This is a genomic window from Halorubrum sp. FL23 (assembly GCF_052439115.2).
GTDB lineage: Archaea > Halobacteriota > Halobacteria > Halobacteriales > Haloferacaceae > Halorubrum > Halorubrum persicum.
The window spans coordinates 284,493-339,590 of sequence record NZ_JBQVRO020000003.1; the positions used below are offsets into that span (position 1 = coordinate 284,493).

Here is a 55,098-nt window from a genome sequence, read left to right on the forward strand (position 1 = left end):
CTCGCTGACGGGGGCGACGTTGTCGGGCATCGACGGCGCGGCCACGAGCGGCTCGAGATCGTTCAGGTCGACCTCGATCGTCTCCGCGTACTCCGCGTCCTCGTCGGGCTGGAGGTCGACGTACTCCTCCTCGCGGTCCTGGCGCGCGAGCCAGTCCTTGGTCTTCTCGTCGGTCGCGAAGATCGAGGAGGTGGCGCCGAGCTCGGTGCCGAGGTTCGTGATCGTGGTCCGCTCGGGGATAGTGAGGTTCTCGGCGCCGGGGCCGGTGTACTCGAAGATCTTGCCCACGCCGCCCTTGACGGTCAGCTCGCCGAGCAGGTGGAGCGCGATGTCCTTGGCGGTCGCCCACTCGGGGAGCTCGCCCTCGAGGTGAACGTTGACGACTTCCGGCATCTCGACGTAGTAGGGGCCGCCCCCCATCGCGACGGCGATGTCGAGGCCACCGGCGCCGATCGCGAGCTGGCCGAGCCCGCCGGGGGTCGGCGTGTGCGAGTCGGAGCCGAGCAGCGTCTTGCCGGGCGCCGCGAAGTTCTCCTTGTGGACCTGGTGACAGATCCCGTTGCCGGGGCGCGAGAAGTACGCGCCGTACGTGCCGGCCGCGGAGCGGAGGAAGCGGTGGTCGTCGGTGTTCTTGAAGTCGAACTGGTACGTCTGGTGGTCACAGTACTGCGCGGCGAGCTCCGTCTGGACCTCGTCCAGATCGAGCGCCTCGAACTGGAGCCACACCATCGTCCCCGTGGTGTCCTGCGTCAGCACCTGGTCGATCTCGATGCCGATCTCCTCGCCGGGCGTCAGCTCGCCCTCGACGAGATGGTCATCGAGGATCTTCTCCGTAATTGTCTTTCCCATATCATCCGAAGTTGGCTCTCCCGTGGATATAAAACCCGCGAGTTTTTTGCAAGATCGACCGTGTTAGATCGGCAGATCGAGCAATTATTGCGAGATTGTGTGAGTGATATCATTCCCCACGACAAGAATAGCCGTAACGAGTGTATAAGGCCCATAAAGGCCTATATCCGCCGAAATCGGCCGTATTGAGCGATCCTGCGCTTGGCCCGATCGGCGGCCTGATCGCGGACGACACCGTTTAGTCTCGCCCGCGGATCCGATGGGACATGTTTGACTCGGGAGCGACGGTCGCGGCGGCCCTCGAAGCGGGCGGCGCCGACCTCGACGACGGGCAGCGACAGCCGAACGGGGTCGACCTGACGGTCGGCGCCGTCTTCGAGCAGACGGAGCCGGGCGCGATCCGCCGCGACGGGAAGCGCGTCGGCGAGCGCGAAGCGCTCGAACCGGAAGACGGCGCGTACCGGCTGGAGGCTGGGACGTACGTGGTCCGGTACGGCGAGCCGGTGCGGATCCCCGACGAGCGGATCGGGTTCGTGCTCCCGCGGTCGACGCTGCTGCGCAACTCCTGTACCCTCGATACGGCGGTCTGGGACGCGGGCTACGAGGGCGTCGGCGAGGGGCGCCTCGACGTGGGACACGCGATCGCGATCGAGCCGGGCGCGCGGATCGCCCAGCTGGTGCTTGCAGCCGCCGACCACGAGGGGAGTTACGACGGGGCGTATCAGGGCGAAGGACTCTAACGGGGACAGAGAGCGCGGCGGGCGCCGCCGGGGTCACGGTCTCGGGAGAGTCACTCGCCCGCCCAGTCGCCGCCCACCCGGTCGACCCCCATCATGTCTTCCCCCGCGTGCTCGGTGAACACGACCTTCGCGTTCGGCTCCGGCACGCCGAGCTCGGCGACCGCGCGTTCCATGACCGCGAGCGCGAACGCGCGCTTGTACTCGAACGGGCGGCCCGCTCGGATCTCGGCGTCGAGGAACAACAGTGGCCCGTCGACGGCGCGACCCAGCGCCATCGCCGAAGGGTCCAGTTCATCGATCGTCACCGCGACGTGTCCGGCGGTCGTCTCCATCTCCTCGACGTACCGGTCGGTGACGAACGCGGCGAACGACTCGCGCTCGGCCGGCGAGAGCGACAGAGTCGTCGAGAACTGTAAGAGCGGCATACCCGGCGGTCGACGCCGAGCCGCTTGGGTGTGTCGGCGGTGGGTACGAATCGACCGAAACCGCGGTACTCGAGGCGCACGATCGGGAGAGAGCGGCCGCTCTCGGGTGATCAAAGGAACGAACGGCACGCCCGTGCCGGGAAAAGGTGGCACAGGCGTGCCGTTCAGTAGGTCCCCGCTGACGCTTCGGCCCTCCAAGCGAAGCGTCACCAGAGAGAAGCGGGGGAATCCACTTAAGCGTGCCGGGGGCGGCAGAGTTGTCGTCTCCGGCGCCGACGGGAGAGCCGCGACGCCGCACGGACGCCGCTCCCGGTCACTGCTTCGCCGGGTGGTCGTCTCGGAGCCGCGACTGTCCCGTCCCGAGGAGCCGCTCGCGGAGGGTGCCGTCGCCGCGCGGCGCGTCTCCCGCGTCGTCCGGATCGGGGACGAGCCCGCGCTCCCGCAGTTCGGGCACGACCAGGTCGACGAAGTCGGTCAACGAGTCGGGGCGAACGACCTCCTTCACGTTGAAGCCGTGGACGCCGACCTCCTCGTGCCAGTGCTCCAACTCGTCGGCGATCTGTTCCGGGGTGCCGACGATCGTCGGCGAGGTGGTTCCGAGCCCGCAGAACTCGGCGATCTCGCGGACGGTCCACTCGCGGTCCGGCTGGGCCTTCGTGAACGCGTTCATCGTCCCCTGGATCGCGTCGGTCTCGATGTGTTCCACCTTCTGGTCGGGATCGAGCGCCGACAGGTCCATGTCGAGGAAGCCGGAGAGGAGCGCGAGCGTCGCCTCGACGTCGACGTGACGCGTGTACGCCTCGTACTTCGCCTCGGCGGCCGCCTCCGTCTCGCCGACGACCGGGACGACGCCGATGAAGAAGCGGAGGCTCTCGGGGTCCCGCCCGCGGTCCGCCGCGCGCGACTTCACGTCGGCCATGTACTCGCGGATCCCCTCCTCGGTGGGCTGGCTGGCGAAGACGCCCTCCGCGTTCGCGGCCGCGAACGCCCGCCCGCGGTCCGACGACCCCGCCTGATAGATCACGGGCGTGCGCTGCGGCGACGGCTCGGAGCCGTGCGGACCGGGCACGGAGAAGTGCTCGCCCTCGTGGTCGATCGCCGAGACCTTCTCGGGGTCGGTGTACCGTCCGGAGTCGCGGTCGATCTCGACGGCGTCGTCGTCCCACGACTCCTCCCAGAGCTTGTAACAGACGTCGAGGAACTCGTCGGCGCGGTCGTAGCGGGTCTCCTTGTCCATCCGCTCCGAGAGCCCGAGGTTCTCGGCGGCCGACTGGAGGTACGAGGTGACGACGTTGAGCGCGACGCGTCCGTCGGTGAGGTGGTCGAGCGTGGAGAACTCCCGCGCGAGCTGGTAGGGGTGTGTGTACGTCGTCGAGCGCGTCACGGCGAAGCCGAGGTCGTCGGTGACCTCCGCCATCGCGGGGACGATGAGCTGCGGGTCGCTCGCGGGCGTCTGGACCGCCTTCTCGACGGCCGTCTCGCGGTCGCCGCCGTACACGTCGTAGATCCCGCGCACGTCGGCGAAGAACACCGCGTCGAAGCCGCCGCGCTCGGCGGTGCGCGCCACCTCGGTCCAATACTCCCGGTCGGTGTACTCCGGCGACCGGTCGCCGGGATAGGTCCACGACCCGGGCGAGACGTGCTCGACCGAAGCCATGGTAAAGAGGTTGAGATGCAGGTGATCGGGCATGGATCGCGGTACGCGATCCGCGCGTATGACCCCCCAGAAAGGGGCGGCACTTGTCGGGGGTTGCGAGCGCGGTGCGACGACGGCGGCCCCTTACGGCGACGGCGCCTCCGGCGAGGAGACGTACGCGGCGAAGTCGGAGGTGGTGATGATCCCGATCGGTTCGTCGCCCTCGACGACCGGCACGTGGTGGATCCCGTGTTCGACCATCGTCGCGGCCACCGCCGAGACGGAGTCCTGGGCGCTCGCCGTGATCGGCTCTCGGGTCATGTACCGCTCGACCGTCGTCTCGGCCTTCGGCTGGCTCTTCGCCACGATGTCGACGAAGTCGGTCGTGGTGAGGATGCCGACGAGGGCGCCCGCCTCGTCGACGACCAGCGCCGAACTGATGTCGTTGTCGAGCAGCACGGCCGCGGCGTCCTCGACCAGCGTGTCCGGCGTCACCGTGTGGAGTTCGCTCGTCATCAATCGCGCGACGAACACGTCTTCGATGTCGTCCATGTGCACACGTTCCGTCGTCGGCGTATAAAGCGTTGCCACGCAGACCGGCGACGGCGCTCACAGGAACCGCGAGAGCCCGGACTGGCGGCGGGGACCGTCGCCCGCGGGGTCGGCCACCCACGCGGTCCGCTCGTCGCGGAGACGGTCCTCGTCTGTGCGCGGCGGATCCGCGGGCTCGCGGACGTCGCAGGCCGCGCCGCAGTCGCGTCCCGGATCGACGACGCGGTCGAACCGCTCGCAGCGCGGTCGCCCGTCGGCGGTCATCGTCGCGTGCGCGCAAGCCGGGGGCTCCGGACGCCACCCCTTCCCGTACGCGCGCTCGGCGAGACGGCGGCGCTTCCGCGCCTTCGCGGCGGGGTCGACGAGCGTCACGTCGGTCCGGAGCGCGCGCTCCTCCCGGATCTCGACGCCGGACGCGTCGGGGTCGAGCGGGGTCGGCTCTCGGACGACCTCGCGCTCGCCGGTGTCCGGGTCGAACCGCCAGACGCCGACCGACTCCGGGATCCGGTTGAGGTGCGCGCGCGTGACGTAGGAGGCGGTCGCGAGCACGACCTCGTCGAACAGTCCGAGCGCGGCGTCGTACCGCAGCTGGGCCGTCAGATCGCCGGGGGAACCGAGGTCCGGCTTGTTCTCGATCGCGGTCAGCGAGCCGACCCAGTCGTCGGGGTACCGAGCGGTGGCGCGCACGACGGGTCGCCCGTCGCGGCGCTCGCGTTCGAGGTAGCCGACCGCGGCCGCGCGCTCGGCGACCGCCTCGGCGCGGTCGGGCGGGAGATCGAACGCCCGCTGGATGGGAACCGCCTCACCGGGACCGACCGGCGCCTCGATCGCGGGCTCCGGGATCCGGTCGGGCGTGATCGCCGCGCGCCGGTCGAACCCCGGTCCGGGCGTCAGCACGCAGACGTCGACGATCCGGCCGCCGGGGTTCTCGATCCCGGCCCCGAACTGGCGGGCGACGACGCGGTCCGGTGATTCGAGCGCGGCACACAGCGCCAGCTCGAACCGGAACTCCATGGGGGAGACAGGGGCGCGGGCGAGTAAAGCGCGTCGGCGCCGAGGGGGCGAGTGCCGGGGCGAGGGCGCCGCGGGCGAAACCGGTATTCCCCGCCGGCGCCAACGGCGACCATGCGCCGGGTCACCCGGAACCTCCTCATCGCCATCGCCGTAATCGCCGTCGCCCTGCTCGCGTTGGGGGCGCTCCCGAGCTACCTCGGGAGCGGCGACCCCTACTACCTCACCGCCGAGCCGATCGAGACGAACGAGACCGCGGCCGACGTGAACAACGTCTCGGACCGGCGATATCCGTATCTCACGAGCGCGATCGCGAGCGCGGACGGGCGCTCCGAGGGGTACCAGACCGGCCCGTACGGAGTGAAAGAGTGGTTCACCCACACCCCGTTCGACGAGGTGGACGCGCTTACCCAACAGGTGCCCGAGGCGGCGGTCGACGACGGGGTCCGCGTCCGACGCGACGGGCAGGCCTACTACGTGGAGGTGGGACAGCCGTGAGCGACGATCTCAGCGGTCTCTCGGCCTTCGACGACGGTCGGCGTCACTCGCTGCCCGGCGAGCCGGAGTGGCCGGTCCGGGAGGTCGTCGTCGAGTACGACGAGGGGTGGTTCGTCGGCGGATACGACCGCGTCGAGCAGCCGGACGGGACGGAGAAGAAGTACTACTGGGCCGAGCTGTCGCCCGCGACGGTCGTGATCGCCGTCGCCGACGACCGCGTGCTGTTCGTCGAGCAGTACCGGCCGACCGTGCGGAACACCCAGCTGGAGCTGCCCGCGGGCATCGTCGAGGCCGGCGAGTCGTACACCGCCGCCGCCGCGCGCGAGCTCGCCGAGGAGACCGGCTTCGCGCCGTCGTCGACCTCCCTGCTCCAAGAGGTGTGGTGTTCGACGGGCGTGTTGCGTCACACGCGCGGCTACGTGTTCGCGGAGGGGTTGGAGCCGGTCGACGTCGACCACGACAGCAACGAGTTCCTCGTTCCGCGGACGGTCCCGATCGACGAGGCGCTGGCGGTCGCGCGGGAGCCGCCGACGAACGACGCGACGCTCGAGGGGTTGCTGTTGGCCGAGCAGGAAGGACTCCTGTAGTTCACCGCCGAAGAACGCGCCGATCGGAGGGTTACGATCCGTGGAACCCGACGCGCGTCCAGTTCCCCGCGCCGACGGGGAGGTATTAGTCGCCTCGGCACCAGACGTAACCCATGAGCCGGACCTCGGACCAGTCGGTGTTGCTGTCGGACGACCCTCCGCTCGACCTCCGCCTCTCCGACGCAGAGTTGGAGAACGCCCGCGAGCGCATCGTCGCCTTCATCGTCGATCTCGTCGACGATGCGGGCGCAGAAGGCGCCGTGCTGGGGCTCTCCGGCGGGATCGACTCGACGCTGGTCGCCTACCTCGCCGTCGAGGCGCTCGGCGAGGACGGGTTACACGGGATCACGATGCCCGCCGAAGTGAACGACCCCGACGTGATGAGCGACGCCGAGCGCGTCGCCCACGAGCTCGGGGTCGAGTACGACATTGTCGAGATCCAGCCGATCGCGGAGTCCGTCTTCAACGCGTTCCCCGAGGCCGCCGACGACCGCATGGCGGCGGGGAACGTCTACGTCCGGACTCGGGCGGTGTTGAACTACTTCGTCGCCAACGCCGAGAACAGGGTGGTGTTGGGAACGGGGAACCGCGCGGAGGCGATGACGGGCTACTTCACGAAGTACGGCGACCAGGCGGTCGACTGTAACCCCATCGGGAACCTCTACAAACAGCAGGTGCGCCAGCTGGCCGCGCACGTCGGCGTCCCCCGCGATCTGGTGATGCAGGAGCCGACCGCGGGGATGTGGGAGGGCCAGACCGACGCCGAGGAGATGGGGCTCGACTACGACACCGTCGACGCGATTCTGGCGGTCCACGTCGACGGCGGGCTCTCGCGCGCGGCGACGGTCCGCGAACTCGACGTGCCGGAGGAGGCGGTCGACCGCGTGGTCGAGCTCTACGAGCGCAGCGCCCACAAGCGCGCGATGCCGCCCGCGCCCGAGCGCTAGGCGTCGTCCGAGCGGGGACCCCGGAAAGCCGAAGCAGCGGAGAGACGGGGCGGGCCGAAAAGGGACGGTCAGCGGGACTCAGACGTTTTGCGCACGTTCTTTCGCGACCTCCGCGATTCCGGCGTTCGCCGAGCAGTTCGGACACGCGTGTATCCGGCCGCGAGCGTCCGAGAACACCCGGGCGAATCGTTCGGAGACGTGCGCGTCACAGTGCTCACACGTCGGCATGGTGGGATGCGGTATCGTGGGTCATGTTCGGTACACACTCACTTGGTGCTCCGCCCTCAAGACGGCTTTCCGAATTCTCTCCCAAATTCGACCCAGATCCGCCGATCCGGGGCGTGAAAAGGTTAAGAGGCAGCGAAAGCGACCGCCCAGCGAACGAACGCCGACGGGGCCGGGCGTCGGCCGCGGTCAGAAGTCGCGGAGCGCTTCGAGCACGTCGTGCGCGGAGCCGTCGTCGATGACCGCGCGGGCGGCGTCGAGGCCCTCCTCGATCGAGTCGGCGTCCTCGCGGGCGTAGATCCGGAGCGCGGCGTTGACCGCGACCGCGTCGGCGAAGGCGCCGTCGCGCTCGCCGGTGAGCACCGCCTCGGTGATCGCGGCGGATTCGGCCGCGACGTCGTCGACCGCGAGGTCCTCCTCTTCGAGGTCCATCCCGTACTCCGCGGTCTCGATCTCGAAGTCGTCGAAGGACGCGCCGTCGCTGCCGGCCTCGTCGGCGTCGGAGCCGCCCGCGTCCCACTCGGCGACCTTGGTGTAGCCGGGGCGCACGTCGTCGTACCCCTCCATCCCTTGGAACATCAGGACGCGGTCGAGGTCGTGGAACTCGCTTTCCACGAACGTGTCGACGACCTTCTTCGCGAACGCGAGGTGGTAGAAGGAGCCGAGGTGGACCGACGCCCCGGCCGGGTTCGCCAGCGTCTCGATCGTGTTGACGAACGTCCGGACGCCCATCTGGTCGCGCCGGTCGAACAGGTCGTCGATGGCGGGGTTGAACGCCGGCTGGTAGTAGAAGCCGAAGCCCGTCTCGTCGACCATGTCGGCCGAGTCGGAGGGCGTCAGCTCGGTGTGGACGCCGAGCTCGTCGAGGACGTGCTTGTACGCGTCCTGTTTCTGCGTGGGGACTCGGTCGCCGGAGTGGACGACGACCGGGGTGCCCGCGGCGGCCGCGACGACGCCCGCCGCGACGCCGAGGATCGCCGAGCGCCCCTTCCCGTCGTAGTTCGCTCCGCAGTCGACGGGGTCGGCGTCGGGTTCGGCGTACTCGACGCGATCGCACATCACGTCGACGTACGCGCCCAGCTCCTCGGGCGTGTTCCGCTTCCAGCGGTTCGCGAGCCAGAACGCCCCGAGCGTCGTCGGGTCGGGCTCGTCCGCGAGGATGCGCTCGAACGCCTCGGTCGCCTGCGCGCGCGTGAGGTCGTCGGCCGACTTGTGGCCGGAGCCGCAGACCTCGGTCATCAGCCGTTTGAGGGGCCAGTCGCCGAACTCCTGGGTCGCCTGAGCCATACGCGTCGTTGGGGACCTCGAACGAAAAGTCCCCCGCTCCCCTCCCGAACGCTGGGAAGGGGAAGGATCGACGCGTCAGCCGGGGCGGAGAGTGAACCGCCCGAGGACCGAGCCCCCGCCCCGCTTCCGGTGCGCGCGAGCGGCGAGGTGCGGTGAGTCGGCCGGCTCGCACCGAGTCCGTGGTACACCACCACACACAATAAGGAGACGATCGTTGGGTTTCTAAGCAGAGAAGGGTAGATAAGAACAGTTTTGTCAGCAAAAGGTTCCAGTATAACCTCTGAAAGGCGTTAGAGTTATATGTACGTCCATCTAGTGAACAGTTGTTCCCGATGACGTCCAAATCCGTGGCCACCGCACTCACACTGTATCGCTCCCGCACACTGACTCTCGAACAGGCCGCGACCGTCGGCGGCTGCTCGACGGAACAGCTCGAGGAGAGCGCCCGGGCGTTCGCACCGACGCCTGGTGCGGCCGCCGCTGACGACTGACACCCCTGCCGGCGACCGGCCCCCGGTCCCCGCTGACGACCGATCGGCTCCGACGGTTCGGCTCGGCCGAGTCGGCTCGGACCATCCCGCCACACCGAGCCCGCGGACCGCCCCACCACACCGAACCGCCTCCGAAACCCGTACGTAGGCGCGACCCCAACTCGACGTAATGAGTCTGGACGCCGACTGGCGGGCCGACATCGACGCGGTCGACGCGGCCCTCATCGACGAGTACCAGAGCGGCTTCCCCGTCGAGCCGCGCCCCTTCGAGCGAGTTGCCAGCGAGATCGCGGCCGAGACGGGCGTCGCCCTCGACGCCGACGAGGTCCTCGATCGCGTCCGCGGTCTCCGGGAGCGCGGCGTGTTCCGACGGTTCGGCGCCGTGCTCAACCCCCCGGTCATCGGCTCCTCGACGCTCGCCGCGGTGCGCGCGCCGGAGGACCGCTTCGACGAGGTCGCCGAGGTGATCAACGGGTATCGACAGGTGAACCACAACTACCGCCGCGACCACGAGTGGAACCAGTGGTTCGTCGTCACCGCGGGCTCGCGGGAGACCCGGGACGCGATCCTCGCCGAGATCGAGGAGCGAACCGGCTGCGAGGTGCTGAACCTGCCGATGCTCACGGACTACTACATCGACCTGGAGTTCCCAGTGGTGAACGGCGATCGATTTGCACGAGAATCGCTCGAAGAAACCGCGGTCTCCGCCACGCGCATCTCCGAGAACGCCCGCGGCGACCTCGCCCCGCTCGACGCCGACCTCCTCCTGGCGATCCAAGACGGGTTCCCGCTGTCGGCGACCCCGTACGCCGACGTGGCGGCCGAGATCGACGCCCCGATCGACGACGTGCTCGCGGCGGTCGATCGCCTGCTCGCGGACGGCTGTATCAAGCGGATCGGCTGTATCGTCAACCACGTCGTCACCGGGTTCACGAACAACTGCATGGTCGTCTGGGACGTGCCGGACGACGAGCTCGATGATCGCGGGGAAGCGGTCGGGAGCCTCCCGTACGTCACGCTGTGTTACCACCGGCCGCGCCGGACCGAGCAGGGCTGGGAGTACAACCTGTTCACCATGATACACGGCCGCGAGGCCGAGGCGGTCGACGCGAAGATCGACGAACTGGCGGCCGACCACCTCCCGTTTTCGCACGAGCGGCTCTACTCGACGGAGACGCTGAAACAGACCGGGGCGCGGTACGAGGACCTGGTCGCGGACGAGGAGTAGCGGAAAAGCGGAGCGGCAAAAACCGGAGCGGCAAAAACCGGAGCGGCGAAAAGCGGAGAGAGAAGAAAGCCGGCTCAGTCGTCGCCGAGCACGGTCGTGCGTTCGTCATCGGTGCCGGCGTCGACGTGGACGCTGTCGGAGCCGACGCCGAGCCCGCGGTCGGCGGTGATCCGGTCGAGCGCGTCGGCGCCCGCGACCGCGACGACGACGAAGCCGACCTTCGAGACGATGTCGAGATACACGAACACGAGCATCTCCGTCGCCGGCGTCATCAGGCCCAGCCCGGTGGGGGCGAGCAGCCACACGACCGGGTACAGCGTCCACAGCACCACCGTGATGTTCCGGAGCGTGCCGAAGACGGCGCGCACGCGGTCACCCTCGGCCGAGGCCGACCGCGGGAGCGAGACGAGCAGTCCGTAGACGAGCCCGAGATACGCGACACCGGCGACGCCGAAGGCGGCCCACGAGAGCGTGCCGGTGGTGGCGCTGGCGACGATACCGCCGGCGATGATCACCACGTCGACCCCGATCAGCCCGGCGAGCACGGTGCGCGACGGGCGAGCGAGCAGCCCGAGGTAGAGGAGGAGGAGCGGCGTCGTCAGCAGCCAGTCGACGTACCGGACGAGGTCGATCTCCCCGGCAGCCGTCGACAGCGTGCCGAGATCGAGCGCCATCAGGAGGTACGCGAGCGCCGCGATGCCGGTGACCCCGGCGAGGGTGGCGTAGTAGACGGCGTGCGACTCGTCGCTCTCCGAGGACCGCGAGAACCACGCCCACAGCGGGGGAATCGTGCCGGCCCCCATCGCGAGCACGCCGATCCACGCCCAGACGGCGGTGTCGACGAGCATCTCAGTTCACCCCCTCACCGTTCGCTCCTCCATCGGGACGGTCGTCAGACCCGTCCTCGTGCGGGAAGTCGAAGGAGCCGTCCGCGGCCCCGCCGTCGGTCCCCCCGTCGGAGACCGCGGTGGTGGCGGTGCCGGCGTCACCGTCGACGCCCGCGGCGGCATCGAGGCCGGCGCCCGCCGCGAACTCGAAGTCGTCGACCGCGTCGCGCAGCGCGATCGCGCGGTCCGAAAGCGACCCCGCCGCGTTTTCGACCGCGCCGAGGGTCCGTTCCTGTTCGTCGACCGCGCCGGTCACGTCGCCGGCCGCGCTCGCGGTCTGTGCGCTGATCGCGGAGACGTCCTCGACGTGGCCGACCACCGCGTCGACGGATTCGGCCTGCGTCTCGGTCGCTCGGGTGATCTCGGTCATGCTCGTGTCGGTCCGCTCGGAGGCCTCCGCGAGGCGCTCGAGCGCGTCGATAGTCGTCTCGACGGTGTCGACGCCGGCGGAGATCCGCTGTTCGGTCCGCGCCATCGCGTCGGCGCCCGTCTCCGCGCGCTCCTGGACGGAGTGGATCCGGGCTTCGATCTCGCTCGCGGACTCCTGCGTCTCCTCCGCCAGCGCCTTCACTTCCTCGGCGACGACCGCGAAGCCGGCGCCGTCGGCGCCGGAGCGGGCCGCCTCGATGGAGGCGTTCAGCGCGAGGAGGTTCGTCTGCTCGGCGATCTCCGAGATGGTGTCGACCACCTCGCCGATCTCCTCGACCTCCGCGGCGAGCGCCTCGACCTCCGCGGTCGTCTCGGCGGTCGTCTCCTCGACCGCGTCCATCTCCGCGAGCGCCTCCTCGGCGGCCTCGCGACCCTCCTCGCCGACCGCCGCGGCGTGTTCGGCCGACTCCGCCACGTCGGTGACGGTGGACGCGACCTCCTCGGCCGACGACGCGAGGTTCTCGGCCTCGTCGGTCGCCGCCTGCAGGTCGTCGCGCTGGGTGCGCGCGCCCTCGGCGATCTCCTCGACCGCCTCGCTCACGGTCCCGGTCGTCGTCCGCAGGTTCTCCGTGCGGTCGTCGACGGTGCCGGCCACGTCGGCGGTGTCCTCGGCGACGGTCGCGACGGACGCGACCGTCCCCTCCAGCTCGTCGGCCATCTCGTTGAACGCGGCGCCGACCCGAGCCATCGCCTCGTTGTCGCTGTCGGGGTCGACGCGCTGGGTCAGGTCGCCGTCGGCGAGCGAGCGCATCGCCGACTCGTACTCGGTCGCCTTGCGCTCGACCGTCTCGGCGCGTTCGGTCGCTTCGCGCCGGGCCCGTTCGGCCTCCTCACGGGCCTCCTCGGCGTCGTCGATCTCGGACCGAAGCGACGTTCGCATGGCGTCGAACGCCCGGAACAGCCGCCCGATCTCGTCGGTTCGCCCCGTCTCCAGCCGCACGTCGAGGTCCCCCTCGGCCATCCGCTCGGCCTTGGCCGTGAGCTGCCGCAGGGAGATGACCGTGTTCGATCCGACGGTGACGCCGATGAGCGCGAGCCCGATCACCGTCAACAGCGTCATTCCGATGAGCCCGGAGCGTACCTCTGTGCCCGCGGCCCCGGCCTCCTCCGCACGGAGGTACACGATGACGCCGTATGAAACTGAGACCCCCATGACCCCGATCAGCGACAGCGCGAGCTTCGCGCCGTAACTCGACCGGATGCCGGAGGACGATCCCTCTTGCATAGTGTACTGGATTGCAGGGATCGTATCGGCATAATAACTGCTACCCGAATATTATGCATGATAACGAAGGGCGTGGGTGAGTCCGTCGTTCGCGAGGGATCGGAGGGCGCGGCACCGAGGGGTCGGACGGGCCCTCACCCGAGGAGGTATCGGGTCCACGGATACCGCTCGACGAGGGGCTGACCGCCGACCTCGTACCCCTCGACGTAGGCGTCGAGCCCGAGGATCCGACCGGCCCCGAAGGCGGCGACCGAGAGGAACACGAGCATGTACGCGAAGTCCCCGTTGATGTAGCCGTGCGCGATGTCCCAGTTGCCGAGGTAGAACAGGACCATCATGAGCGCGCCCCAGAACGCGGCGAGCCGGGTGAGGAGTCCGACGATCACGCCGAGCCCGATGAGGACCTCACCCCACGGCACCGCGACGTTCACGAACTCCACGAACCACGTGGTCTCGCCCATCGCGGCGAACAGGCCGGCGGCCGGACTGCCGTTCGCGGCGGGCGCGTTCTGGAGGTACCCCGCGGCGCTGAACTCGCCGCTGAGAACCTTGTCGAGACCGCTCTGGAAGAATGCGAGCCCGATCATCAGCCGCAGCGCGAGGATGAACCAGACGCTGAGCGTGTGGAGCTTCCCCTCCACCGAAACGCCGCCGATCGTGCTTCGCAGTGAGACTTCTTTCGTTGACATACGTCACTTAACTCTCAGAGAAGATATAAATATGAACCAGGATTCTCAGGTGATGCGACACCCTCGCGACCGCGGAGAGCGGAGTCGTCGACTTTGAGGGGGCGTCGTGAAATTAGGATAAACCGTCGCGAAACCGCGCGTGAGTGATACGAGTCTGCAGAACTATATAGCCGTACGAGGGAGTATACGGGCCTCATAGTCGGTTTTACCTGGTTCGTCGACGATCGCTCAACCGTGACCGACGGCGACCCCAAAAGCGCTCCCTCCGGGGGGCCCGGGTTGCTGGCCGCGACGCCGAGGGTCGAGCGAGTGTGGCGGTGGCTCCGGACGCTGGCGCTGCTGGCCGGCGTGCTCGGCCTGCTGGTCGGGCTGTTCGCGCTGGAACTCGTCCTCCGGCTGTGATCGGGCGCGACTCCGGCCCCGACCCCGGCCCGAGTGGAACTGAACGGCCGCTCGCACCGAACCGGACCGCAGCCGCCGCCTCGGGTCGGGTTTCACTTTCGCTTTCGGGCACGTTTTTAAAGGGCGTCGGCACGACGAGTCGGGTATGAGCCAGTCCACGTTCGACGACGACGATCTGTTCGGCGAGGCCGCCGAGGAAACCCGTGCCGAGGTCCGAGAGCACCTGCAGGCCGCCCGCGCGGAGCTCCCCGGCGCCGACGCGGTGTGGGAGACGGACGCGGACAACGTGCTCGGCGTCCTCAACGGGCTGAAGTCGTCGCTTGACGTCGGCGACGCGGTCGACAGCGTTCGCTCGGCGAAGAAGGCGTACGTGCTGGGCGAGCGCGCCGACGCCTTCGAGGACGCCGAGGATCTGAAGGCGGAAATCGAGGAGCTGGAGTCGCTCGTCGGCGACATCGAGGCCGCCGCCGAGGAGGTGGGATCGCTCACCGGCACCGTCCCCGCCATCCGCGGCGCGCTGCAGGACGCGGCGACGACGGGTGAAGGCGAGGAGGACGAAGAGTAGCGACCGCGCAGTTACCGGGGCTCTCGATCGACGACGGCGGCCGCCAGCTCCCCGAGCGCGCCGCTCGCGAGGTCGAGGAGAACCTCGCCGCGCTCGGCGTCGCCCGCGGCGGGGTCGCCCACCACCCCGTTGTCGGTGAACTCGTCGGCGTCGTGCGCGAGGTTCACCCCCGAAACCCACTCGCCCCAGCGGTCGGTCGCCCCCTCGCGGGCGGCCCCGACCCGGTCCTCGCGGACGAGTTCCGGGTGCGTCGCGCGCAACAGGGCGGTCTCTAAGGGACCGGCGTGTCCCATGTCGCTCGCGTGCTCGCCGACCGCCTCGAACCAGGTGAAGGACACGGCGTATCCCGCGTGGGCGTCGTCGCGCGAGAACCGGCGGGCGACCTCCGCGAGCGCCTCCACGTTGCCGCCGTGTCCGTTGACGAACACCACCCGGTTGACGCCGTGGCCCGGGAGCGACTCGGCCGCCTCGCGGACGTAGGCTCGGAACGTGTCCGGAGAGACCCACATCGTCCCGTCGAACGCGCGGTGCTCCTCGGCGACGCCGACGGGGATCGCCGGGGTGACGACGGCGTCGCCGCGCTCTCGCTTGCCCTCGGTCGGCGATTCGGCCGCCGCCGCTCTGTCTGCTGTCGATCCGACTGCCGCCGATGCGGCTCCCGCCGACTCGTAGGCCGCCGCGCCAGCCTCCGCGACCGCGACCGCGTCGAGCGTGTCGGTGCCGAGCGGCGCGTGAGGGCCGTGCTGTTCGGTGCTGCCGACGGGGACGAACGCGACGTCGACGTCGGCGTCACGCACGTCGGTCCATGTGGCGTCCGCGAGTCGCATACCGTCCCCTCGACGGGACGCGCCGTATAGGCGACGGTCCGCGCCGTACGGGCGACGGTCCGCGTCGGGCCGTGAGGCGGGCCCAACGGCTCGATCGGCCACGGTGTGGCGCGTTCGGGCGGGAGAATTAATCCGACGGGCGATGATGGACGAACCATGGGCAACGACAACGAAGACCAAGCGCGGGCGTACGGGGTGACGTTCGGGCCGTTGAAACGAGCGCTCCGCGAACACCGGTACCCGGTGACGACCGGCGAACTGATCGAGCAGTACGGGGGGTTCGAGCTGGCGACCGCGGCGGGCGAGCGGCGGCTGGAGGCGGCGCTCCAGTCGTGCGACGCGACGACGTTCGCCGAGCCGTGGGAGGTCCGAGACGCGATCCTCAGTGGGCTCGACGACGAGGCGGTGATCGGATATCACGGCGACCCGGCGGAGCGCGACGAGCGCGACGATCCCGAGATCGACCGCGCCGGCGACTGGAGCCGGCTGTCGGAGTGAGAATCGGTGGGCGGGTGAGGAGCCGCGACCTCAGTCGTCGTCGCTCTCGGCGTCCTCGACCAGACGCGCGGTGCGCTCCTGCGCGCGGTCGATGAACTCCTGGGGGAGCTCGTCGATCTCGCCGGCCTGCACGCCCCAGAGGTGCGCGTACAGCCCGTCGTTGTCCAACAGCTCGTCGTGGCTGCCGCGCTCGACGATCTCACCGCCCTCCAACACGAGGATGGTGTCGGCGTCCTTGATCGTCGAGAGCCGGTGCGCGATGGCGAACGTGGTGCGGTCGGCCGTGAGCCGGTCGAGCGATCGCTGGATCAGCATCTCCGTCTCGGTGTCCACGTCCGAGGTCGCCTCGTCGAGGATGAGGACATCGGGGTCCTTCAGGACGGCTCGCGCGATGGTGACGCGCTGGCGCTGGCCGCCGGAGAGCTTCACGCCGCGTTCGCCGACCATCGTGTCGTAGCCGTCCGGGAGGTTCTCGATGAACTCGTGGGCCTCGGCCGCCTTCGCGGCCTCGCGGACCTCCTCGTCGCTCGCCTCGAAGGTGCCGTACGTGATGTTCTCGCGGACGGTCCCGTAGAACAGGTACGACGACTGCCCGACGTACCCGATCGACCGACGGAGCGACTTGAGCGTCACGTCGCGCACGTCCTGCCCGTCGATCCGAATGGAGCCCTCGTCGACGTCGTACATCCGGAGCAGCAGCTTGAGCACGGTGGACTTCCCGGCGCCGGTCGGCCCCACGAGCGCGAGCGTGTCGCCGCCGTCGACCGCGAAGTCGATGTCGGAGACGATGGTATCGTCGTCGTACCCGAAGCTGACGCCGTCGTAGACCACGTCGCCGTCGTCGACGGTCAGGTCCTCGGCGTCCGGGTCCTCGGCGAGCCGCGACGGCTCGTCCATCAGCCCGAAGATCCGCGCGGACGAGGCGCGGGCGCGCTGGTACATGTTGATGATCTGCCCGAACTGCGCCATCGGCCAGATGAACCGCTGGGTGTAGAGGATGAACACGACGAACATCCCGACCGAGAGGTCGCCGGTGAACGGCCCCGGCGGCGTCTCCTGAAACACCCAGAGACCGCCGATCACGAACGTGAGCACGAAGCCGATGCCGGCGAGCACGCGGAGCGCGGGGAAGAACTTGATCCGGGTCGTGATCGCGTCCCAGTTGGCGTCGAAGTAGTCCATCGACACGTCGTCGACGCGGTCGGACTCGTACGGCTCCGTGTTCGACGACTTGATCACCTGGATGCCGCCGAGGTTGTTCTCGAGCCGGGAGTTCATCGTCCCGACCGACGAGCGCACCTCGGCGTACTTCGGCTGAATGATCCTGATGAACAGGTAGGTGAACCCGCCGATGATGGGGACCGGAAGGAGCGCGACCAGCGCGAGCTGCCAGTTGATCCAGAAGAGGAGGACGCCGATGCCGACGACCATCACGGAGAGCCGGAACAGCGAGTTCATCCCGTCGTTTAAGAACCGTTCGAGGCGGTTCACGTCGTTCGAGAGGATCGACATCATCTCCCCCGTCTGCTTGTCGGAGAAGAACTCCATGTTGAGCCGCTGCATCTTGTCGTAGGTGTCGGTCCGAACGTCGTGCTGGATGTTCTGCGCGAAGGCGTTGAACCCCCAGTTACGGACCCAGTGGAACGCGGCCCCGGTCCCGAACGCGCCGCCGATGACGGCGATGGTGAACCAGAACTGCGCCTCCTGTCCGGTCGGGAGCCACACGTCCGGGAGGACGACGAGCGGGATCTGCTCGCTGAAGACGGCGTCCTCGTAGAACACGGCGTCGATGGCGATCCCGAGCATCAGCGGCGGGAGGAGGTCGAGGAGTCGCGCGAAGACGCTGGCGAAGATGCCGACGGTCACCTGCGGGAGGTAGTCGCGACCGTACGCGAGGAACAGCCGTTTCATCGGGTTCTCGATCTTGTCCCGCTGTTCCTCGAAGGGGTCGTCTTCCTCCCACTCGGCGCTACTCATTACCGTTTCCTATCGTATCGCGCCGCAAATACGTTTCCTTCGAAGCGAGATACATCGGCGGAAATCTCCGGTAATGGCCGCCGAAACGGGCGATCGGCGGATCAGCGCGGAGCGGGGAGACGGAGCGAGACGGGAGCCGAGACCGAACGCGAGATCAGATCTCGCGGCGCTCCAGATCGGGGTCGACGCCGGCGGCGTCGAGGTCCTCGCGGATGCGCCGCCGGAGGGGGTCCGGGATCTGCTCACGGGGAACGGGAGCGGCCGTGGCGGCGCTCGCGGCGGGGTCGGTCGAGTCGGCGGCGTCGGCGGCCGCGTCCGGTTCCACGGGCGGGACCGTCCAGTAGAGGACGCGCTCGGCGTCGGCGTAGAACTCCACCGCGTACCGGTTTCCCCCGCCGTCGTAGTGAACGCGGGCCGCGTCGCCCTCGGCGCGCCACCCCTCCTGTCCGACCAGCGCAGCGATCGAGTCGTGCACGGTCCCGTTCGGGACGGCGGACACATGTCGGTGTCGCCGCCAGCCGCGGCGGCGCCGTCATCGATACCGGTTTACAAATGCCGCTCCGATACCCGTGTATGTCCCTTCGCGTCACCTTCCTCGGGACGGGCGGCGCCGTCCCCACCACCGAGCGCGCGCCGAGCGCACTGTTCGTCAACCGCGAGGGCGACCGCCTGCTGTTCGACTGCGGAGAGGGCACCCAGCGCGGCATGATGCAGCACGGGACCGGGTTCGGGATCGACCACCTGTTCGTCTCGCATCTCCACGGCGATCACGTCCTCGGGATCCCGGGGTTGGTCCAGACGCTCGGCTTCAACGACCGGGCGGCCCCCCTGACGATCCACTGCCCGCCGGGAACCGCCGGCGACCTCCACGACCTCGTCCACGCGGTCGGCCACGACCCCGCGTTCCGGATCCGGATCGACGAGGTCGCACCCGGCGAGGTCGCGCTCGACGCCGACGGCTACGAGGTCCGGGCGTTCGAGACGGCCCACCGGACCAAATCACAGGGGTACGTCCTGAAGGAAGACGACCGCCCCGGCCGGTTCGATCGCCCGAGGGCCGAGGAGCTCGGGGTCCCCGTCGGCCCGAAGTTCGGGCGGCTTCACGCCGGCGAGTCGGTCGAGGCCGAGGACGGCTCGGTCGTCGAGCCCGATCAGGTGGTGGGACCGCCGCGGCCCGGTCGGAAGTTCGTCTACACCGCCGACACCCGTCCGCGGGAGGAGACCGCCGCGGTCGCGGCGGACGCCGACCTGCTCGTCCACGACGCCACCTTCTCCGACGCCATGGCGGACCGCGCCCGCGACACCGCGCACTCGACCGGTCGAGAGGCGGGGTCGATCGCGGAGCGCGCCGACGCGAAGCGGCTCGCACTGGTCCACATCTCCTCGCGGTACGCCGCGGACGCCTCGCCGATCCGCCGCGAGGCGCGGGAGGCGTTCAGCGGAGAGTGCCTCCTCCCCGACGACGGCGACCTGATCGAGGTGCCGTTCCCCGACGCGGACGAGTAGGACCGGTCGAAGCGGGACGCGGAGCGACCGCCCCCGGGAAACCTTGATGGGTCGCCGCGACGACTCCACGCGTATGTCCGCAGACTGCATCTTCTGTTCGATCGTCGACGGCGACATCCCGGCTCGAACCGTCTACGAGACCGGCGACGTGCTGGCGTTTCTCGACGCCAACCCGCTCGCTCGCGGCCACACGCTCGTGATCCCGAAGTCCCACGCGCAACACGTCGGCGACCTCGACGGCGACCTCGCGAGCGAGCTGTTCGCGGCGGTGACCGAGCTCACCCCGCGGGTGCAGGCCGCGGTCGACGCCGACGGCGCCAACGTCGGGATCAACGACGGCGAGGCGGCCGGACAGGAGGTCCCCCACGTCCACGCCCACATCATTCCCCGGTTCGAGGGGGACGGCGGCGCGCCCCTCCACGCCGTCGGCGGCGAGCGACCGGACCTCTCAGACGACGAGCTGGACGAGGTCGGCGAGACCGTGGCCGCCGCGATAGACGGCTGAACGGCCGGTCCGAGCGGTCGCTCGTGGACGGAGAGGGGTGAAGACCCGTCAGCCCTGACCGCCCGCCAGCCGGTCGGCCTCCGGGAGCGTGCGGAGCCACAGCATCGCCCCGGTGCCCACGAGCGGCCCGAGGACGAGCGGGGCGAACGCCCACTGCCAGCCGGCGGCGTCCCGCACGACGGGGACCAGTTGGATCGAGGCGATAGTGATAAGGAAGCCGACGGCGGTCTGGAGCGTCAGCGCGGAGCCGACGTAGCTCTCGTCGGCGAGTTCCGAGACGGCGGCGGAGAACTGCGCGGAGTCGGCCACGATGAAGAAGCCCCAAACGAGGACGAACGGGACGACGACGAGGGGCGACGAGCCGAAGACGACGCCCGCGACCAGACAGGCGCTCCCCGAGACGACCATCGACAGGCTGGTGACGGCGGACCGGCCCCAGCGGTCGGCCGCGGACCCCGCCAGCCACGCGCCGACGCCGCCGATCGCGATGGTCGCGAACGCAAGCAGCGCGGCGCGGCTGTCGGCCTCGGCCACGCCGCCGACCTCGAAGCTCGCGGCGAGGTAGACGGGCACCCACGTCCAGACCGCGTACAGCTCCCACATGTGGCCGAAGTAGCCGACGTTCGCGAGGACGACGCCGCGGTCGGTGACGATCCGGCGGACCGCGCCCGGATCGAACGGCGCCGTCTCCGGCTGGTGCGGGCCGTCCTCGTACGCGAGAACGAGAACGCCGCCGAGCGCCGCCAGCGCGGCCGTCCCGTACAAGACCGTGTCCGGCCGGCCGATCCCGCCGACCGCTCGAATGAGGTGCGGCGAGGCCGACCCAACCGTCAGCGCACCGACCAGGACGCCGATGGCCAGCCCTCGGCCGGCGTCGAACCACGACGCCATCATTTTCATGCCCGTCGGGTAGACGCCCGCGAGCGCGACGCCCGTGAGGAAGCGCAAGACGATCGCCGGCAGCCCGCTGGTGACGACCGCCGCGATCGCCGCCGTCCCCGCCGCGCCGAGCATCGCGGACCCGGCGAACAGGTACCGCGGCGGAACGACGTCGGCGACCGTCAGCGACGCCGACGCGAGGGCGCCCGCGACGAAGCCGAGCTGGACCGCGTTGGTCAGCCAGGCGGTCTCGGCGGCGGAGAGCCCCCACGCCGCGGCCAGCTCCGGCCCGACGGCCGTCCCGCTGAACCAGAGCGTCATCGCGAACAGCTCCGCGACGCCGACGAGCACGAGCGCGCGCCACTTCCCGTCTGCGAGGGCGACCATGCGTCGGTATCATACAGACATCCATGATATATTCGTTGCGGCGGGCGGCGCGGCGATCCGCGGCCCTTAACAACCGACCTCGGCGAGCGGAGCCATGCGCACCAAAGCGCTCGCGCTCGTCGGGGCGACCGGCGGCGCGGGGACGACGCGAACCGCCGTCGAGCTGGCCGCGCTGGGCGCGCGTGACGGCCGCGACGTTGCCGTGGTCGACGCCGCGTTCACGACGCAGGGGCTCTCGGAGTACGTGTCGGGGCGGATCGGAACGGACCTCACGACGCTCGTCACCGACGAGACTGGGGCGTCGCTGTCGGCGGCGACGTACCCGATCGTCGGGGGCGGCGGAGACGCCGAAAGAGCCGAAACCGACGCCCCGGATCTCCCGGGTCGCGCCGACGCGATCCCGGCCCGCGCGCCCTTCGAGCGCGTCGCGAGAGCGAAGACCGCGGAGGCGGCCCGAAAGCTAGAGCGGCGGATCGACGAGGCCGCGACGAGCTACGACGCCGTGATCGTCGACGTCGCCCCCGTCGGCTCCAACGAGGCGGTCGCGGGAGTGACCGCCGCGGACCGGACGGCCGCGGTGTTCCCGGCGACGACCCACGGCCGCGACGCCCTCCAGCGGCTCCGCGGTCGGGTCGCCGACGTGGGCGCCGGGGTAAACCGGTCGATCGCGGTGGTGCGGGACGGCGACGGGGAGAGCGCGGAAGGGGGAGACGAGACCGACGCGGACGTTCACCTCCCGCCGACCGCGCCCGCGGTCGCGGACGCGCCGACGGCGTCGACGGGAGACGGAGCGTACGCGCGCGCCGTCGCGGACGCGTTCGAAGCTGCCTTCGACGCAACGGTCGGGATCGAGTTCGCGGAGTCGGGACTGGTCGATCGGCTGACACCCTGATCGCGAGCGGACGCCCGTCGCTCAGCGGAGTCCGTCGGGCGACCCGAGCGCCCCGCCTAGCGCGTCGCCATCGCTTCCGCCGGAACCGGCGCCGAGCGGGGCGGAGCCGGCGATGTGGGCGTCGACCGCCTCGGCGACTGCGGACAGCGGGTCGTGCGTCTCCACGTACGTCGCCAGCGCGAAGTCCGCCTCGTCGCCGCCGGCGAGCGCGACCGCCTCGCTGCGCGCGATCCGGCCGTCGAGCCAGTCACGGACCACGTCTCGGCGAGTCGGCGCGAGCGGACAGACGCCCTCGACGCCGCAGCGGTGGAGGGCCTTCGCGCCCGTCATCGGCGACACGCCGGCCTCGCGGGCCGCGTCCCCGACGCTCCGCCCGGCGGTGAAGGCGTCGACGAGCGTCGCCGTCGCCTCCGGCGTGCACGGGAGGTCGTCCGCGTGCGCCGCGAGCCGATCGACGAGCGGGGTCTCCGTGTCGTCCGCGACGGCGACGCCCCGGTCGCGCTGGCTCGCGGTCACTTCGAGGCCGTCCGCGATCTCCGACAGCGTCATGCGAAGCCATGCCTCGCACTGGCGGTTAAAACCACCGTACTGCAGCGGGATAGGTTCGGAAAACACCGAACGGTTACCGGTCGGTTCGAGCGCTCCGTTCCGGTCGATCCGCCCCGAATTCTCCCGGGTTTAAGTAAGGCATCGGGCCCGAGTTCGATGTGTGATGAGTGAGGCACGCTCTACCCGGACCCGCTCGCCCCGCACCGAGACCGACGACACCGCGACCGCGGACCGCGCCGCGACGACGACCCGCGGCGAATCCGTCGATCGGGACGAACCCGCCGACCGCGCCGCGACGGCCCGCGACGAGACCACCGACGGCGACGAGACCGCCGCTCGCGAGATGTGTCCCGAGTGCGGCGGTCGGACGCGCGCCGACGCCGCGGAGCGGGTCTGTACCGACTGCGGGCTCGTCGTCGAGTCCGACCGGATCGACCACGGTCCCGAGTGGCGGTCGTTCGACGACGACGACACGAACCCCAAGCGAACCGGCGCTCCGCTGACGCGCTCGCGCCACGATCGCGGGCTCTCGACGGAGATCGGTCGGTCGACGAAGGTCAAGGGGCGCAAGCGGCGGCGGCTCGCCCGGATGCGGACCCAGCACAACCGGGCGCAGATCTCGACGAAGCGCGACCGCAACAAGGTGTACGCCTACACGGAGATCCGCCGGCTGACCGGCGCCCTGGAGCTGCCCGACAGCGTTCGCGACGCCGCCTGCACGCTGTTCGACTCCGCGCAGTCCGAGAGCCTGCTCCGCGGCCGGTCGCTCGAGGGGTTCGCGGCCGCCTGCCTGTACGTCGCCTGCCGCACCGCCGACGTGGCCCGCACGGTCGAAGAGATCTGCGCCGAAGCGAAGGCGACGGAGGCCGAGCACCGGGCCGCCTTCGACGCGATGAACCGCGAGCTCGGGCTCCCGATCGCGCCGACCGGTCCCGCCGAGTACCTCCCGCGGTTTGCGAGCGACCTCGACTGCGACGCCGACGTGGAGCGCCGGGCGGGCGAGCTGGCGGAGCGCGCCGTCGCGGAGGGGATCGCGAACGGGCGTAACCCGGTCGGCGTCGCCGCCGCCTGTCTGTACACCGCGGCCCGCGAGCTGGACGCGGAGTGCACCCAGCAGGAGGCCGCCGACGTGGCCGACGTGACCCCCGTGACCGTTCGCCGCACGTACGTGGATCTGACCGCGGAGTGAGCCGGGAGGCGGACGCGGTCATCCCGATCGGGCCGGAATCGCCGGCAGACGATCGGGCCGACACTGTTCTGAGGACCCGCTGAGTGCGACGAAAAGGGAACGACGGCGAGGCCGCCTCGAAGGCGACGGCGCCGCGAGGGAGTCGCGGGCGAGAACGTCGCGGGACCGAAACGGTCGGGAGTGGTCGGGATCGCTCCCGTCCCCTCGCAACCTCTCGGTACCGATCACGTGACGTGGGGACGCATAGCACGAAAACCGTTAAGCCCGGCTACCGCCTACGAACGGACATGAGCGCTGACCGGTCCGCCCTCCGGCGGGCCATCGAGCGCGGCGAACGGGACGGCGGCGAGATCGAGTTCAAGGAGCGGCTGACTCGTGAGGTCCACTTAGCCGAGGGGCGAATGGAGTCGCTCGTGGCCCAGCTCCGCCATCGCGTGCTCTCCGGCGACGGCGAGGCCACCTACGTCCTCGGCGTCACCGACGACGGCGGGTTGGCCGGGATCTCCCCCGACGCCTTCTCCGAGACGATGGACGTGCTCTCGCTGTTAGCCGACGAGGCGGACGCCCACATCGCCGACGTGGAGACGTGGAGCGCCGGATCCGACGGCAACGGGAGCGCGGAGGGGCTCGTCGGCCTCGCCACCCTCCGCGACGGGGGGATGTTCGAGATGGACGACGACCACCTCGTGATCGGCACGGCCGGCCACGTCGATCACGGGAAGTCGACGCTCGTGGGGACCCTCGTCACCGGCCACGCCGACGACGGGCAGGGCGGCACGCGCGGCTTCCTGGACGTCCAGCCGCACGAGGTCGAGCGGGGGCTCTCCGCCGACTTGTCGTACGCCGTCTACGGCTTCGACGACGGCGGCGACGAGCCGGTCCGGATGGACAACCCGCACCGCAAGTCCGACCGCGCCCGGATCGTCGAAGAGGCGGACCGGCTGGTCTCGTTCGTCGACACCGTCGGCCACGAGCCGTGGCTCCGGACGACGATCCGCGGACTCGTCGGCCAGAAGCTCGACTACGGGCTCCTCGTCGTCGCCGCCGACGACGGGCCGACGACGACGACCCGCGAGCACCTGGGGATCCTCCTGGCGACGGAGCTCCCGACGATCGTCGCGATCACGAAGGCGGACGCCGTGAGCGACGAGCGGCTCGCCGAAGTCGAGCGCGAGACCGAGTCGATGCTGCGGGACGCCGGACAGACGCCCCTCCTCGTCGACCGGCACGGGATCGACGCGGCGGTCGCAGAGGTGGGCGACGGCGTCGTTCCGCTGCTCCGGACGAGCGCCGTGACGAAGGCGGGGATCGGGACGCTCGACCGGCTGTTCGAGACGCTCCCGAAGCGGGCGACGCCGGAGCGCGAGGAGTTCCGGATGTACGTCGATCGGAGCTACAAGGTGACGGGCGTCGGCGCGGTCGCGTCCGGAACGGTCAACTCCGGCACCGTGGAGGCCGGCGACGAGCTCCTCTTGGGACCGATGGCCGACGGCTCCCTGCGCGAGGTGGAGGTGCGCTCGATCGAGATGCATTACCACCGCGTCGATAAGGCGACCGCCGGCCGGATCGTCGGGATCGCGTTGAAGGGGGTCGACGAGTCGGAGATCGAGCGGGGGATGGCCCTGGTGCCCCGCGGAAGCGACCCCGAGCCGGTCCGCGAGTTCGAGGCCGAGGTGATGGTCCTGAACCACCCGACGCGGATACAGGAGGGGTACGAGCCGGTCGTCCACGTCGAGACGGTGTCGGAGGCGGCCGTCTTCGCTCCCGAGGGCGGGCGGCTCCTCCCCGGAGACACCGGGCGGACGACGGTCCGATTCAAGTTCCGCCCGTACCTGATCGAGGAGGGTCAGCGGTTCGTCTTCCGAGAGGGGTCGAGCAAGGGCGTCGGAACCGTCCGGTCGATCGGCGAGACCGGAACTGACGACTCCGCGGAGTGAGGCTCAGGCGCCGCCGTTGCCGGTCGGCTCGTCGACGGTGGCGACGGTGGTGGCGCTGTCCTTGTCCGGGGGCGCGACGAGGGGGCGGAACTCCTCGTACCGGAATCGCCCGAGGGTCTCTCCGGAGATGGTGTTGAAGTGGCTGTACAGCGCGCCCTCGTCGACGGCGGACTGCGTCATTCCGTCCGCCGTCGTCATGTCGTACTTGCACGGCACGAAGATCGATCGTTTCGCGTCCGGATCGATGAGCTCGATGGCGACGTACATCACCCCGTCGATGGCGTCCCCGTACACGAGGTACTCGGTGTACGCCTCCTCGTCGTACGCCTCGACGAACGCGTCGGCGTAGTTGTTCGGAACGACGTGCATCAGGCCGAACCGGTCGTGGTCCTTCATGTCCCGGCTGACCGTGTCGGTATGGGGGACCATGACGACGGTCGTCTCCCACCCATCGTCCCGGCGGTCCTCGGCGAGCATATCGGTCTCCTCGAGCGTTTGCTCCCACGCGGTGATGTGCTCCTCGCCGAACCGCTGGCGCTGACGGACGAAGGCGTCCTCCTCGGGGTCCATTGCTGTGTGCGACTGGTCGGGGGAGAAAGATAACTCTTTTCGAGCCCGCTCAGGCGACGCCGAGCGCCGTCTCCATCAGCAGCGAGCCCCCGAGCGTCGCGACGCCGGCGAGGAGCACCTTTCCGGCGACGCGGACCCGCTCCGGCGGCGCCGGGAGCCGGATCCACCGGATCGGCGGGAGCGCTCGAACGAGACCCTCGAGGCGCGTGCCGCGCGCGCTCATCGACGGGCGGTCGAGGTCGTCGACCGAGGAGGGCCACAGCCGCACCGTGGCGTAGCCGACGAGAAGCCAGCCGGCCACGAACGCCAACAGCTTCCCCCGAACGAATCCCCCGCCGGTCGCGAGCCCGAGCGCGACCGAGCCGAGCAGCACGACGACGGCCACCACGAGGGCGTACGCGAACGCGTCGGCCAGGGCGCGGGCGCGCGTCCGGAACCGGCGAGGAACGCCCATGGGTTAGCTGCGGTCGTCGAGCACGGTCTCCGTCTCTCGGTGCTCGGCGTCGTGGCGGTGACAGTAGCTCAAGCGACCGCTGTCGCTCACTTCGTAGTACTCGGGCTCGACGGGGTCGGCCCCGCCCTCGGGGGCGACGCCGTCACAGACGCTTCCGAACTCGGCGTTGAGTCGGTCGAGCGCCGCCTGTTCCTCGTGGTTGCCGGCGGCCTCGGCGACGTCGGTGAGGACCCGCTCGACCTCGTCCGGCACCGCGGTGTCGCCGAACAGCTCGTCGTACGTCTCGTCGATCGTAGCGAAGCGAGTCTCCAAGCCGAAGCGCTCGCGGACTCGCTCGCGGATCGAGCGGTCGGCGCGCATGCGCTCGCGGATGATCTCGCGGAACCCGTTGATCCCCTCCCAGACCTCGTCGTCGAGGTCCTCGTGTTTGTCGGGGCGGATGCGGACCGGACACCGCGTGCTGAACGGACAGCCCGTCGGCGGGTACCGCGGGTTCGGCGGCGTCCCGTGGAGCGTGATCCGGTCGCGGCTCGCGGTGGGGTCCGGCTTCGGGATCGCCGAGAGGAGCGCGTGGGTGTACGGGTTCGCCGGGTCGGTGAACAGCTCCTCGGTCGGACCGATCTCCATGATGTTGCCGAGGTACATCACCGCGACCCGGTCGCAGATGTGCCGGACGACGGAGAGGTCGTGGGCGATGAACAGGTACGTCAGGTCGAACTCGTCTTGAAGCTCTTCGAGCAGGTTGATGATCTCGGCCTGCACCGAGACGTCGAGCGCGCTCACCGGCTCGTCGAGCACGATGAACTCGGGGTTCAACGCGAGCGTCCGCGCGATGCCGATCCGCTGGCGCTGCCCGCCCGAGAACTGGTGCGGGTACCGGTAGTAGTGCTCGGGCGAGAGGCCGACCTCGTCCAGCAGGGATTTGACGCGCTTCCGGCGGTCGGCCGGCGTCTTCCAGTCGTGAACGTCGAGCGGTTCCCGGATGATCTCGCCGATCGTCATCCGGTCGTTCAGGCTGGAGTCGGGGTCCTGAAACACCATCTGCGCGTTCTGTCGCCACTCGTAGAGCTGGTCGCCGCGCAGCGAGGTGATGTCGGTGCCGTCGAACAGGACCTCGCCGTCGGTCGCCTCTTCGAGCTGGATGAGCGTCCGACCGAGGGTGGTCTTCCCGCAGCCGGACTCGCCGACGAGCCCGAGCGTCTCCCCCCGCCGGATGTCGAAACTGACGCCGTCGACCGCCTTGACGGGACGGTCCTCCAACAGACTGCCGCTGTCGTAGTACGTCTTCAGGTCCCGTACCTTCACCATCGTGTCGGACGGGGTCTCAGCCCGGTCGTCCGGCGTCGTCGAAGCTGTGTTCTGGCTCATTGTCGGTCACCTCGGCGGTCCCGCTCCTGATGTCGCTCGACGGCCTCCTCGGTCGAAACGTCGTCCGGGTACAGCAGGCACGCGGCCGTGTGGTCGTCCGTCTCCTCGTCGACGGGCGTTGGAACCGGATGAACCGACTCGCACTCGTCGAACGCCTTCGGACACCGGGGGGCGAACCGGCAGTGCGTCGCCGGCTCGTTCGGCGTCGGGACGCTGCCATCGATCGTCGACAGCTTGTCGCCGACCTGCCCGCCCGGGATCGAGTCGAGGAGCCCGTTGGTGTACGGGTGTTTCGGGTCCGCGAACAGCGGTCCCACGTCGGCCGACTCGACGACCTCGCCGGCGTACATCACGTTGACCCGGTCGGAAACGTCGGCGATCACGCCCATGTCGTGGGTGATGAACATCACCGCCACGTCCCGCGACTCCTGGATCTCCGCGATCAGGTCCAGGATCTGCGCCTGGATCGTGACGTCGAGCGCGGTGGTCGGCTCGTCGCAGATCAGCATGTCGGGCTCGCACGCGAGCGCCATCGCGATGACGGCGCGCTGGCGCATCCCGCCGGAGAACTGGTGCGGGTACTCGTTGACCCGCCGGCGGGCGTCCGGGATCCCGACCGCCTCGAGCAGCTCCGCGGCCTCCTGCGTGGCCTCCTTCCCGGAGAGCCCCTGGTGGAGTTCCAGCGCCTCCTCGATCTGGTTCCCGACCGTGTAGACGGGGTTGAGGCTGGTCAGCGGGTCCTGAAACACCATCGCGATCCGGCCGCCGCGCATCTTGCGCTGGGCCTCGCCGGAGAGGCGGGTGATCTCGACGAACCCGTCGCGGATCGACGCGGGAGAGTCGACGTCGCCGTCGAGCACGAAGACGCACTCGTCGCCGTCCGTGATCCCGACCTCGTCGGTGTAGCCGGCCGCGGCCACGTCGACCACGGGGACATCGGCGGGGTCGTCGTGGCCGAACTCCGCCGGGGTGGCGTCGGTCGCCCCGAACACCTCCGCGGGGTCGTACCGCGCGTCCAGCTCCTCGACCGCGACCGTCCGCTTCGAGAATAGCTCGGCGAACTCGCGGACCGCGTCGAGATCGCGGTAGCGGACGCTGCTCCCGCGGAGCACGCGCCCCGGCGACTCGATCAGTCCCATCAGCGAGCGGGCCGTGACGCTTTTCCCGCTCCCGCTCTCGCCGACGATGCCGACCGTCTGGCCCGAGTCGATCTGGAAGTCGACCCCGTCGACGGCACGGATCGTCTCCTTGTCGGTGAAGAACGCGGTCTGGAGGTTCCGAACGTCGATGAGCGGGTCGTCGCTCCGGGCCTCGTCTGCCGCCGCAGCCCCGGACGCGGACTCCTCTTCGACGGCCATCACGCACCACCTCCGGCGGTGGCGGCCTCGCTCTCGTCCACGTCGGCCTCCGGATCGATCGCGTCGCGGATCGCGTCACCGAGCGCGTTGAACGCGATAACGACCAGGACGATCGCGATTCCGGGGATGGTCGCGACGTGCCAGGAGCTGGTCGAGATGTACGACTGTCCGCCGTTGATGAGCCGTCCCCACTCGGGGGTCGGCGGGTTGATCCCGAGTCCGAGGAACGTCAGCGCGGCGGTCGAGATGATCACGCCGCCGATCAGAAGCGATCCGTAGATCAGGATGTAGCCGGCGATGTAGGGTGCCATGTGTTTGCGCATCGTTTGTAGGGGGGTCTGTCCGTAGCTCTTCGCGGCGTCGACCCACTCCTGTTCGGACACCTGCAGCGAGGGGCCGCGTATCGCGCGCCACATTCCGGGCCAGTAGGCGAACGCAAAGATCAGCGCCAACAGCAGTCCGCCGTCGAGCGGTTGGGCGATCGGGTGGTTCGCCTCTTGGAAGACGACGGAGACGAGCATGATGAGCAGCAGCGCCGGGACCGCCTGAATGGTGTCGCTCGCCATCACCGTCGCGATGTCGGTGATCCCCTTGTAGTACGACGACAGGAGCGAGAGGACGACCGCGATGAGCGCCCCGAGCCCGATCGCCGTGACCCCGATGACGAGCGAGGTCCGGGCGCCGTACGAGAGGTGCGTCATCATGTCTTGGCCCCTGTTCGTCGTCCCGAGCGGTGCCCACCGCCCGTAGCCGTCGTAGCTCATCGGTCCGATCGTGTTCTGGCCGTCGGAGCGGCTCTGGAGGTTCGCGAACACGTGCGTCGTGGAGGTGACCTCGCCGTTCTCGTCGAGGTATTGGAACTCGTGAGCGTTGGGCTCGTAGATGTTGTGCTGGGCCTCGACCGGGCTCACCGCCGGCGCCCACAGGGCCAGCACGACGAACAGGAAGACGATCACGAAGCCGAACAGCCCCCAGTAGTTGTGCCGGAAGCGCCGGACCGTGTCGTCCCGGGGCGTCCAGTCGGCGAGCCGGTAGTGCGTCCGGTAGACGTTGAACCCCCGCCACAACCAGACGAGGAACGCGGTGGCGTACGCGAACACGAGCCCGGTCCGGATCGCCCACGCGGCGGCGGGCGAGAGGCCGAGGAACGTCCCTTCCCAGCCGCCGTCCGGCAGTCGGTGGCCGGTGTTCGCGATCAGGTCTCGGCTCGTGATCGACGGGAGCGCCGAGGCGAGCGCGTCGACGCCGCCGGTGATCGCACCGATCAGCGCGGAGAACGCGCCGCCGACCGGCGTGTACGCGATGAGCCCGGCGGCGGCGACGAGGACGAACGTCAGTTCGGCGCGCTTCGCCCAGCGGCGCCCCCGGCGCGAGAGGTCGAGCCCGAGAATGTCGACGGCGGCGTCGGGGACGCTCCCGGAGACGGGGACCGTGATCGCGAAGGCGATCAGCACGGCCGTGAGCGCGGTCGCGACGAACCCGGCCGCGCCGCCGAGCGTTCCGGCCACGTTGTCGCCGACCGAGGCCGGGATGCTCGCGAAGAGCTCGACCGTGAACCCGACGATCCCGAACGCCTGACCGACGCCGGCGAACACGCGACCGATTTCGAGCAGGAGCAGGAGCGCGAGTCCGGCGAGCCAGACCGTCGCCGGTCGGGGATTCTCCCGGACGCGGTCGCGGAACAGCTTGTCGTCGTCCGGTTCCTCGAATCCGTCCGTGGAATCGCTCTGTCTCGTGCTCATTGGTCGTACCCCACGCGGGGATCGATAACGGTGTACAGGAAGTCTTGGAGGATGTTGAGCCCCAAGATGATCAGCGTGAAGAGGAACAGCAGGGCCCCGGCCATCGGCAGGTCACCCTGCGTCAGCGACTGGAAGAAGATCCGCCCGAGCCCGTTGATGTTGAAGATCTGTTCGACGATCACGGAGCCGCCGATGAGCAGGAACGCTTCGCTCGTGATCACCGGCAGCAGCGGGATCATGGCGTTCCGGAAGATGTGCTTCCAGACGATCACGCGGCTGGGGAGCCCCTTCGCCTTCGCGGTCTCGACGAACTTCGAGTTGACCGTCTCCAGCATCGCGGTCCGACCGATGCGCAGCTCGGCCGCCATCGACGCCGACCCGAGGATGAGCGCCGGCGGCAGGATGAGCTTGATGTCGATCGCCAGCGCCGTCCAGTCGCTCACGTACGGCATCGGGAGCATCAGCACGTCGGTCGTCGAGAACCACTCGAGTGTCGGGGTCCCGGTGATGCTGATGTCGCGGGCCGCGAAGTCCGGGCCGAGGGTGTACCAGTTGATGCCGAGCAGCTCGCCGCCCTCGCGGGTGCGCCGAAGCACCGCCAGCGCGATCACGCACAGCCAGAAGTTCGGCAGCGCCTGCCAGATGATGCCGCCGAGGGAGGCCGCGTAGTCGCCGAACGTGTTAGGGTTGAGTCCGGCGTAGAAGCCGAGAGGGATCCCGATGAACAGCGGCAGCAGGATCGCCCAAAACCCCAGCCAGAGCGTCGCCGGTGCGGCGCCGACGGCGATGTCGAGGATGTCCCGCTCGGCCTGCACAACCCACGACTGGCCGAAGTTGAACGTGATGAAGTCCGTGATGAAGTCGACGTACTGCTCCCACAGCGGGTCGTTGAGGCCCAGCCGCTCCCGGAGCTGCTGTCTGTCCGCCGCGCCCGCTTGGGGGCCGAGGCGTGCGGCGACCGGATCGATCGGTCCCGTCCGGAGCATGATGAACAGGAAGGTCAACACGGAGAACAACACCGGGACGGTGAGCAGTAGCCGCTTAATGAAGTATTCCCAGCGGCTCATGGCGTCTTACGGTCTCTTGGGGTCGTGGTGGGCATGGATCGACTCAATATTGGAGGGTAGCTCGTGCGATAGCTAAATGCTTCGATAATCGGAGGGCGAGAGCCTCTACTCGGCCTCTTCCTCGAGCCGGGTCTGCCAGTCGAGGTAGAATCCGTTGGTCTCGCCGGGCATCGACGAGGTGTCGGTGTTGAGCGGTTCGAGCTGGAACATGCCGTACGGAACCGCCGGCCAGCTCCAGATCCACCCGAGACTGTACATCTCGAGGTCACCGTCCTCACCGCGGCTCTGCAGGGTCGAGAACTGCGACGACTCGAGCGACAGGTTGACTCCGGTCCCGGAGATCAGGTCGCGGACGAGCTCGCCCGCCGTCTGGAACACCTGACTCTCGTACGTGGTGAGCGTCATATCGACCGGGTCGTCGGTCGTGATGCCGGCTTCGTCGAGGACCGATCGGGCGCCCTCGATGTCGCTCTCGCCGAGGCTGTACGGGTACGCGTCGAGGAACTGGTTGTACCCGTCGTTCCCGGTGGGCCAGATCGCGGGGGGGAGGAAGCTGTAGGCCGGGGTGCCGCGGCCGGCGAACACTTCCTGCACGATCTGATCTTTGTTCATCACGTACGCGATCGCCTGCCGGGCCGCGCGCTGCGTGTTCGAGACGTTGAACGCGAAGTAGTACGTGCTGATCTCCGAGACGCCGACGTAGTTGACTTCCTCGTTCAGTTCGCCCGCCGGACCGTACGTCCCGACCTGTCGACCGCGGTCGTCGGCCTCGGCGTCGATGGCGTCCGCCTCGTACGCAAACGTCGGCACGCTGAAGATGTCGGCGTTCTGTTCGAGGGCGTAGGTCCACGCCGCCTGGCTGTCCTCGATGATCTCCCAGTTGACGGCGTCGACGCTGGCGACCTCGCCGTAGTAGTCGTCGTTGCGGACGACGGTGACGTCCTCGTCGACGTTGAACGCGTCGAGTTCGAACGGGCCGGTCCCGTTAGCGACCTCGGTCGAGAACTCCTGGTGAGTGACCTCGCCGTCGTACCCCTCGATGTCGCCGACGTACCCCTGCGGGATCACGGAGAAGCTGGAGTACGCGATGACGTCGAGCACGTCGGGGTTCGGACCGACGAGCTGGATCTCGATGGTTCGGTCGTCGATGACCTCGATCGCCAGCGAGTCGGCGACGACGTTGCCGTCGTCGTCCGTCTCGGCGTCGATACCGAGTCCGACGGGCTGATTGAGGGTGAAGCTCGCGCGCTCGGAGTTCTCCGACTCGACGGTGCGGCGCCAGGAGTATTTCACGTCCTGCGCCGTCATCTGGCTCCCGTCGTGGAACTGGACGTCGTCGCGGAGGGTGAACGTCCACGTGGTGCCGTCCTCGGAGACCTCGTACTCCGACATGAGCTGGTTCTCGATCACCGGGACGCCGTTGGGGAACGCCGTCAGGTTCTCGTAGAGCTGCGTGATGACCCGCGACGACGCCGTGTCGGTGGACATGATGGGGTCGAGCTCGTCGAAGGTGTCGTTGACCAGGTTGAGCTCGCTCTGTCCCTCGACGGTCGTCGTGTTGTACTGCTGCCAGTGGGCGCCCAGCGCACCGCTCACCGGGACATCGACGTAGTCGTACCAGAACCGCTCGGTGAAGGAGTGGAACAGCGGGATGACCGCGGCGTCGTCGCGGACCGCCTCCTCCATCTCGATGTACGCCTCTTTTCGGAGTTCTTCGTCCTCCGGGAGGGGGTTGGCGACGGCGCGCTCCCAAGCGGCCTGCGCCTTGTCGGCGTTGGACCGCTGGGGCTCGTCCTCGCCGTCTTCGCCGTCGTCGCCGTCCATACCGTCGCTGCCGTCACTCCCGTCGCTTCCGTCGCCACCGTCGGAGGGCTCCTGATCGGAACAGCCGGCGAGGCTTACCGCCGCCCCGCCGCCGAGGAGGCCGAGTAGCCGTCGTCGCTTCGTGCTCTCAACTGCCTCCCCACTTTTTGGATCGGGCATATTACACCGCTTTTGGTAGGTTGTACTAAAATCTTCCTCAAAGTTTTCTATAGTCATCGGAGGAAGGGGGGGTTCGAGTGAACAGACGTATCAACTGTCCACGTTGACCTCGTCTCCCTCGTCGGGGTCGCCCGTTGGATCGTCGACCGCGACCAGCTCCATCAGCGGGTAGCCGTCCCGCATCGCCATCCGGGTGCGGACGGTCACACCCTCGTAAGCGATCCGCATCTCGACGTCCATCAGCGAACCGGTCAGCTCGGTGTACCCGTTCTCGTGGTCGATCGCCTCCGCGACCCGATCGTCGTGGATATCGACGGTCACCGCGTCGCAGAACGGCTGGTTCTCGATCGCCTCGGCCATCGCCGCCTCCAGGCTGCGCGTGCTCGCCGGGCTGACGGGCGTCCCCGCGAACTGGTGGTACAGCGAGCCGAACTTGATCCCGGCCTCGAAACACGCCTGCTGGGCATCGGTTGTCATGGACGGACTCAGGCGGCGACCGGGAAAGAACGTTCGGAGGCGGGGACGACCCCGGCACCGCCGAACGGAAGGCGTTAGGTCCGCCGGGCGGAAACGGGAGCATGAACACGCTTCGCGTGGCGGGCGGACAGGTGCTCCGTCCCGACAGTCACGTGACCGAGTCGGACGTGCTGGTCGACCGCGACGCCGGGACGATCGTCGCGGTGGGCGACGACACCGCGGCCGGCCGGACCGAAGGTGACGGGGAGGCGGGGACCTCCGCCGACGAGCGTCCCGACGCGGACGAGGTGCTCGACGCCGACGGGTCGCTCGTGATCCCGGGGCTCGTCAACGCACACACCCACGTCGCGATGACGCTCCTCCGCGGGTACGCCGACGACAAGCCGCTCGACCCGTGGCTGCGCGAGGACATCTGGCCGGCCGAGGCCGAGCTCACGCCGGACGACATCGAGGCCGGCGCCGAGCTCGGCGCACTGGAGATGATCCGGTCGGGGACGACCGCGTTCGCGGACATGTACTTCGCGATGGACCGCGTCGCGGGCGTAGTCGATCGCGCGGGCCTTCGCGCCCGGCTCGGTCACGGCGTGGTCACGGTCGGGAAGGACGACGCGGACGCTCGCGCCGACATCGAGGAGAGCTTAGCGATCGCGACGGAGCTCGACGGCGCCGCGGAGGGTCGGGTCCGGACCGCGTTCATGCCGCACTCGCTGACCACGGTCGGCGAGGAATTCCTCCGCGAGGGCGTCGCGGCGGCCCGCGAGTCGGGGGTCCCGATCCATCTCCACGCGAACGAAACGACCGACGAGGTCGACCCGATCGTCGACAAGCGGGGTGAGCGACCGATCGCGTACGCCGCCGCGATCGACGCGCTCGGTCCGGACGACTTCTTCGCGCACGGCGTCCACCTCGACGCGTCGGAGGTCGACCGGCTCGCCGACGCCGGGACCGCGATCGTCCACTGCCCGGCCTCGAACATGAAGCTCGCGAGCGGGATGGCGCCGGTCGAACGCCTCCGCGAGGCGGGCGTGACGGTCGCGCTCGGCACCGACGGGGCGGCCTCGAACAACGACCTCGACGTGTTCGACGAGATGCGCGACGCCGCGATGCTCGGGAAGCTCGCCGCGGACGACGCCGCCGCGGTCCCCGCCGAGGCGGTCGTGGAGATGGCGACCGCCGGGGGTTCCGAGGCCCTCGGGCTCCCCGGCGGTCGGATCGAGCCGGGCGCCGCCGCCGACCTCGCCGTCGTCGACCTCGACGCCCCGCATCTCACGCCGGTACACGACCCCGTCTCGCACCTCGCGTACGCGGCGCGCGGGAGCGACGTGCGCCACACCGTCTGCGACGGGACGGTCCTGATGCGGGATCGCGAGGTCCTCACGCTCGACGCCGACGCGGTTCAGGAGCGGGCGGCGGCGGCCGCGAGCGACCTCGTCGACCGGGTCGGCGACGCCGCGTGAGGACCGGGCGACGCCGCGGTCGCGGAGCAAGTATCCGGAGCGTCGGGGGGTTTTAATCGGCGCCCGGGCGACGGGCCGGTCGTGATCGATCTGCCCGTCGTGCTCGCGTTCGTTCCGGCGGTCGCGGCGGTCATCGTCTCGCCCGGCCCGGACTCGATATACACGGTGACCCAGAGTCTCAGCGACGGCCGAGCGGCCGGGGTCGCCGCAGCGGTCGGCACCGCGACCGGCGTGTTGGTGCACGCGGGCGCCGCGGTCCTCGGCCTCTCCGCGCTCCTGCGCACGACGGCCGAGGCGTACCTCGTCGTGAAGTACGTCGGCGCCGCCTACCTGGTGTACCTCGGCGTACGGCTACTCAGGGACGACGAGACGTTCGATCTCGACGGGTCGGCCGGGGCCGGGGACCGGTCGCTCGTCGAGTCGTATCGGCGGGCCGTCACGATCAACGTCACCAATCCGCAGGTGGCCGTGTTCGTGCTCGCGTTCTTCCCGCAGTTCGTCCCGGCGGGCGCGGACGCCTCCCTCCAGCTGTCCGTCCTCGGTGCGGTGTACGCGGGTCTCAGTCTCCTGTATCTCGCCGGCGTGGCGCTGTTCGCCGACCGCGCGCGGCACCTGCTGCTGGAGTCGGCGGTCGGTCGACGCGCCGTCCGATACGCGAGCGGCAGCGTCCTGGTCGGATTCGGCCTGCGGCTCGCGCTGGACGAGGGCCGAGCCCCGTGAGGGGTGCCGGGGCGCGACGATCGGAGCGCGGGGGCCGGCCGCGCGTCCGAGCCGCGTCCGAGGGGCGAGACGGGGGGAACAGCTCCCCGATCGGTTGGTGCGAACCGCGTTTCGACCCGTATTCCCGAAACTGGCCGGAGAAGCCCGTTAACCCGAGTGAAATCCGGTTTAAACCGACTTAACGGAGTTCCCTTTTTATACGGTAACGGTGTCACGGGCCGGATGCACATGAGAGAACGCACGATTGGCCTGCTGCTGATCGCGGTCGTCGCGCTCGGCGCGATGACCGGCGTCGCGGCCGCCGAGGGCGACCTCGGCGTGACCGTCGACGACGCGGACGGGGAACCGACGGTCACGGTGACCGAGAATGACACCGCGGTCGAGAACGCCACGGTCAACGTGAGCGTCGCGGACCCCGCGAACGAGTCGTACGCGGGGACGGGCGAGTACGAGACCGACGCGAACGGCACCGTCGGCCTTCCCGCTCCGGAGGAAGACGTGACGGTTGAGATGACCGTCACCGCCGGGAACCAGACCGCCTCGACGACGACCGATCTCGAGGCGCCCGACGGGCTCGAACTCGACGTGTCGGACGCCGACGGCGAGCCGGTCGTCACGGTGACCGACGACGACGCGGCGGTCGAGAACGCCTCGGTGAACGTCACGACCGCCGACAGACAGAACGTCACCTACGCCGGCGAGGGCGAGTACGAGACCGACGCGAACGGCACCGTCGGCCTCCCCGCCGCCGAAGAGAACGTCACGGTCGACGTGACGGCCGAGTACGAGAACGAGTCAGTCTCGACGACGGTCGATCTGGTCGCCGAGGGCGGCGAGACCGAGGAACAGCCCTTCGGCCAGGTCGTCCAGGAGTTCGTCGAGGACCTGCAGGACCGCGAGGGCGGCATCGGTGACGCCGTCTCGGACTTCGTGACGGAGAACAACCCGGGGAACGCTCCGGACCACGCCGGGAGCCCGGGCGGCCCGGACGACGCGGGTAACGGGAGCGACGCCGGCAACGCGAGCGACAGTCCCGGGAACGCGCCCGACCACGCCGGTCAGGGCAACGGGAACGGCGGCGAGCAGGGTCCGCCGGACCACGCGGGCCCGAACGGTGAGGACGGCGACGACGCAGACGAGGACGACGACGCGGAGGGCGACGACGAGCAGGGACCGCCGAGCCACGCCGGTCCGAACGGTGACGACGACGACGCGGAGGAAGACGACAGCGACGACGCAGAGGAAGACGACGGCGACGACGCGGAGGAAGACGACAGCGACGACGCGGAGGAAGACGACAGCGACGACGCAGAGGAAGACGACAGCGACGACGCGGAGGAAGACGAGGAGGATGCGGACGAGGAAGATGAAGGTGAAGACGACGACGCCGGGAACGGCCCGGGTAACGGGAACGGCCCGGGTAACGGGAACGCCCCGCAGTAACTGACGGCGCGTCGCGCGCCGGTTCGGTCGTCGAGTCGCTGACGGTTCTTTTTCCGGTCGCGCCCGGTGTCGGCAGGGTTTAGTGCGCCGTGAGCGAACCGAGAGATATGAGCGAAACCGCGTACTCGCCGGTGTCACAGCACCTCTCGGACCCCGAGACGGCCCGCGAGGAGGGCCGCCGGAAGATGGACTGGGCGCTCCAACATATGCCGATTCTGAACGCCCTCCGCGACGAGTTCGTCGACGAGCAGCCGCTCGAGGGCGAGACGATCGCGATGGCGATGCACGTCGAGGCGAAGACGGCGAACCTCGTCGAACTCTTGGCCGACGGCGGCGCCGAGGTCGCGATCACCGGCTGTAACCCCCTCTCGACGCACGACGACGTGTCGGCCGCGCTCGACGCCCACGAGTCGATCACCTCCTACGCGGTCCGCGGCGTCGACGACGAGGCGTACTACGACGCGATGCACGCCTGCATCGCCCACGAGCCCACCATCACCGTCGACGACGGGATGGACATGGTGAAGCTCGTCCACGAGGAGTACCCCGAGCTGATCGACTCCATCGTTGGCGGCGCCGAGGAGACGACCACCGGCGTCGACCGCCTGCGCGCGATGGACGCCGACGGCGAGCTGCACTACCCCGTCTTCGCCGTGAACGACACGCCGATGAAGCAGCTGTTCGACAACGTCCACGGCACCGGCGAGTCGTCGCTCGCGACCATCGCGATGACGACCAACCTCTCGTGGGCCGGCAAGAACGTCGTCGTCGGCGGCTACGGCCAGTGCGGCAAGGGCGTCGCGAAGAAGGCCGCCGGCCAGAACGCGAACGTCATCGTCTGCGAGGTCGACCCCCGGAAGGCGCTCGAAGCGCACATGGAGGGGTACGAGGTCCTCCCGATGCGGGAGGCCGCGAAGACGGGCGACGTGTTCATCACGACGACCGGTAACCGCGACGTGATCACCCGCGAGCACTTCGAGGAGATGCAGGACGGCGTCCTCCTCGCGAACGCCGGCCACTTCGACGTGGAAGTGAACCTCGACGACCTCGACGACCTCGCCGTCGACCGCTACGAGGTCCGCGACGGCGTCGAAGGGTTCGAGCTGGACGACGGTCGGGTGCTGAACGTGATCGCCGAGGGGCGGCTCGTCAACCTCGCTGCCCCGATCGCGCTGGGCCACCCGGTCGAGGTGATGGACCAGAGCTTCGGCGTGCAGGCGGTCGTCGTCCGCGAGCTCGCGGAGCACGGCGAGCGCTACGAGGCCGGGGTCCACGACGTGCCCGACGAACTCGACCGCGAGGTGGCGGACATCAAACTCGCCGCCGAGGGCGTCGAGTACGACCACCTCAGCGACGAGCAGCGCGAGTACATGGACAGCTGGGAGCACGGGACCTGAACAGCCGGGAGCGCGGGGGCTGACCAGCCGGGAGCGCGGGAACCGACCGGGGTTTCGAGGGGGTCGATCCGCCGAACGCGACGGGCCGGGCGGCTTTTGTGCGACGCGACCGAACCAGTCGCATGAACCTGACTGCGGTGTTACACGCCGGATTCGGCGTCTCGATCGTTGCCGGGATCCTCGTTTCGGACACGACGCTCCGCATCGGCGCCTTCGCGCTCGGGGTCGTCCTCTTCGTCGCCGGCATCGCGGTGTCGCGCCGCGATGGCGGGAGCAGCGCGGAGTGAGAGGAGACCGCGGGGCGAGCGCGCGCCCTTTTTCAGCCGCGGCCGACTACTGACGGCAGTGACAGTCACGAGCGTCCACGACCCGAGCCACCGCGAGGCCCTCTGGGAGCTCGAGGACGCCTTCGAGCGCGGCGACCTCGTCAGCGTGTTCGGCCGCTGCACCGTCAGCTACGAGGGCCGCGCCGCCTCCGACCTCGGCGCGGGCGACCGCCTGCTCGTGTTGAAGCCCGACGGCGCCGCCCTCGTCCACACCGACGAGGGACGCCAGCCCGTCAACTGGCAGCCGCCGGGGTCGGAGCACCGCGCCGCGGTGCGCGAGGGGCGGCTCCGGGTGCGCTCGACGCGAACCAGCCCCGACGAAACCCTGACCGTCCGCTTTTCCGACGTGCACCAGCTCTCCGCGATGGCCGTCACCGGCGGCCGAGACCTCACCCTCCACGGGAGCGAGGAGGACCTCAGAACCCGGATCCTGGAGCGCCCCGAGCTCGTCGAGCCGGGGTTCGAACCCCGCGAGACCGAGCGCCCGTCGAGCGCCGGTCCGGTGGACATCTTCGGCGTCGACGCGGACGGAACCCCGGTCGTCATCGAGCTGAAACGCCGGCGGGTGGGCCCGGACGCGGTCGGGCAGCTCGCCCGGTACGTGCGGGCGCTTCGGGAAGAGCTTGGGGTGGAAGGGGAAGGAGAAGGAAAAGGAGGAGAAGGCGAAGAGACGGAAGCGGCCGCCCCCGCCGTTCGGGGCGTCCTCGTCGCGCCCTCGATCACCGATCGGGCCGCCGAGCGACTCGCGGAGCGCGGGTTCGACCACGTCGCGCTCGACCCGACGCCCGAGACGTGAGCCGGCGGCGCTGAGCGGGGCGGAGCCGACGACGACGCCGTGGTATCGAAGGCTTTATCGCCGCAGCACCGGCTACATCGGACAAGTAGCCATGTCTGACAAACCCGCCTCTATGTATCGGACGATCGACAAGCCGTCGTACACCCGCCGCGAATACATCACGGGCATTCCGGGCTCGAAGATCGCCCAGCACAACATGGGCGACCTCTCCGCGGAGCCGGACGACTACCCCGTCCAGATCAGCCTCCGCGTCGAGGAGGAACTCCAGATCCGACACGGCTCGCTCGAGAGCGCGCGCCTCTCGGCGAACCGTCACCTCATCAAGGAGCTCGGCGAGGGCAACTACAAGATGACCCTCCGCAAGTTCCCCCACCAGGTCATCCGGGAGAACAAGCAGGCGACCGGCGCCGGTGCGGACCGCGTCTCCGACGGGATGCGGCAGGCGTTCGGCAAGCCGGTCGGGACCGCCGCGCGGCTCAACAAGGACGACATCGTCTTCACCGCCTACTGCGACGTCGAGCAGGCGTCCGTCGTGAAGGAGGCGTTCCGCCGCGCGTACAACAAGCTCTCGCCGCCGTGCCGGATCACCGTCGAGCGCGGCGAGAAGCTGCTCGTCTCGTAACGACCGCCGACGCGCCCCGTCCGTTCGAGGCGGGTTTTTCTCCGTGCGATCGCGTGACGTAGCCGCGGCGCCGCGAACGCGACACCCGCGCCGGTCCCCGAGCCGAACACCTGAAATACCTCGCTCGCGTACCAGTTCGCAGTGTCACAGCAGTTGGCCGAGGTCGAGACGCTGTTCCTCCACGAGGCGCGGAGCGACTACACCGTCGTCGCGAACCGCGACGGCAACCGCGTGCTCCGCGGGCGCCTCGAGCTCAAAGAGACCTCCGCGGGCCCGCGACCGGGCAAGTTCCGCGTGATTCGCGACGGCGAGGACCACCCCCGTCAGCCCGACGAGTTCGTCGATCTCGCCCGCGCGGCCGGCCGCATTCGGATCTCCGAACAGACCTCCCCCGAGAACCGGGCGCGACTGAAGGAGATGCTCGACGGCTACCAGCTGGAGGCGACGGCGGTCCGGACCTGCCGGCGCTGCGCGAGCGACGGTCGGTACGGCCCCATCACGAGCGAGGGCGCGATCGAGCACAACGGCGAGCTGATCTGCCGGGACTGCGCCCGCCGAGAGTTAGAGCGGGAGCTGTCGTACAAAGGCGAGTTCACAGGCGCCGCCGAGGAGCGCGTCGAAGAGCTGTTGTACGAGTCGGGCGACTTAGACCGGATCGTCAACCTCCTGCAGGGCGGGCTCGACCCCGACCTCACCAAGTACGACGAGGTCTCCGCCAACGTCGACGACATCTCGCCGGTCCGGACCGAGGATCTGGACCTGCACCCGGACCTCTCCGCACATCTACAGGGGCGCTTCGAGGAGCTGCTGCCGGTCCAGAGCCTCTCCGTGCGGAACGGGCTCCTGGAGGGGAACGACCAGCTCGTCGTGAGCGCGACCGCGACGGGGAAGACCCTCGTCGGCGAGCTGACCGGGATCGACCGAGCGCTGAAGGGGGACGGAAAGCTCCTCTTTCTGGTCCCGCTCGTCGCGCTCGCCAACCAGAAGCACGAGGACTTCGAGGACCGCTACGGCGACCTGCTGAACGTCTCGATCCGCGTCGGCTCCTCGCGGGTGAACGACGACGGCAACCGCTTCGACCCGAACGCCGACGTGATCGTCGGCACCTACGAGGGGATCGACCACGCGCTCCGGACCGGGAAGGACCTCGGCGACGTGGGCACCGTCGTCATCGACGAGGTCCACACCCTGAAGGAGGGCGAGCGCGGCCACCGGCTCGACGGGCTCATCTCGCGGCTGAAACACTACAGCGAGGAGCGGGTGAAGACGCGTTCGGGGTACGACGGCACCCAGTTCGTCTACCTCTCCGCGACGGTCGGGAACCCCGAGTGGCTCGCCGAGAAGCTCCGGGCGACGCTCATCGAGTACGAGGAGCGCCCCGTCCCCATCGAGCGCCACGTCACCTTCGCGGACAGCCGCGAGAAGGCCGACATCGCCGACAAGCTCGTCAAGCGGGAGTTCGACACGAAATCCTCGAAGGGGTACCGCGGACAGACGATCATCTTCACCAACTCCCGGCGGCGCTGCCACGAGATCAGCCGGAAGCTCCGGTACGACTCCGCGCCGTACCACGCCGGGCTCGACTACAAGCGCCGGAAGAAGGTCGAACGCCAGTTCGGGAATCAGGACCTCTCGGCGGTCGTCACCACCGCGGCACTGGCCGCCGGGGTCGACTTCCCCGCCTCGCAGGTGATCTTCGACTCGCTGGCGATGGGGATCGAGTGGCTCTCAGTACAGGAGTTCTCCCAGATGCTCGGTCGGGCCGGGCGCCCGGACTACCACGATCGCGGTCGCGTCTACCTCCTCGTCGAGCCCGACGGCGTCTACCACAACTCCATGGATCGCACCGAAGACGAGGTCGCGTTCACCCTGCTCAAAGGCGAGATGGAGGACGTGGCGACCCACTACGACGAGACCGCCGCGGTCGAGGAGACGCTGGCGAACGTCGTCGTCGCGGGCAAGAAGGCCAAGCGACTCAACGACCGGATGATCGGCGAGGTGCCGACGAAACACGCGATCGGGAAGCTGCTGGAGTGGGAGTTCATCGACGGCTTCGAGCCGACGCCGCTCGGTCGCGGGATCACGAGGCACTTCCTCGCCCCCGACGAGGCGTTCTTCATGCTCGATGCGATCCGGAAGGGGACGGAACCCTACCAGATCGTCGCCGACCTCGAACTGCGCGATAACGAGGAGTAGACAGCGGATCGTCGAGGGCGAGAGCCGAGCGGGCGAGAGCGTGGCCCGACCGAACGCTGCTCGCCCGCGCAACGAAACGCTTTACCGGCCCATGCGGGTATACGTGAGTACGGGACCGTGGGTTAGTGGTATACTCCGGGCCTTGGGTGCCCGTGACCCCGGTTCGAATCCGGGCGGTCCCACTTTCGCGGCGTGAGTACTCTCGCGAGCGCCGCGGCCGTGCGGCGGTCCCACTCTGCCGCTGCGAGCAACGCGGACGGAACGACCCGGGTTCGACTCCGGACGCTCCCATCTGGCAGGTCCCTGTCCGTCGCTCCTGGGCCGTTCAGCGAGTGTCGAGAGCGGTCTCGGGCGATAGGGGGGACCGACATCGCGTCGCCGGCGGCGGCGCTGCGACTCGCCGATCCGGTCGCCGCCTTTCGAAATCCTTTTGTCTCGAATCGGCGTTGGTCCGAGTGCGAGCCGCCTTAGCTCAGATTGGGAGAGCACTCGACTGAAGATCGAGCTGTCCCCCGTTCAAATCGGGGAGGCGGCATATTCCGAACCCGCGAGCGACAGCGAGCGGGTGAAGAAACGACGCCGGACCGATTTGAGCAGACGAGTCGCGAGCCCGAGCGGAGCGAGGGCGAGTGTCTCGGCGAGTTCGAATCGGGGAGGCGGCACTCTTGTTTCCGCACACCGACACGACGAGTGGCGACTGAAGATCGAGCGAGATACTGCGCACGGCCGGTTCAGTCGGCCTGGGCCGGCGAGACCACAGCGCTCTTCGCGTGCCGCGAACGCGACCCGCGGTGTTACTCGTCGGACTCGTCGCTCTCGCTCTCGTCGGGTGTGAAGCCGAAGGCGTTCTGTAGTTGGTCGACGCTGGCGACGTTCTGGATGTCGTCCATGGAGAGCGGGTCTTTGGCGGTGGCTCCTTTCCCGGTGGCGACGCCGCTGGTGAGGATGCTTCTGACGCCGTCTTCGATGCTCATGTCGATGTCGAAGACTCGGTCGCGGGGGACGTACGTGAGGAAGCCGCCGGTGACGGGGTTGGGGGCCATGGGAACGAACAGCGTCATCATCTCTTCGTGGTCGGCGGAGGTTTCGACGCTGGTGGGGGCGGCGCTTGTCTCGAAGCCGAGCACGTACATCTCCTCGCCGAGGCACTCAACGAGCTTGATGTCCTGAAAGTTCTCGGCCTCGTTGTCGAGCATCACGTCGCCCATGCGGCGAAAGCTCTTGTAGACGGTGCCGACCCCGGGGATGGAGGCGATAGTGAGATCGATGAATTCGATGATCTGTTCGCCGTACCGATTGTGGCCGACCGCGCCGACGACCATGACGATGCCGAAGAGGATGAGCAGGGCGATGAGTTCGGTGAGGAACTCGATGACGAACGAGAAGAGGTTCAGTTCGATGAGGAGGCCGAAGAGCTCGACGCGCTCGAAGGGCCGGATGAGGTTGAAGTAGCGCAACACCGAGATGAACGGGTCGAGTGCTTGCCTGATGAGGCTGACCGCCATCTGCGCGATGTAGAGCGTGATGACCACCGGGATGATGATGGCGATGCCGGTGAAGAGGACGTTCCAGAAGTGGTCGTACATCGCGGTGAAGGTCCCGATGACCAAAGAGCGGGATTGAGGATCGTCGTCCGAACCAGCCATATTGCGGTACACGACTCACCGAGTGAAAATAAACTGTCGGGTGGGGTGAATCGGGAACGACAGACGGCATGCGGGCGAGTTCCGACAGCCGCGCCCCACCCGTCGCTCGCGTTCGCCATCGAGAGCATCACCGAGTGCGGCCAGACGTGTCGCGACGTGACCGCCACGATTGGCACTCAGCAGGACGCCGACGCCACCGGCGCCGAGGTGCGCTCGTCGATCGACACCGGGGGCGATCGGACCTTGCAGAGCACGCGACTGAGGATCGAGCCGTCCCCCGTCCCCGCGAGCGCAGCGAGCGGGGGCTCGGGAGGCGAGCGCAGCGACGTCTTCCGGCGTTCGAATGCCGACCGGCAGGAACGCTCATTACGCCGCCGTCGCTACTGACGCGGATGAGCGACGACGGAAGCGACTTCGACGGCGTCGATGGCTCCGACGGCGGAGCGCTCGCGGACCGGAAGCGCCCGCTCCGCTACGTGATGAGCGCGGCGTACGTGGTCGCGGGGATCACGCACTTCCTCGCGCCGAGGGCGTTCGCGCGGGTCGTCCCGCCCGGACTCCCGCGACCGCGCGCCCTCGTGTACCTCTCGGGGATCGCGGAGATCGGGCTGGGGCTGGGGGTCGCGTGCGACCGGACGCGACGCGGGTCGGCGTGGGGGCTCATGGCGCTGCTCGGCGCCGTCTTCCCCGCGAACGTGTACATGGCGACCGACGGCGTGGCGGCCGATCTCGTTCCCGACCGCCTCTCGGGCGTCGCCCGCGCGGCGGCGTGGGCGCGGCTCCCGCTGCAGGGCGCGTTGCTGCTGTGGGCGTGGTGGTACACGCGGCCCGAGCCCGCAGACGGCGACGATCACGCGCCGGGGCGGAGCGGCGACGCGCAGCGGCGACAGTAGTCGAACGCGGCGTCGTTTGCGGCTCCGCATCGCGGACACCGCACCGAGGGAGCGTCGTCCCCGACGACTCCTTCCGAATGGCGGGACGCCCGATCGGCCGCCTCCTCGCCGTTCCGCTCCAGTTCACCGGATCGGCGTCTCCGGCGGATCTCGCGCGCGTCGCCCACGATGTTCCGGAGAACGTGGACGCCGATCCCCAACGCGACGAGCAACAGCGCGCCCGTGGCCGCGACGTAGAGAGATTGCGGATCGACCATACGTGGCGTACGGGCCCCAGCGGGAGATACTGTGGGATGGTTACACTCCACGCGACTTCGGTCGGGAGCGCTCAGTACCGGAGCGTCGCGTCGAGGATGCCGGCCGTCTGCCCGGCGCCGACGACGCCGAGCGCGACCGCGGTCCACGTTGCGCCGGGCGCCAACGCGACGCCGACCGCCCCAGTGACACAGCAGACCGCGCCGACGTCGTAGATCCACGCGCCCGTCTCGACGCGGTTCCGGGTAGAGACGAACCCGGCCGCCGGGAGGAGCGCCCAGCCGTACAGCGAGAGCGCGAGCAGAGCGTCCGGCGGGACGCCGAGGGACCGGCCCAGCGCGAGAAACCCCGCGACGCCCGCGAGCGTGACGGGCGTCCCCGCGAGAATCACGAGCTTCCACGTCCGGAGCACGCCCGCCGCCATATCCCGCCAGGAGGCGGCGACGAACCCGACGAGGAGGGCGCTCATGACGAGGTGCGCGACGAACAGCGCGTGGGTCGAGACGACGCCGAGCACCGCCGCGGCGGCGACGGTCCACGCCGCCGGCACGAGCAGCGCCGGGCCGTTTTCGCGGAGGGGGCGGAACACGCGGACTCGGTTCGGCTCGGGCGGGCATAAGCGTCGGGGCGCCACCCGAAGCGGCGCAGCGGCCGCGGGTGTCCCCCGCGGCGATCGCATCGGCGAATCGTCGCTTCGGAGCGTTTTCGTCGCTGAACTGTCGGATCGGTCGGGGTCTCGCCCGGAGACCGCGTGTGCGGTCACCGATCGTCTCGATCCTCGACTGTTCTGCAGACGTTTGTCCGGCGAGACACGTGGTAACCGTACACTCGCAATCCTTATCCCCAGAGGGGGCGTTCGTTAGAATGCAATGGCGACCGGAAAGGTTGATTTCTTCAACGACACTGGCGGCTACGGATTTATTGAGACTGACGACGCTGACGACGACGTGTTCTTCCACATGGAAGACGTCGAAGGGCCGGACCTCGAAGAGGGCCAGGAGCTCGAGTTCGACATCGAGTCCTCGCCCAAGGGGCCGCGCGCGTCCAACGTCGTTCGGCAGTAAGCCGATCCGATACGGTGGGTCGGTCCGGCTGACGCCGAACGCGACTCTGACACGCGACAACGAGACTTCTGCCCGCCCCCGGATTCACGTCCGACGCGGGTTCTTATTACGACACTGAGCGCCGCTGCCGCCGTCGTCGGTCCGGCCGGCGACGAGCGACGGCGTCGCAGCGGAGCGGAGGCTCCGAACACGGCGCCGGCGAATGCGGCGACGACGACCGAGTCAGATGTGCTGACCGAAGAACCCGCGGCCCTTCGTCACTTCGACGTCCCCCTCGACGCGGACCTGACACGCGAGGCGGACGTCGTGGCTCGGGTGGTGCGGCGGGGCCCACAGACGGGCCGCCTCCTTCTTGCCGGGGTCGCTGACCTCGCCGTCGACTTGGACGGCGCAGGTGCCACACGACCCCATCCCGCGGCAGTTGAGCTGTTCGGACCGGCCGTTGTACACCGAGAGGCCCGCCTCCCGCAACACGTCGCGGAGGATCGCCCCCTTCTCGCACTCGATCTCCTCGCCTTGGTAGGATACGGTCGGCATAGACGATCGAGTGGTTGGTGAGCGAGCCACAAAGAATCGTCGGGGACGGCAAGCCGATTCGGAGAGCGCGACCGGATCGGCCCGACCCGGCTCGGATCGCGTCTGCCGGGCGTCCGACGCCGGACGGGGCGTTTTTTACCCTCGGAACCGCAGGTGAAGCGTAATGGGACTCAGGTGTCTGCTCGGGCACGATTTCGACGAGCCCGAACTACGGCGCGAGCGCGAGGAGGACGGGAACGAGGTCGTCACTACCGTCACCGAGGTAAAGACCTGCGCTCGCTGCGGCGAGACGCAGGTGGTCAGCGAGAACACCGAGGTCACGACGATGGAGCAGCTGACCGACGAGGCCACCGCCGCGGGCGACGAGCGGACGGACCCCGACGCCGGCCCGGAATCCGGATCGGCCGGCACCGGGGTCAGTGGGGGCGACACCGGCGGCGTCAAGGGCGGCACCGGCGGCGTCGAGGTCGGGCCCGACGCGGGGACCACGGCCGCGGTCGGCGTCGACGACGACGACGCCGGCGACGACGCCGTGATCATCGATGACGGGCCCGAACCGGCCGACGACGGCCCCGCAGAACGCGGGGCGGTCGACGCCGGAGGTGCGGAGCCTGAGCCGGGAGCGCCCGGCGAGGAGCGCGCGCCGGCGGCGGGCGCGGACGGGGAGACGGACGCCGCCGACGAGGGCGACGGCGCAGAGCTGATCGACGACGGTCCCGCGGACGGAGCCGCGGGCGCGGGCGACAGTCTCGAACGCGACGAGGGCGAGTACGCGGCCTACCCCGAGGCCGAGGCGACGGAAGCGCCTGCCGACGAGGAGCACGCAGAGACCGACGACGGCGTGATCCTCGACGAGGAGGACGACGCCGCGGACGACCGCGAGCGCGGCGCCTGGCCCGACGTGGACGAGTCTGGCGAGGGCGAAGGAGAGCCGACGCCGTGGCCCGAACACGGCGGCGAGGACGAGGGGTTCAGCGCCGAGGTCGGCGACGGCGACGCCGGCGACGTGGAGTTCGGCGGCGGGCTCACGCCCGAGGCCGCCGACGCGCCGACCGACGACGAGGACGCGGAGTACGTCGAGGCGCCGGCGCAGGCGGCGGGCGAGGCCGACGCCCCGACCGGAACCGCCGGGACGGTCGACGAGGGCGCCGGGATCACCCGCGGCGAGAGCCCCGAGCTCGAGACGTCGACCTCGGATGTGACGACGGAGTACTACTGCCCCGAGTGCGAGATGACTCGCGCCGCCGACGGCAACTCCATGCGCGCGGGCGACATCTGTCCCGAGTGCAAGCGCGGGTACGTCGACGAGCGACCGATCTGAGCCCGGACCCGTCGCGGTCGCTCCTCCCCGGGCGTTCGCTCGCCCGGAGATCGCTATCCGCCGGCGAACCGGACGAAGACCCCGTGACGAAACTGGTTTACGGCCCCCTGTCGAACGAACGCGGCATGAAGGAGTACAAGATGCGACGCGGCGAGCATCTGGACGACCGCATGCCCGACCTGAAAGGCTCCGTCGAGGAGTACTTCGGCGACATCACCGACACCGAGGAGTGGCAGGGCCACGAGCTGTACGTCGTCGAGGACCCCGACAACCCCGTGTTCGACCGCGTCGTGGCCGGCGCGGCCGAGTACGGAAGCAAGAAGGACAAGCTCGCGGTGCACTTCGAGGAGCGCCCCGCCGAGGACGTGATCGCCGAGGGGAACGCCGACGCCGCCGCCGACGCGGTCGACGCGAAAAACGATTTCCTGCTGGAGGCGACCGGCCGCGACGCGAAGTCGCGCCGCGACTCGCTGAAGCGCGAAGTCGAAGACGACGCCCCCGACTACTGAACGGTTCGCGCGCCGCCGGGGGGTCGGCAGTCGCCGCCGAGGAACTGCGAGGTTGCAAACAGTTTAGTGGTCTCCGGCGAGGTAGCGAGCCGTGACGCGAGGGACTGTTCCTGACACCACAGGGCCGAACGCGGACCGACGGGAGGGCACGTGTAGCTACGTCCTCCCGGTCCCCGACTACCGCGAGTCGTTCCCGCGGCTCGACGAGACGCCGAACTGGGGGATCGACGCGTCGACGCCCGGCGTTCGAGACGGAGCCTGGCGCTGCCCCCACGACGCCGAGGGAGACGCCGACTACTGCGCGTTTCACCGCGACCCCGGAGCGCGGGGGCCCGACGCGGAGCCCGTCTCGACGCTGCTGATCCGTCGAATCGAAGCGGCGAACGAGGCGGCCGACCCCGAGCGGCGGCGGCGACGGCTTCAGTTCATCGGGGCGAAGCTCGACCCTCTCGATTTCGAGTCACAGGTCGTCGGCGGGGAGAGCAGATCGACGATCGATCTCCGTCACGCGTCGATCGGCGCGGTCTCGTGTCGCCGCACGGAGTTCAGACAGCCGATCGACTTCTCGGGCGCCGTGTTCGATTCCGGGGCCGCGCCGCCGGAGTCTCCGGGCCGTGAGGTGCTCGATCCCGCCCTCGAACAGATCCCGTTCGGGATCGATTTCACGCACGCCGACTTCGCCGACATCGTCCGGTTCGACGGGACGACGTTCCGGCGCCCCGCGCTGTTCCGAGACGCCGAGTTCGACCATCCGACGAGCTTCGGCGACGCGCGGTTCTGCGATCACGTCTCGTTTCTCACGGCCGACTTCCGCGACATCGTCATGTTCGACGACGCGGGGTTCCGGCGAGACGTGAGGCTGCAGGCGTGCGAGTGCGTCGACCTGGTCGACTTCAAACGGTCGTACATCGGCGGGCGCCTCAGCCTCGATCGGCTGGTGTGTCGCGGGGACGTCGAACTCGACGACGCGAACCTCGCCGACAGTCCCCCGGACGCCGACGGTCGGTGGGTGGAACCGACCGCCGGTCGCGTAACCGCGGATATGGCGGTGATCACCGGGCGACTGTCGTGTAACGATATCGCGTTCGGTCGCGAGATTCGCGTCCGCGAGGGGGAGATCGGTCGCTTGCGGCTTCAGAACCCCGACACCGACGGGAGCGTCGCGTACGTCGATCTGGCGAGATCGACGGTCGAGACGGGGACGCTGGATCAGCCTCCCAGCGATGAGGGGTCGGTGATATACGACGCGCACCGAACGACCCTCGGAAACGTGCGGTTCGAGAGCGACTCGGACACGACGGTGATCGACCAAGTCAGGTTCCACCGAACGGAGTACGACGGGTTCGACTTCACCGACGACGACGCGCTCGACCTCGACGGCGCCAACCATCGGATCCACCGGTTCAGCGTCGACCCCATGTCGCTCCCCTGCTACTGCGGCGACGGATCGGAACACGACGGGCGGTTCATCGTCGACGACCCGGCGTGTCCCCGACACGGCCGCGAGTTCGACCACGACTCGCTGCAGGCGACGTACGCGTACGCGAAGAGCGGGGCGGACGACGCGGGCGACAACGCCAGCGCGGGGTCGCTCTTCTACCGGGAGATGTGTGCGCACCGGTACGAGCACCGGCACGAGGCGCTTACCCGGGGCGCCGGCCCGATCGGTCGGATCGCGGCGGCGACGCGGTGGGGGCGGTCGGCGCTGCTCGCCACGACGACAGGGTACGGTGAGCGACCGTACCTCGTCGTGCTCTCCTCGTTCGCCGTCGTGGCCGCGTTCGGCGCCACGTACTGGGCCGCCGACCCCCTCCAAACGGAGTACACCGTGACCGAGGCGTTCGTGTTCTCGCTCCAGTCGTTCGTCGCCTTCGTCCTCGGCGCGCCGGACAGCGCCACCCTGTTCGTCGAGGCGCTCTCGGCGATTCAGGGGTTCATCGGCGCGTTCCTGATCGCGCTCTTCGTCTTCGCCTTCACGCGGCGGATCCACCGATAGGCGCTCAACTGCTCACCGGGCCGGTCCGAGACCGATCGGACCGGCATACAAAAGTCGGTGGGGGGTGAACCGCGACACATGTCAGCGATCGTCGTGTCCGCCGTCGACTCCTACGACGTGAGCGATCGGACGGTGACGCTCTCGTGTGCGGTGGAGGCCGACGAGCGAGACGTGACGCGGACCGTCCCGGTGTCGATCCGGTTCCACGCGCCGGGGATATTTCGGTTCGAGCTGCGGACGAACCCCGAAGCCCCGGCCGCGGAGGGGCCCCGGACGTACGCGCCGGAAGCGATCCGCGAGCCGGTGTCGCTTTCGGTCACCGAGACCGAGGGCGCCCTTCTCGTCGAGACGTCGGCGTTGACCCTCCGGGTCGGGACCGACGAGTGGGCGTTCGACGTGTCCGACGCGGACGGCCGATCGCTGCTGAGCGAGCAGCGGTCCGACCGGAACGCGAAGGGGGCGGTGCGGAGCCGACCGCTCGGGTTCGACGAGGAGGTCGTGAACGGGTGGCCCCTCCGGGTCGACACCACCCGAACCGCGTTCGCGCTGCGCCCGGACGAACGGATCTACGGGTTCGGCGAGAAGTTCACCGAGTTCGACAAGCGCGGCCGCGAAATCGAGTCGTGGATCACGCAGCCGAACGGGGCGGAGACCGAGCGCGCGTACAAGAACGTCCCGTGGTTCGTCTCGACGCGGGGATACGGCCTCCTCGTCGACACCGTTCACCGGACGCGCTTCGACGTTGGAGCGTCGTCGTCGGTGACGAACAGGATACGCGTCGACGATGACGATCTCCGGTTCGTGTTCGTGCACGGTCCGGAGTTCAAGTCGATCCTCCGCCGCTACACCGCGATGACGGGGCGACCGAATCGCCCCGAACCGTGGACGTTCGGCGTGTGGATGTCGCGGCTGAGCTACGAGTCCCGCGAGGAGGTGGAGTCCGTCGCGGCGCGGCTCCGCGAGCGGTCGATTCCCTGCGACGTGTTGCATATCGACCCCGCGTGGATGTCGCTCGACGACATGTGCGACCTGCGGTGGGACACGGACGCGTTCCCGGAGCCGGCGGCGATGATCGACGGACTCGCGGCGGACGGGTTCAGGGTCTCGCTGTGGGAGTTCCCCTACGTCCAGGTCGACTCGCCGCTGTTCGAGGAGTTCGCGCGGAAGGGATACTTCGTCGAGGACGGGTCGGGATCGCCGTACGTCCTGTCGCGGCTGAGCGCGGACAACAGGGGAGCGATCGTCGACTTCACCGACCCGGACGCGCGGGAGTGGTGGGCCGAGCGACACCGACAGCTCACCGAGCTCGGGGTGGACGCCTTCAAGCTCGATTTCGGGGAGTACCTGCCGCGGGACGCGGTGCTGGCCAACGGGCGGACGGGCGCGGCGATGCGGAACCGGTACCCCCGAGCGTACCAGCGGACGGTGCGAGACGCGATGCGATCGGCCGGGACGGAGCCGACGCTGTGGGTCCGCGCCGCGTGGACGGGCGATCAGGTGTTCCCGATCCACTGGGGCGGCGATCCGAACACCTCCTTCGAGTCGATGGCCGCGAGCCTGCGGGGAGGGCTCAGCCTCGCGCTGTCGGGGTTCCCGTTCTGGGCGGCCGACATCGGCGGATTCCGGGGCACGCCCTCGACCGAGCTGTACGTCCGCTGGGCGCAGTGGGCGCTCCTCGGAAACAGCCACGCGCGGTTCCACGGGACGACGCCCCGGGAGCCGTGGGAGTTCGGTGAGCGGGCCGAGCGGATCGTCCGCGAGCACGCGGAGGAGCGGTACCGCCTGTTACCGTATCTCTGTGCGTACGGAGAGCGGGCGAGCCGCGAGGGACTCCCGGTCATGCGTCCGCTCGTGTTGGAGCATCAGGGCGACCCGGCCGCGCGGGCGATCGACACCCAACACTACGTGGGCGAAGAGCTCATGATCGCGCCGGTGCTGTCCGACGACGGCCGGCGCGAGATCTACCTCCCGGACGGCGAGTGGGTCGACTACTGGACCGGAGAGCGGTACGCGGGGAGCCAGGTCCTCGACCGCGACGTGCCGCTCGATACGGTGCCGCTGTTCGTTCGGGCGGGAAGCATCGTGCCGACCCGCGAAGCGAGCCAGCACGTGGGGGAGGGCCCGTGGAGCCTGCGGCTCCGCGTGGAGTTCGAATCGGACCCGGACGGCGAGCCGGAGGCGGTCGCTTTCGAGTACCACGGTCGCACCGGGGGGGAAAGCGGGACGATCACCGCGGTCCGGGAGCCGGACACGGGCGCGGTCCGCGTCGAGACCCCCGGGGGGTGTTCGGTGACGGAGGTGCGCGTCGCCCGACTCGCGGAGCCGCCGTCCGTCCTCAGCGTCGACGGCACGGCGTACGAGCGCGTCGACGGCGAGCCGGAGACGAAGGAGTGGACGTTCGACCCGGAGACCGGAGTCGCTCGCGCCGCCGTCTGACGGTCCGTCGAAGCGACGCGGACGGGTTCTCGCGGTTCTCGACCGTCGACGACGGCCGGAGTCGCGGATTCGAGACCGTGGATGACTGAACGCGTCCGACGCGGGGCGGAGAACGTCAGGATCGATCGGTGTAAAGTTTATTCAGAATCGAGTTAATTATTCGGATCGTTTAAGCCGTCAGGGGGCGAAGGTGAAGTATGAGCATCGAGACGGTCATGCTAGCGGTCGGGACAGAAGACGAAGCGCGGACAGAACGGCTCGCGGAGGAGGCCATCGCCGTGGCCGAGCCCGCGGGCGCGGAGATCGTGTTGACCCACGTGTTCGCCGACGAGGAGTTCGAGGAGGTCAGGTCGCGGCTGGGCGTCGACGAGGCGAGCGAGGGGTCGACCCCGGACGCCGTCGCCGAGCGACACACGACCACGCGGACACTCTCGAAGGCGCTCACCGAGGCCGGCGTGTCGCACTCGATCCGCGGCGCCGTCGGCGACCACGCCGACGAGGTCGTCGAGGCGGCGTCCGCGGTCGGGGCCGACCGCGTCCTCGTCGGCGGACGCCGCCGGTCGCCGACCGGGAAGGCCGTCTTCGGGAGCGTGGCGCAGGAGGTCCTGCTCTCGTCGCCCTGCCCGGTGACGTTCGTGCGCTCGGC

General features: G+C 69.4%; 56 protein-coding genes and 2 tRNA genes (2 of these 58 running past the window's edge). 31 read left to right on the forward strand and 27 right to left on the reverse strand.

Translation table 11 applies throughout. The features are described from left to right. Nucleotides 1-849, reverse strand: the start of a protein-coding gene (locus ACT4MF_RS05495; protein WP_099255825.1) for an aconitate hydratase. It extends 1,137 nt beyond the left edge of the window; the window shows 849 of its 1,986 coding nt (coding positions 1-849); the start codon lies at nt 847-849; its stop codon lies off the left edge, out of view. Nucleotides 850-1,115: 266 nt separating this feature from the next. Here ACT4MF_RS05495 and ACT4MF_RS05500 point away from each other — a divergent pair, with 266 nt between their 5' ends. Continuing rightward, nucleotides 1,116-1,589 (forward strand): deoxyuridine 5'-triphosphate nucleotidohydrolase, encoded by a 474-nt coding sequence (locus ACT4MF_RS05500; protein ID WP_444681973.1) that lies wholly within the window; start codon nt 1,116-1,118, stop codon nt 1,587-1,589. Nucleotides 1,590-1,639: 50 nt separating this feature from the next. On the opposite strand, the gene ACT4MF_RS05505 is transcribed toward ACT4MF_RS05500, so the two are convergent. The 4 genes from ACT4MF_RS05505 to ACT4MF_RS05520 all read right to left on the reverse strand — a co-directional run bounded on the left by ACT4MF_RS05505 (nt 1,640) and on the right by ACT4MF_RS05520 (nt 5,216). Beyond that, nucleotides 1,640-2,014: a tautomerase family protein gene (locus ACT4MF_RS05505; RefSeq protein ID WP_444681974.1), complete on the reverse strand. Its 375-nt coding sequence runs from the start codon at nt 2,012-2,014 to the stop codon at nt 1,640-1,642. Nucleotides 2,015-2,327: 313 nt separating this feature from the next. Further along, on the reverse strand, nt 2,328-3,704 hold the full coding sequence (locus tag ACT4MF_RS05510; protein ID WP_444681975.1) for an LLM class flavin-dependent oxidoreductase: 1,377 nt from the start codon (nt 3,702-3,704) through the stop codon (nt 2,328-2,330). A 90-nt stretch (nt 3,705-3,794) separates the two neighbouring features. Next, nucleotides 3,795-4,202 carry a CBS domain-containing protein gene (locus tag ACT4MF_RS05515; RefSeq protein ID WP_444681976.1) on the reverse strand — a complete coding sequence of 136 codons (408 nt, stop codon included), beginning with the start codon at nt 4,200-4,202 and terminating at the stop codon, nt 3,795-3,797. Nucleotides 4,203-4,259: 57 nt separating this feature from the next. Then, nucleotides 4,260-5,216, reverse strand: a complete 957-nt coding sequence (locus tag ACT4MF_RS05520; protein ID WP_444681977.1) for a DUF5787 family protein — start codon at nt 5,214-5,216, stop codon at nt 4,260-4,262. Nucleotides 5,217-5,327: 111 nt separating this feature from the next. Here ACT4MF_RS05520 and ACT4MF_RS05525 point away from each other — a divergent pair, with 111 nt between their 5' ends. The 3 genes from ACT4MF_RS05525 to ACT4MF_RS05535 all read left to right on the forward strand — a co-directional run bounded on the left by ACT4MF_RS05525 (nt 5,328) and on the right by ACT4MF_RS05535 (nt 7,245). Then, nucleotides 5,328-5,711: a hypothetical protein gene (locus ACT4MF_RS05525; RefSeq protein WP_444681978.1), complete on the forward strand. Its 384-nt coding sequence runs from the start codon at nt 5,328-5,330 to the stop codon at nt 5,709-5,711. After that, nucleotides 5,708-6,298 (forward strand): NUDIX hydrolase, encoded by a 591-nt coding sequence (locus ACT4MF_RS05530; protein WP_444681979.1) that lies wholly within the window; start codon nt 5,708-5,710, stop codon nt 6,296-6,298. Before ACT4MF_RS05525 ends, ACT4MF_RS05530 begins: the two co-directional genes overlap by 4 nt. A gap of 113 nt (nt 6,299-6,411) precedes the next feature. Continuing rightward, nucleotides 6,412-7,245 carry an NAD+ synthase gene (locus ACT4MF_RS05535; RefSeq protein ID WP_444681980.1) on the forward strand — a complete coding sequence of 278 codons (834 nt, stop codon included), beginning with the start codon at nt 6,412-6,414 and terminating at the stop codon, nt 7,243-7,245. 78 nt (nt 7,246-7,323) lie between these two features. Here ACT4MF_RS05535 and ACT4MF_RS05540 read toward each other — a convergent pair whose 3' ends face one another. Both ACT4MF_RS05540 and ACT4MF_RS05545 read right to left on the reverse strand, forming a co-directional pair. Beyond that, nucleotides 7,324-7,473 (reverse strand): DUF7563 family protein, encoded by a 150-nt coding sequence (locus tag ACT4MF_RS05540; RefSeq protein WP_444681981.1) that lies wholly within the window; start codon nt 7,471-7,473, stop codon nt 7,324-7,326. A 186-nt stretch (nt 7,474-7,659) separates the two neighbouring features. Beyond that, entirely contained in the window at nt 7,660-8,757 is a 1,098-nt protein-coding gene (locus tag ACT4MF_RS05545; RefSeq protein ID WP_099255816.1) for an anthranilate phosphoribosyltransferase, read from the reverse strand. A 332-nt stretch (nt 8,758-9,089) separates the two neighbouring features. On the opposite strand from ACT4MF_RS05545, the gene ACT4MF_RS05550 reads away from it, so the two are divergent. Next, a complete protein-coding gene (locus ACT4MF_RS05550; protein ID WP_180271807.1) occupies nt 9,090-9,248 on the forward strand; it encodes a DUF7317 family protein in 159 nt (52 codons plus the stop codon). A 169-nt stretch (nt 9,249-9,417) separates the two neighbouring features. Further along, the gene (gene ahbB / locus ACT4MF_RS05555) at nt 9,418-10,476 is read left to right on the forward strand and encodes a siroheme decarboxylase subunit beta (protein WP_099255815.1); all 1,059 of its coding nucleotides are present in this window, start codon (nt 9,418-9,420) and stop codon (nt 10,474-10,476) included. A gap of 74 nt (nt 10,477-10,550) precedes the next feature. Here the strand turns inward: ahbB and ACT4MF_RS05560 are convergent, their stop codons facing one another. The 3 genes from ACT4MF_RS05560 to ACT4MF_RS05570 all read right to left on the reverse strand — a co-directional run bounded on the left by ACT4MF_RS05560 (nt 10,551) and on the right by ACT4MF_RS05570 (nt 13,706). Continuing rightward, nucleotides 10,551-11,324 carry a bacteriorhodopsin gene (locus ACT4MF_RS05560; protein ID WP_099255814.1) on the reverse strand — a complete coding sequence of 258 codons (774 nt, stop codon included), beginning with the start codon at nt 11,322-11,324 and terminating at the stop codon, nt 10,551-10,553. 1 nt (nt 11,325) lies between these two features. Beyond that, the gene (locus ACT4MF_RS05565; RefSeq protein WP_444681982.1) at nt 11,326-13,017 is read right to left on the reverse strand and encodes a methyl-accepting chemotaxis protein; all 1,692 of its coding nucleotides are present in this window, start codon (nt 13,015-13,017) and stop codon (nt 11,326-11,328) included. Nucleotides 13,018-13,151: 134 nt separating this feature from the next. Next, nucleotides 13,152-13,706 carry a DoxX family protein gene (locus ACT4MF_RS05570; RefSeq protein WP_444681983.1) on the reverse strand — a complete coding sequence of 185 codons (555 nt, stop codon included), beginning with the start codon at nt 13,704-13,706 and terminating at the stop codon, nt 13,152-13,154. A gap of 547 nt (nt 13,707-14,253) precedes the next feature. Here ACT4MF_RS05570 and ACT4MF_RS05575 point away from each other — a divergent pair. Then, nucleotides 14,254-14,673: a DUF5790 family protein gene (locus ACT4MF_RS05575; RefSeq protein ID WP_099255810.1), complete on the forward strand. Its 420-nt coding sequence runs from the start codon at nt 14,254-14,256 to the stop codon at nt 14,671-14,673. Nucleotides 14,674-14,684: 11 nt separating this feature from the next. Here the strand turns inward: ACT4MF_RS05575 and ACT4MF_RS05580 are convergent, their stop codons facing one another. Continuing rightward, nucleotides 14,685-15,500 (reverse strand): creatininase family protein, encoded by an 816-nt coding sequence (locus ACT4MF_RS05580; RefSeq protein WP_444681984.1) that lies wholly within the window; start codon nt 15,498-15,500, stop codon nt 14,685-14,687. A gap of 156 nt (nt 15,501-15,656) precedes the next feature. On the opposite strand from ACT4MF_RS05580, the gene ACT4MF_RS05585 reads away from it, so the two are divergent. Then, a complete protein-coding gene (locus tag ACT4MF_RS05585) occupies nt 15,657-15,998 on the forward strand; it encodes a DUF5789 family protein (protein WP_444681985.1) in 342 nt (113 codons plus the stop codon). Nucleotides 15,999-16,028: 30 nt separating this feature from the next. On the opposite strand, the gene ACT4MF_RS05590 is transcribed toward ACT4MF_RS05585, so the two are convergent. Together ACT4MF_RS05590 and ACT4MF_RS05595 are read right to left on the reverse strand one after the other, a co-directional pair. Next, nucleotides 16,029-17,975 (reverse strand): ABC transporter ATP-binding protein, encoded by a 1,947-nt coding sequence (locus tag ACT4MF_RS05590; RefSeq protein ID WP_444681986.1) that lies wholly within the window; start codon nt 17,973-17,975, stop codon nt 16,029-16,031. Between the two features lie 154 nt (nt 17,976-18,129). Then, on the reverse strand, nt 18,130-18,450 hold the full coding sequence (locus ACT4MF_RS05595; protein WP_444681987.1) for a DUF7538 family protein: 321 nt from the start codon (nt 18,448-18,450) through the stop codon (nt 18,130-18,132). A 98-nt stretch (nt 18,451-18,548) separates the two neighbouring features. Here ACT4MF_RS05595 and rnz point away from each other — a divergent pair, with 98 nt between their 5' ends. Continuing rightward, nucleotides 18,549-19,481: a ribonuclease Z gene (gene rnz, locus ACT4MF_RS05600; RefSeq protein WP_444681988.1), complete on the forward strand. Its 933-nt coding sequence runs from the start codon at nt 18,549-18,551 to the stop codon at nt 19,479-19,481. 73 nt (nt 19,482-19,554) lie between these two features. Further along, nucleotides 19,555-19,986 (forward strand): HIT family protein, encoded by a 432-nt coding sequence (locus tag ACT4MF_RS05605; protein WP_444681989.1) that lies wholly within the window; start codon nt 19,555-19,557, stop codon nt 19,984-19,986. Nucleotides 19,987-20,034: 48 nt separating this feature from the next. Here the strand turns inward: ACT4MF_RS05605 and ACT4MF_RS05610 are convergent, their stop codons facing one another. Continuing rightward, the gene (locus ACT4MF_RS05610; RefSeq protein ID WP_099255804.1) at nt 20,035-21,252 is read right to left on the reverse strand and encodes an MFS transporter; all 1,218 of its coding nucleotides are present in this window, start codon (nt 21,250-21,252) and stop codon (nt 20,035-20,037) included. A 94-nt stretch (nt 21,253-21,346) separates the two neighbouring features. Between ACT4MF_RS05610 and ACT4MF_RS05615 the strand changes: the two genes are divergently transcribed. Next, entirely contained in the window at nt 21,347-22,144 is a 798-nt protein-coding gene (locus ACT4MF_RS05615; protein WP_444681990.1) for a P-loop NTPase family protein, read from the forward strand. Between the two features lie 21 nt (nt 22,145-22,165). On the opposite strand, the gene ACT4MF_RS05620 is transcribed toward ACT4MF_RS05615, so the two are convergent. Beyond that, nucleotides 22,166-22,693 (reverse strand): DUF7858 family protein, encoded by a 528-nt coding sequence (locus ACT4MF_RS05620; protein ID WP_444681991.1) that lies wholly within the window; start codon nt 22,691-22,693, stop codon nt 22,166-22,168. A gap of 163 nt (nt 22,694-22,856) precedes the next feature. On the opposite strand from ACT4MF_RS05620, the gene ACT4MF_RS05625 reads away from it, so the two are divergent. After that, nucleotides 22,857-23,882, forward strand: coding sequence for a transcription initiation factor IIB (locus tag ACT4MF_RS05625; protein WP_444681992.1), 1,026 nt, complete (start codon nt 22,857-22,859; stop codon nt 23,880-23,882). Nucleotides 23,883-24,169: 287 nt separating this feature from the next. Continuing rightward, nucleotides 24,170-25,819, forward strand: coding sequence for a GTPBP1 family GTP-binding protein (locus ACT4MF_RS05630; RefSeq protein ID WP_099255799.1), 1,650 nt, complete (start codon nt 24,170-24,172; stop codon nt 25,817-25,819). A gap of 3 nt (nt 25,820-25,822) precedes the next feature. On the opposite strand, the gene ACT4MF_RS05635 is transcribed toward ACT4MF_RS05630, so the two are convergent. From ACT4MF_RS05635 to ACT4MF_RS05670, 8 genes are all read right to left on the reverse strand, one after another. Further along, complete coding sequence (locus tag ACT4MF_RS05635; protein ID WP_099255798.1) at nt 25,823-26,389, reverse strand: DUF7529 family protein; 567 nt, start codon at nt 26,387-26,389, stop codon at nt 25,823-25,825. A 49-nt stretch (nt 26,390-26,438) separates the two neighbouring features. Then, nucleotides 26,439-26,843, reverse strand: coding sequence for a DUF7555 family protein (locus ACT4MF_RS05640; RefSeq protein ID WP_099255797.1), 405 nt, complete (start codon nt 26,841-26,843; stop codon nt 26,439-26,441). A 3-nt stretch (nt 26,844-26,846) separates the two neighbouring features. Then, on the reverse strand, nt 26,847-28,211 hold the full coding sequence (locus ACT4MF_RS05645; RefSeq protein ID WP_099255796.1) for an ABC transporter ATP-binding protein: 1,365 nt from the start codon (nt 28,209-28,211) through the stop codon (nt 26,847-26,849). Beyond that, nucleotides 28,208-29,569, reverse strand: a complete 1,362-nt coding sequence (locus ACT4MF_RS05650) for an ABC transporter ATP-binding protein (protein WP_444681993.1) — start codon at nt 29,567-29,569, stop codon at nt 28,208-28,210. Before ACT4MF_RS05650 ends, ACT4MF_RS05645 begins: the two co-directional genes overlap by 4 nt. Next, the gene (locus ACT4MF_RS05655) at nt 29,569-31,311 is read right to left on the reverse strand and encodes an ABC transporter permease (protein ID WP_444681994.1); all 1,743 of its coding nucleotides are present in this window, start codon (nt 31,309-31,311) and stop codon (nt 29,569-29,571) included. Before ACT4MF_RS05655 ends, ACT4MF_RS05650 begins: the two co-directional genes overlap by 1 nt. Next, nucleotides 31,308-32,378 carry an ABC transporter permease gene (locus ACT4MF_RS05660; RefSeq protein WP_444681995.1) on the reverse strand — a complete coding sequence of 357 codons (1,071 nt, stop codon included), beginning with the start codon at nt 32,376-32,378 and terminating at the stop codon, nt 31,308-31,310. The genes ACT4MF_RS05655 and ACT4MF_RS05660 overlap by 4 nt, the downstream gene beginning before the upstream one ends. Before the next feature lie 105 nt (nt 32,379-32,483). Then, on the reverse strand, nt 32,484-34,361 hold the full coding sequence (locus tag ACT4MF_RS05665; RefSeq protein ID WP_444681996.1) for an ABC transporter substrate-binding protein: 1,878 nt from the start codon (nt 34,359-34,361) through the stop codon (nt 32,484-32,486). Between the two features lie 90 nt (nt 34,362-34,451). Next, nucleotides 34,452-34,838 (reverse strand): dihydroneopterin aldolase family protein, encoded by a 387-nt coding sequence (locus ACT4MF_RS05670; RefSeq protein WP_444681997.1) that lies wholly within the window; start codon nt 34,836-34,838, stop codon nt 34,452-34,454. Between the two features lie 101 nt (nt 34,839-34,939). Here ACT4MF_RS05670 and ACT4MF_RS05675 point away from each other — a divergent pair, with 101 nt between their 5' ends. The 10 genes from ACT4MF_RS05675 (at nt 34,940) to ACT4MF_RS05720 (ending at nt 44,330) form a co-directional block, all read left to right on the forward strand. Continuing rightward, on the forward strand, nt 34,940-36,295 hold the full coding sequence (locus ACT4MF_RS05675) for an amidohydrolase (RefSeq protein ID WP_444681998.1): 1,356 nt from the start codon (nt 34,940-34,942) through the stop codon (nt 36,293-36,295). 81 nt (nt 36,296-36,376) lie between these two features. Next, a complete protein-coding gene (locus ACT4MF_RS05680; RefSeq protein ID WP_099255789.1) occupies nt 36,377-37,015 on the forward strand; it encodes a LysE family translocator in 639 nt (212 codons plus the stop codon). Between the two features lie 228 nt (nt 37,016-37,243). After that, nucleotides 37,244-38,458, forward strand: coding sequence for a hypothetical protein (locus ACT4MF_RS05685; protein WP_444681999.1), 1,215 nt, complete (start codon nt 37,244-37,246; stop codon nt 38,456-38,458). 107 nt (nt 38,459-38,565) lie between these two features. Next, nucleotides 38,566-39,855 carry an adenosylhomocysteinase gene (locus ACT4MF_RS05690; RefSeq protein WP_099255788.1) on the forward strand — a complete coding sequence of 430 codons (1,290 nt, stop codon included), beginning with the start codon at nt 38,566-38,568 and terminating at the stop codon, nt 39,853-39,855. Between the two features lie 122 nt (nt 39,856-39,977). Further along, nucleotides 39,978-40,142, forward strand: coding sequence for an FXYD domain-containing ion transport regulator (locus tag ACT4MF_RS05695; RefSeq protein WP_180271806.1), 165 nt, complete (start codon nt 39,978-39,980; stop codon nt 40,140-40,142). A 58-nt stretch (nt 40,143-40,200) separates the two neighbouring features. Continuing rightward, nucleotides 40,201-40,977 (forward strand): endonuclease NucS, encoded by a 777-nt coding sequence (gene nucS / locus ACT4MF_RS05700; RefSeq protein WP_444682000.1) that lies wholly within the window; start codon nt 40,201-40,203, stop codon nt 40,975-40,977. A 91-nt stretch (nt 40,978-41,068) separates the two neighbouring features. Continuing rightward, the gene (locus ACT4MF_RS05705) at nt 41,069-41,599 is read left to right on the forward strand and encodes a 50S ribosomal protein L16 (RefSeq protein ID WP_099255786.1); all 531 of its coding nucleotides are present in this window, start codon (nt 41,069-41,071) and stop codon (nt 41,597-41,599) included. Between the two features lie 141 nt (nt 41,600-41,740). Beyond that, entirely contained in the window at nt 41,741-43,795 is a 2,055-nt protein-coding gene (locus ACT4MF_RS05710; protein WP_444682001.1) for a DEAD/DEAH box helicase, read from the forward strand. A gap of 111 nt (nt 43,796-43,906) precedes the next feature. Then, nucleotides 43,907-43,977 (forward strand) — tRNA-Pro (locus tag ACT4MF_RS05715). Between the two features lie 279 nt (nt 43,978-44,256). Then, nucleotides 44,257-44,330 (forward strand) — tRNA-Phe (locus ACT4MF_RS05720). 259 nt (nt 44,331-44,589) lie between these two features. Here ACT4MF_RS05720 and ACT4MF_RS05725 read toward each other — a convergent pair. Beyond that, entirely contained in the window at nt 44,590-45,441 is an 852-nt protein-coding gene (locus tag ACT4MF_RS05725) for a DUF502 domain-containing protein (protein WP_444682002.1), read from the reverse strand. A 45-nt stretch (nt 45,442-45,486) separates the two neighbouring features. Between ACT4MF_RS05725 and ACT4MF_RS05730 the strand changes: the two genes are divergently transcribed. Then, nucleotides 45,487-45,828 carry a hypothetical protein gene (locus tag ACT4MF_RS05730; protein ID WP_512053236.1) on the forward strand — a complete coding sequence of 114 codons (342 nt, stop codon included), beginning with the start codon at nt 45,487-45,489 and terminating at the stop codon, nt 45,826-45,828. A gap of 5 nt (nt 45,829-45,833) precedes the next feature. Beyond that, a complete protein-coding gene (locus tag ACT4MF_RS05735) occupies nt 45,834-46,334 on the forward strand; it encodes a DoxX family protein (RefSeq protein WP_444682003.1) in 501 nt (166 codons plus the stop codon). Here ACT4MF_RS05735 and ACT4MF_RS05740 read toward each other — a convergent pair. Together ACT4MF_RS05740 and ACT4MF_RS05745 are read right to left on the reverse strand one after the other, a co-directional pair. Continuing rightward, on the reverse strand, nt 46,292-46,591 hold the full coding sequence (locus ACT4MF_RS05740) for a zinc ribbon domain-containing protein (RefSeq protein WP_099255781.1): 300 nt from the start codon (nt 46,589-46,591) through the stop codon (nt 46,292-46,294). The two genes, ACT4MF_RS05735 and ACT4MF_RS05740, sit on opposite strands and share 43 nt — an antisense overlap. Before the next feature lie 71 nt (nt 46,592-46,662). Next, nucleotides 46,663-47,178 carry a hypothetical protein gene (locus ACT4MF_RS05745; protein ID WP_444682004.1) on the reverse strand — a complete coding sequence of 172 codons (516 nt, stop codon included), beginning with the start codon at nt 47,176-47,178 and terminating at the stop codon, nt 46,663-46,665. Nucleotides 47,179-47,458: 280 nt separating this feature from the next. On the opposite strand from ACT4MF_RS05745, the gene ACT4MF_RS05750 reads away from it, so the two are divergent. Next, a complete protein-coding gene (locus tag ACT4MF_RS05750; protein ID WP_004048101.1) occupies nt 47,459-47,653 on the forward strand; it encodes a cold-shock protein in 195 nt (64 codons plus the stop codon). Nucleotides 47,654-47,875: 222 nt separating this feature from the next. Here ACT4MF_RS05750 and ACT4MF_RS05755 read toward each other — a convergent pair whose 3' ends face one another. Next, nucleotides 47,876-48,190 carry a 2Fe-2S iron-sulfur cluster-binding protein gene (locus ACT4MF_RS05755; RefSeq protein WP_099255779.1) on the reverse strand — a complete coding sequence of 105 codons (315 nt, stop codon included), beginning with the start codon at nt 48,188-48,190 and terminating at the stop codon, nt 47,876-47,878. Between the two features lie 163 nt (nt 48,191-48,353). Between ACT4MF_RS05755 and ACT4MF_RS05760 the strand changes: the two genes are divergently transcribed. The 5 genes from ACT4MF_RS05760 to ACT4MF_RS05780 all read left to right on the forward strand — a co-directional run. Beyond that, nucleotides 48,354-49,511: a DUF7093 family protein gene (locus ACT4MF_RS05760; RefSeq protein WP_444682005.1), complete on the forward strand. Its 1,158-nt coding sequence runs from the start codon at nt 48,354-48,356 to the stop codon at nt 49,509-49,511. 125 nt (nt 49,512-49,636) lie between these two features. Then, nucleotides 49,637-50,020 carry a DUF5611 family protein gene (locus tag ACT4MF_RS05765; protein WP_099255777.1) on the forward strand — a complete coding sequence of 128 codons (384 nt, stop codon included), beginning with the start codon at nt 49,637-49,639 and terminating at the stop codon, nt 50,018-50,020. 91 nt (nt 50,021-50,111) lie between these two features. Further along, nucleotides 50,112-52,016: a pentapeptide repeat-containing protein gene (locus tag ACT4MF_RS05770; protein WP_444682006.1), complete on the forward strand. Its 1,905-nt coding sequence runs from the start codon at nt 50,112-50,114 to the stop codon at nt 52,014-52,016. 78 nt (nt 52,017-52,094) lie between these two features. After that, nucleotides 52,095-54,452: a TIM-barrel domain-containing protein gene (locus tag ACT4MF_RS05775; protein ID WP_444682007.1), complete on the forward strand. Its 2,358-nt coding sequence runs from the start codon at nt 52,095-52,097 to the stop codon at nt 54,450-54,452. 197 nt (nt 54,453-54,649) lie between these two features. Beyond that, nucleotides 54,650-55,098 carry the 5' portion of a universal stress protein gene (locus ACT4MF_RS05780; RefSeq protein WP_099255774.1) on the forward strand. Its footprint extends 7 nt past the window's final position, so only the first 449 of its 456 coding nucleotides appear in the window; it begins with the start codon at nt 54,650-54,652; the stop codon falls past the right edge of the window.

Bases quoted from the DNA above. Each gene is read 5' to 3' on its own strand.
- rnz (WP_444681988.1), top strand. From the start codon at position 18,549: ATGTCCCTTCGCGTCACCTTCCTCGGGACGGGCGGCGCCGTCCCCACC.
- ACT4MF_RS05525 (WP_444681978.1), top strand. From the start codon at position 5,328: ATGCGCCGGGTCACCCGGAACCTCCTCATCGCCATCGCCGTAATCGCC.
- ACT4MF_RS05640 (WP_099255797.1), bottom strand. From the start codon at position 26,843: ATGGGCGTTCCTCGCCGGTTCCGGACGCGCGCCCGCGCCCTGGCCGAC.
- ACT4MF_RS05605 (WP_444681989.1), top strand. From the start codon at position 19,555: ATGTCCGCAGACTGCATCTTCTGTTCGATCGTCGACGGCGACATCCCG.
- ACT4MF_RS05620 (WP_444681991.1), bottom strand. From the start codon at position 22,693: ATGACGCTGTCGGAGATCGCGGACGGCCTCGAAGTGACCGCGAGCCAG.
- ACT4MF_RS05775 (WP_444682007.1), top strand. From the start codon at position 52,095: ATGTCAGCGATCGTCGTGTCCGCCGTCGACTCCTACGACGTGAGCGAT.
- ACT4MF_RS05650 (WP_444681993.1), bottom strand. From the start codon at position 29,569: ATGGCCGTCGAAGAGGAGTCCGCGTCCGGGGCTGCGGCGGCAGACGAG.
- ACT4MF_RS05545 (WP_099255816.1), bottom strand. From the start codon at position 8,757: ATGGCTCAGGCGACCCAGGAGTTCGGCGACTGGCCCCTCAAACGGCTG.
- ACT4MF_RS05670 (WP_444681997.1), bottom strand. From the start codon at position 34,838: ATGACAACCGATGCCCAGCAGGCGTGTTTCGAGGCCGGGATCAAGTTC.
- ACT4MF_RS05560 (WP_099255814.1), bottom strand. From the start codon at position 11,324: ATGCTCGTCGACACCGCCGTCTGGGCGTGGATCGGCGTGCTCGCGATG.
- ACT4MF_RS05575 (WP_099255810.1), top strand. From the start codon at position 14,254: ATGAGCCAGTCCACGTTCGACGACGACGATCTGTTCGGCGAGGCCGCC.
- ACT4MF_RS05685 (WP_444681999.1), top strand. From the start codon at position 37,244: ATGAGAGAACGCACGATTGGCCTGCTGCTGATCGCGGTCGTCGCGCTC.
- ACT4MF_RS05755 (WP_099255779.1), bottom strand. From the start codon at position 48,190: ATGCCGACCGTATCCTACCAAGGCGAGGAGATCGAGTGCGAGAAGGGG.
- ACT4MF_RS05690 (WP_099255788.1), top strand. From the start codon at position 38,566: ATGAGCGAAACCGCGTACTCGCCGGTGTCACAGCACCTCTCGGACCCC.
- ACT4MF_RS05735 (WP_444682003.1), top strand. From the start codon at position 45,834: ATGAGCGACGACGGAAGCGACTTCGACGGCGTCGATGGCTCCGACGGC.
- ACT4MF_RS05705 (WP_099255786.1), top strand. From the start codon at position 41,069: ATGTCTGACAAACCCGCCTCTATGTATCGGACGATCGACAAGCCGTCG.
- ACT4MF_RS05740 (WP_099255781.1), bottom strand. From the start codon at position 46,591: ATGGTCGATCCGCAATCTCTCTACGTCGCGGCCACGGGCGCGCTGTTG.
- ACT4MF_RS05655 (WP_444681994.1), bottom strand. From the start codon at position 31,311: ATGAGCACGAGACAGAGCGATTCCACGGACGGATTCGAGGAACCGGAC.
- ACT4MF_RS05695 (WP_180271806.1), top strand. From the start codon at position 39,978: ATGAACCTGACTGCGGTGTTACACGCCGGATTCGGCGTCTCGATCGTT.
- ACT4MF_RS05750 (WP_004048101.1), top strand. From the start codon at position 47,459: ATGGCGACCGGAAAGGTTGATTTCTTCAACGACACTGGCGGCTACGGA.
- ACT4MF_RS05540 (WP_444681981.1), bottom strand. From the start codon at position 7,473: ATGCCGACGTGTGAGCACTGTGACGCGCACGTCTCCGAACGATTCGCC.
- ACT4MF_RS05500 (WP_444681973.1), top strand. From the start codon at position 1,116: ATGTTTGACTCGGGAGCGACGGTCGCGGCGGCCCTCGAAGCGGGCGGC.
- ACT4MF_RS05760 (WP_444682005.1), top strand. From the start codon at position 48,354: ATGGGACTCAGGTGTCTGCTCGGGCACGATTTCGACGAGCCCGAACTA.
- ACT4MF_RS05535 (WP_444681980.1), top strand. From the start codon at position 6,412: ATGAGCCGGACCTCGGACCAGTCGGTGTTGCTGTCGGACGACCCTCCG.
- ACT4MF_RS05585 (WP_444681985.1), top strand. From the start codon at position 15,657: ATGGGCAACGACAACGAAGACCAAGCGCGGGCGTACGGGGTGACGTTC.
- ACT4MF_RS05625 (WP_444681992.1), top strand. From the start codon at position 22,857: ATGAGTGAGGCACGCTCTACCCGGACCCGCTCGCCCCGCACCGAGACC.
- ACT4MF_RS05635 (WP_099255798.1), bottom strand. From the start codon at position 26,389: ATGGACCCCGAGGAGGACGCCTTCGTCCGTCAGCGCCAGCGGTTCGGC.
- ACT4MF_RS05615 (WP_444681990.1), top strand. From the start codon at position 21,347: ATGCGCACCAAAGCGCTCGCGCTCGTCGGGGCGACCGGCGGCGCGGGG.
- ACT4MF_RS05515 (WP_444681976.1), bottom strand. From the start codon at position 4,202: ATGGACGACATCGAAGACGTGTTCGTCGCGCGATTGATGACGAGCGAA.
- ACT4MF_RS05520 (WP_444681977.1), bottom strand. From the start codon at position 5,216: ATGGAGTTCCGGTTCGAGCTGGCGCTGTGTGCCGCGCTCGAATCACCG.
- ACT4MF_RS05645 (WP_099255796.1), bottom strand. From the start codon at position 28,211: ATGAGCCAGAACACAGCTTCGACGACGCCGGACGACCGGGCTGAGACC.
- ACT4MF_RS05665 (WP_444681996.1), bottom strand. From the start codon at position 34,361: ATGCCCGATCCAAAAAGTGGGGAGGCAGTTGAGAGCACGAAGCGACGA.
- ACT4MF_RS05590 (WP_444681986.1), bottom strand. From the start codon at position 17,975: ATGAGTAGCGCCGAGTGGGAGGAAGACGACCCCTTCGAGGAACAGCGG.
- ACT4MF_RS05565 (WP_444681982.1), bottom strand. From the start codon at position 13,017: ATGCAAGAGGGATCGTCCTCCGGCATCCGGTCGAGTTACGGCGCGAAG.
- ahbB (WP_099255815.1), top strand. From the start codon at position 9,418: ATGAGTCTGGACGCCGACTGGCGGGCCGACATCGACGCGGTCGACGCG.
- ACT4MF_RS05660 (WP_444681995.1), bottom strand. From the start codon at position 32,378: ATGAGCCGCTGGGAATACTTCATTAAGCGGCTACTGCTCACCGTCCCG.
- ACT4MF_RS05510 (WP_444681975.1), bottom strand. From the start codon at position 3,704: ATGCCCGATCACCTGCATCTCAACCTCTTTACCATGGCTTCGGTCGAG.
- ACT4MF_RS05580 (WP_444681984.1), bottom strand. From the start codon at position 15,500: ATGCGACTCGCGGACGCCACATGGACCGACGTGCGTGACGCCGACGTC.
- ACT4MF_RS05765 (WP_099255777.1), top strand. From the start codon at position 49,637: ATGAAGGAGTACAAGATGCGACGCGGCGAGCATCTGGACGACCGCATG.
- ACT4MF_RS05505 (WP_444681974.1), bottom strand. From the start codon at position 2,014: ATGCCGCTCTTACAGTTCTCGACGACTCTGTCGCTCTCGCCGGCCGAG.
- ACT4MF_RS05725 (WP_444682002.1), bottom strand. From the start codon at position 45,441: ATGGCTGGTTCGGACGACGATCCTCAATCCCGCTCTTTGGTCATCGGG.
- ACT4MF_RS05570 (WP_444681983.1), bottom strand. From the start codon at position 13,706: ATGTCAACGAAAGAAGTCTCACTGCGAAGCACGATCGGCGGCGTTTCG.
- ACT4MF_RS05675 (WP_444681998.1), top strand. From the start codon at position 34,940: ATGAACACGCTTCGCGTGGCGGGCGGACAGGTGCTCCGTCCCGACAGT.
- ACT4MF_RS05630 (WP_099255799.1), top strand. From the start codon at position 24,170: ATGAGCGCTGACCGGTCCGCCCTCCGGCGGGCCATCGAGCGCGGCGAA.
- ACT4MF_RS05610 (WP_099255804.1), bottom strand. From the start codon at position 21,252: ATGGTCGCCCTCGCAGACGGGAAGTGGCGCGCGCTCGTGCTCGTCGGC.
- ACT4MF_RS05550 (WP_180271807.1), top strand. From the start codon at position 9,090: ATGACGTCCAAATCCGTGGCCACCGCACTCACACTGTATCGCTCCCGC.